This is a genomic window from Ruminococcus sp. 1001713B170207_170306_F1 (assembly GCF_015668065.1).
Taxonomy (GTDB): domain Bacteria; phylum Bacillota; class Clostridia; order Lachnospirales; family Lachnospiraceae; genus Blautia_A; species Blautia_A faecis.
Genome location: NZ_JADPEX010000001.1, coordinates 156,193 through 213,863, shown reverse-complemented (window position 1 = coordinate 213,863; position 57,671 = coordinate 156,193). Strand labels below are relative to the sequence as shown.

The window sequence follows — 57,671 nt, the reverse complement described above, 5'->3', positions numbered from 1 at the left end:
CTTTGCAAAATAAAGGGAATCCGCTGGATCCGTATTTTGTACTGTTACCCGGAAGAGATTTATGATGAGCTGATTCAGACTATGAAGGAAGAGAAGAAAATCTGTCATTATCTGGATCTTCCGATCCAGCATGCAAGTGACCGTGTGCTGAAACGCATGGGCCGCCGTACCACCAAGCAGGAGCTGGTGGATATTATTGGCAGGCTGCGCCGGGAGATCCCGGATATTTTCCTTCGTACAACCCTGATCAGTGGTTTTCCTGGAGAGACACAGGAAGACCACGAAGAACTGATGGAGTTTGTGGATGAGATCGAGTTTGACCGCCTTGGTGTTTTCCCATACTCTGCTGAGGAGGATACCCCGGCAGCCACTATGGAAGATCAGATTCCGGAGGAGGTCAAGGAAGCCAGACGCGATGAGATCATGGAACTTCAGCAGGAAATTTCTCTTGAAAAGGGTGAGAGCCGCGTTGGTCAGGTGCTGACTGTTATGATCGAGGGCAAAGTATCTGGAGAGAGTGCGTACATTGGACGTACTTACGGAGATGCGCCGAAGGTCGATGGATATATTTTTGTACAGACTGGCGAACTTCTCATGACAGGAGATTTTGCGAGAGTCCGGGTTACCGGAGCTCTGGAGTATGATTTGATAGGAGAGCTGGAAGATGAATACACCGAATAAACTGACTATTGCCAGAATGATCCTGGTACCGTTTTTTGTATTATTTATTCTGACTGGCTGGGGCGGAGATGCCAACCGCTATATCTGCCTTGCTATTTTTGTAGTGGCAAGTATTACGGACTGGTTTGACGGTCATCTTGCCCGCAAGAATAATCTGGTTACCAATTTTGGTAAATTCATGGATCCTCTTGCTGACAAGCTTCTTGTTTGTTCTGCACTGATCTGCATGATCGAGCTTGACCGCCTGCCGGCATGGTTCGTGATCATTATCATTGCAAGAGAATTTATTATCAGTGGCTTCAGACTGATCGCTGCCGAGAACGGCGTTGTCATCGCTGCAAACTACTGGGGCAAATTTAAAACTGCATCCCAGATGGTCATGATCATTCTTCTGATCCTGAACTTTGGGGGAGCTTTTGAAATACTGACACAGGTTTTTGTATGGGCATCACTTGCTCTGACGGTGATCTCTCTGATCACTTATATTGTGCAGAATAAGAATGTAATTTCCATGCAGGAATAAAATAGCTGCTGCCCGCGAAACGTTTTTGCGTGCAGAGAGTGAGAATATTTGAATGTAAATCAGCCAGCATCTTTGTGAGCAGAGATGTTGGCTGATTTCAAACATGCTCTGGAAAAGAGGTATATATATGATTGCAGAACTTGTAGCTGTAGGAACTGAGATTTTGCTGGGAAATATTGTAAACACCAACAGCGCATATCTTTCTGAGAAATGTGCCCAGCTGGGACTTTCTGTTTACTATGAGTCTGTTGTGGGAGATAATCGCGACCGAATGAAAGCTGTGATTGCATCTGCCCTTGACAGATCTGACGTGGTAATTCTTTCAGGAGGTCTCGGACCAACGGAGGATGATCTGACTAAGGAAGTATGTGCTGAGGTAATGGGACTTCCTCTTTCTGAAGATCCTCATTCCCGTAAGCGTATTGAGCGTTATATGAAGGAATATAAGAAGAATCATCCGGACAGACGTGTGACCTCCAATAATTATAAGCAGGCGCAGGTTCCGGAAGGCGCTATTGTGCTTGATAACCACAACGGTACAGCACCTGGTCTGATCCTTGAGAAAAATGGCAAGACTGCCATTCTTCTTCCGGGACCGCCTAACGAGCTGATCCCTATGTTTGAGGAGTCTGTTTTCTCATATCTTCGCAAGAAACAGCCGGAGATCATCTGCTCCCAGGTTGTGAAGATCTGTGGAATCGGTGAGAGCCAGGTGGCTGCCGATATCCAGGATATGATCGAGGCCCAGACAAATCCAACTCTTGCCCCATATGCAAAGACAGGAGAGGTTCATCTCCGTATTACAGCCAAGGGTGAGGATGAGAAATCCTGCAAGAAGCTGATCAAACCTGTAGTAAAGGAACTTCAAAAGCGATTCGGCAAAAATGTATTTGCCCTGGATGCGGACAAAACGCTGGAAGAATCTGTTGTGGATCTGCTGAAGGAGAAAAAATTAACTCTGTCTCTTGCAGAATCCTGTACAGGTGGTGCCATTGCTGCCCGCATTGTAAATGTTCCAGGTGCTTCCCAGGTGTTTACCCATGGATTTGTTACTTACAGCAACCGTGCCAAGAGAGAATGCCTTGGGGTGAAGAAATCCACGTTGAAAACAGTAGGAGCTGTTTCTGCAAAATGTGCCAGACAGATGGCAAAGGGCGGCTGCGCAGCTTCAGGAGCTGATATCTGTCTTTCTGTTACCGGCCTTGCAGGCCCGGATGGCGGAACCAGTGAGACTCCTGTTGGAACCGTGTTTATGGGTTGCTGCTGTAATGGACATACGATTACCCGGGAATATCATTTTACCGGAAACAGAACCAAGATCCGTCAGCAGGCTGTTGCCAGTGCACTGGTGCTGCTTCGCGAGTGCATGATGGGAGAAGTTGAGGAGTAAGTTTTCTTAAGCGCAGAAAATGCTTTACTTTATCATCTTCATCAGGTTTACCACTTTATCAAGCTTTGCACGTTCCCGGGGGCTTTTTCCCATTTTCAAAACCTCAATGATGGTATTGATTTCATTACTGTTAAAGTTCAGACCGGCATTTCTCCCCTGGGAAGCTGCATTCATAATAAATGGCAGCAGATCAGAGGGAGATTTTCCGGCTCCTTGCCGGGCCATCTGCTGGAGCATGTCAAGCTTGTTTTTGTCGATACCTGCAAGCTTTGGATTATCCTGCCAGTTGTCATCCATATGGAATCATTCCTTTCTTATATAGTAATGCTGCCAATTGGCGACATGTCCGTTTTGAATGAAATTTTTCTGTTTTTACTGTCGTTCTTCTTCGCAATTATCTTCTGGAGATGGTTCATTCATCATCCTCAGCATTTCTGCCATGGTCATCATATTGGTGATCTGATCCAGAGTCTTTCGTATATCTCCAAAACAGTAGCGGCGCAGGTCGTTTATGACTTCAAGAGGCTGGGCAGGGGCTGCTGCAGCCTGTATCTGCATGGCTTCTGACGGCTTTGTAAAAAGAGCGACTGTATTGGAAAGTTCCCTGGCTTTTGCAAAAACGGACAGAAACTGTTGCTGCCTGGGTGGAAAATAGGGGATGAGAGCTTTTAACAGCTGTCCCTGGTCAGTTCCCACCATCTGATCCAGAGCTGTCTGGGCAATATATTCCTGATCCATAAAAATCCCTTTTCTATATCTATGTTGTTGTTATTAAAATATGACGACGGTTTGAAAACGGTGAAATCTTCTGCAAATTGTGACGCACATTCTGCAGAAAGCATTTTTCAAACACGCTCTGACATCTGTAACATATTCTATAGCAGGGGGATGTATGAATTTCCCGCAAAGTCAGGAGGGAAAGTTATGAGAAGAGAAAATGAAAAGCTTATTATAGATGGAAATGCCATATACGAGCTGGATCTGGAATGTGTGCGAAAGAAGCAAGGAAAACAGGAAGGAAATGGCAGGTGTGTGGAGCAGTCAGAAGAAAGAAGGCAGTCCGCAAACCATACCGGGGATTAAAGACAATTTGCAGGAGAGAGTTTCTACCCAGAGCGTGGTTGAAAAAGAAACAAGGAAACGTAAGAATGCTTTTAGAATATGTCTGAAAAAGGGGACAGGGGAAAATTCCCGCTGTCCCGATTTTTTTTGAAAAGGACTGAGAAGACAGCCCTTTTTCATATGTGGGAAACTCAGATCAGCAGCCGCAGCCATTTCCCCATCCACCGCAGAGAAGCAGAAGGATGATAATGATCCAGCAGCAGTCACCATTTCCGTTGCCACAGCTGTTGTTGCAGCCAATACCGTTGCCGCCGCATGCGCAAAGAAGAATGATGATCCAGAGAATATTGCATCCACAGGAGCCGTTCCCGAAGGAAAGCCCACATCCATTGTCACATCCGCAGCCATTATTACAACCGCAGTTACCACATCCGCAACCGGATCTTTCCTCGCCGCAGCCACAGTTTGTAGCAGCTAAATCACTCATGCTGTTACCTCCAGAAAATGTTTACAGTTCATCATATGGAGGGGACAGGGGGTGTGTGACAAAGCAGTTGACAGAAAAGAGAAATTTGGCTATAATAAACTGAAACGTAATATTTCTGTAATCTTTGAAAAGAATTCGACATAAAATATATAAAACAAGGATTGATTTGTTAAGAATTAAGTCTGCGAAGCAAACGCTGTTTTTTGTGAACAAAGTTCACAGAAAACCCGAGAATCTCAGCGCGAAATCATGCGAATGCATGATTTCTGTGCATCGCGAAGCGTGTTACTGGTCACGGAGTAAACAGTAACTGTTTGTGAAAAGCAGAGGTGGGAAAGCTTCGGAATTAGTCAGGTCAAAGAGAGGAAAATGCTATGATAAAAGAAGAGAGAAACAGAAAGCAAAGTCTGGCTCTGGTGCTGCTTGTGATTGCCACATTATGTACGGTTTTTCTGATGACAAGGGATGTTCAGGCTGCGAAAGCCGGATTTAAGACTATAAACGGCAAGACCTACTACATAACAGCCAGCGGAGCCAAGCAGAAAGGCTGGCTGACTCTGAAAGGCAAGAAATACTATTTTAATAAAAAAACAGGCGTACAGTTAAAAGGATGGCAAAAAGACAGTAAGGGCAGAAACATCCGGTATTTTACCAAGGGAAAAGGTGTGATGGCCACCGGTTTTCTGAAGAGCGGAACCGTAACCCGTTATTTCAGACCTTCCAATGGTAAGCTTGTCCGCGGCTGGCTGACCTTAAAGGGTAAGAAATATTATTTTACCAGCGGAACCGGTGCTATGGTAAAGGGCTGGCAGACCACAGCTAAGAAAGAGAAACGTTATTTCAAGAGCAATGGTCAGATGCTTACCGGCTGGTTCACGGATTCTAAGGGATATACCCGCTATTTTAATACCAGCACAGGTATTATGTATACCGGACTTAAGACTGTAGATGGAAATATCTATTATTTTTCCAAGACCAGCGGAGTCCGTTATCAGAAAGGCTTTGGCAAGGTTGGAAGCAAGCGGTATTATTTTAGTACCACAGATGGCAAAGCGCAGACCGGCTGGCTGAGTCTGGATGGAAACAGCTATTATTTTGGAACAACAGGCGTGATGTACGTAAACACTACAGCTTCCATTGGAGGAAAGACCTACGCGTTTGATTCCAATGGTGTTGCTTCCGAGAAACAGGATTCAGGAAAGGATGACAATGACAGCAGTATTACCTTTACCTGGTATGATGAGAAACGTGGCCGCAATTTTACTATTATGAAGGAGCTTAAGAGTCATCCGGGAGTTGCAGATGGAACCAAGTCTGATCTTGATATTCTGGCAGCTGTCTGCGAGGCTGAGGCAGGAGACCAGGGAATTGCAGGTATGAAGGCAGTTGCTCTCTGCCTTTTGAACAGAACTCTGGACAAGGAGTTTCCGTCCAGTGTCCGTTATGTGCTTTACCAGGGAACTACCTTCCCCCAGTATTCAGTCGTGACAAACAACCAGCTGCTGAAACGTCTGAATGGTCAGTTTATTGACCGTGCAAGCGCTTATGAAGCTGCCCAGCAGGCACTTGACAGTTTTAATGCTTATGTGCTGAATGGTACACCGCGTACAGTAAGCGGAATCAAGGCCAAAGATTTTAATTATAAGTATTTTATGATGACTTCTGCATTCTGGAAACAGCCATTGAATTTTAAAAAGGTTGTATATGAGACATACAAGGATCATACATTTTTTGTGGACTGGGTATAAAGGTAGCTATACAGATGTAGAAACAGTATAAATGATAATAGCAAACTTTACCGCGGTGAGTTGCTAAAATACAAAGCTAAAATCCTTGACAAAAACAGACAGCCTTTGTATACTTGCAAGTATTAAATGAGAAAGGCTTTGAAGGGAACAAGTAGCTTTGGAAAGAGCACACAGAGAGCTGCCGGATGGTGAGAGGCGCGTGCAGAGATCCATTGTGAATACATCCCGGAGCTTTGCACCGAACGGTTTTGAAGTGGCAGAGACAGCAGCGGACAGGCGCTTGTGATTGATTGCAGAAATCCAGTAGGCTGTGACGGAGTGGCATACGTTATCATGCCGGGGTGATAATTCTGAAGAGTATTTGAAGACATTTATTTTTGGACAGTATTGTCTGTGGGGATAATCGTCTGGAAGAATTTTTCAGTATGGTCACTTATCGAGGCAGAAAGTGCGAGCTTTCTGTAAATTTAGGTGGTAACGCGGGACCCGGTTCTCGTCCTAAAGGGGCATGAGAACCGGGCTTTTTATATTTGCAGCGGCTTTTTTCGTGAAGAGAGAATAAGCAGCTCATATATCTATTTTACAGGAGGAAAAAAAATGACAGTTTGGGAAGAACTGAAAGCCAGAGGCCTGATCGCCCAGGTAACAGACGAAGATGAGATTAAAGAAATGGTAAATAACGGAAAGGCAACTTTCTATATTGGATTTGACCCAACCGCAGACAGCCTTCATGTAGGACATTTCATGGCACTTTGCCTGATGAAACGTCTGCAGATGGCAGGGAACAGACCAATCGCCCTTCTTGGCGGCGGAACCGGTATGATCGGTGACCCATCCGGAAGAACCGACATGCGCCAGATGCTGACGAAAGAGACCATCCAGCATAACATTGACTGTTTCAAGAAACAGATGGAGCGTTTCATCGACTTTTCTGATGGAAAGGCACTTATGGTAAACAATGCAGAATGGCTGATGAACCTGAATTATGTGGAGCTTTTACGTGAGGTTGGAGCTCACTTTTCTGTTAACCGTATGCTTACAGCAGAGTGCTACAAACAGCGTATGGAAAGAGGCTTAAGCTTCCTGGAATTTAACTACATGATCATGCAGAGCTATGACTTCTATATGCTGTATCAGAAATACGGTTGCAATATGCAGTTCGGTGGCGATGACCAGTGGAGCAACATGCTTGGTGGTACTGAGCTGATTCGCCGTAAGCTTGGAAAAGACGCATATGCTATGACAATCACCCTTCTTCTTAACTCAGAAGGTAAGAAAATGGGTAAAACACAGTCTGGTGCTGTCTGGCTGGATCCAAATAAGACATCTCCATTCGATTTCTACCAGTACTGGAGAAATGTGGACGACGCAGATGTTATCAAATGCATGAAGCTTCTTACCTTCCTTCCGCTGGAAGAAATCCAGGAGATGGAGAAATGGGAAGGCAGCCAGCTGAACAAGGCAAAAGAGATCCTTGCATTCCAGCTTACCGAGCTTGTTCATGGAACAGAGGAAGCGAAGAAGGCAGAGGCTGGTGCCAAGGCACTTTTTGCAGGCGGAGCTGATACAGAGCATATGCCGACCACTGAGCTTGCAGCAGAGGATTTTGACGAAGAAGGCAATATCGACCTGATCAGCCTTCTTGTAAAATCCGCTCTTGTAACAACCCGTTCCGAGGGAAGAAGAGCCATCGAGCAGGGCGGCGTTTCCGTTGACGGTGAGAAAGTGACGGACATCAGACATGTACTTTCCAAAGACGCTCTCACAGGTGACGGTATTGTCCTTAAGAGAGGAAAGAAGAAATTTAATAAAGTATTTGTAAAATAAGATCATAAAAGGGGACCAGATACGCTCTAAATCTGATCGTTGATGCGAAAACAGATTTTTGTACTGGTCCCCGACTTATGCAAAAAATATTTTGACCGTGATAAAGATATATGCTATCATATAAACCATGCAAGCATTCCAATAAGAGGAATGCACGTTATTGTTTACAGTAACGAAAGTACTTCTTTATTGCGTAGGAGGAGAATTGAAATGAAGAAATACGGAGTAAACGAACTTCGAAAAATGTTTCTGGATTTCATGGAAAGCAAGGGACATCTTGTTCTGAAAAGCTTTTCATTGGTTCCACAGGGCGATAAAAGTGTCCTGCTGATCAATGCAGGAATGACACCACTGAAACCATATTTCACAGGAGCAGAGAAACCACCACGTACAAGAGTCAGTACCTGTCAGAAATGTATCCGTACAGGTGATATTGAGAATGTAGGTAAGACTGCACGTCACGGTACATTCTTTGAAATGCTTGGTAATTTCTCTTTTGGAGATTACTTTAAAAGAGAGGCCATTCACTGGTCATGGGAGTTCCTGACTGAGGTGGTAGGTCTGGATGCCAGCCGTCTTTATCCGTCTGTTTATCTGGAGGATGATGAGGCTTTCGATATCTGGAATAAAGAGATCGGAATTCCGGCAGAGCGTATTTTCAAATTTGGCAAAGAGGATAACTTCTGGGAGCACGGCGCAGGTCCATGCGGTCCATGTTCCGAGATTTACTATGACCGTGGAGAAAAATATGGCTGCGGCAAGCCGGGATGTACAGTAGGCTGTGACTGCGACCGTTACATGGAAGTATGGAACAACGTATTTACCCAGTTTGAGAATGACGGAAATGGCAATTATACAACTCTGAAACAGAAGAATATTGATACCGGTATGGGTCTTGAGCGTCTGGCTGTTGTTGTCCAGGACGTAGATTCCATTTTCGATGTAGATACCATCTGTTCCCTTCGTAACCTGGTAAGTAGGATTTCCGGCAAACCGTATGGGGTACATCATGAGGACGATGTTTCCATCCGTCTGATTACAGACCATATCCGTTCCGCGACATTCATGATCTCCGATGGTATTATGCCTACCAATGAAGGACGTGGATATGTACTTCGCCGTCTGATCCGCCGTGCTGCAAGACACGGAAGACTTCTGGGAATTGAGGGCAACTTCCTTGCTACTTTAAGTGCAGAAGTAATTGACGGTTCCAAGGATGGATATCCGGAACTGGAAGAAAAGAAAGAATTTATCTTCAACGTTCTCACCAACGAGGAGAACCAGTTCGGTAAGACCATCGACCAGGGACTTCGTATCCTGGCTGATATGGAAGAGGCTATGAATGCAGCTGGAGAGAAGACTCTTTCCGGTGAAAACGCATTTAAATTATATGATACTTACGGATTCCCTCTTGATCTGACCAAGGAGATCCTTGAGGAGAAGGGCTACGAGATCGACGAGGAAGGCTTCAAGACTGCTATGGATGAGCAGAGAGAGAAAGCACGTTCCTCCCGTGAGGTAACCAACTATATGGGAGCTGACGCTACTGTATATGACCAGATTGATACTTCTGTTACCACAGAGTTTGTTGGATACGATCACCTTTCCTTTGAATCTCCGGTTACTGTTCTTACTACAGAAGCTGAGATCGTAGATTCCCTGATGGAAGGACAGAAGGGTACTGTTTTCGTAGAGAAAACACCTTTCTATGCAACTATGGGTGGTCAGGTTGGAGATACCGGTGTGATCGAGACTGCAAATGGCAAATTCATCGTAGAAGATACCATCAAGCTTCGCGGCGGCAAATTCGGTCATGTAGGATATATGGAATCTGGCATGATTTCCAAGGGAGAGACCGTTTCTCTGAAAGTAAATGTTGCTGCAAGAAAAGATATTGAGAAGAACCACAGTGCGACACATCTTCTTCAGAAAGCTCTGAAAGAAGTTCTTGGTTCTCATGTAGAGCAGAAGGGTTCTCTTGTAACTGCTGACAGACTTCGTTTCGACTTTGCCCACTTTACAGCTATGACTGCTGAGGAAATCGGTAAAGTTGAAAAAATTGTAAATGAGCAGATTCAGGCAGCACTTGATGTTCACACCGATATCATGGATGTAGAGGAAGCTAAGAAATCTGGTGCTATGGCACTGTTCGGTGAGAAATATTCCCAGAAGGTACGTGTGGTATCTATGGGTGATTTTTCCAGAGAGCTCTGTGGTGGTACCCATGTTGTAAATACAAGCTCCATCATGCTGTTTAAGATTGTTTCTGAGTCCGGTATCGCAGCAGGTGTCCGCCGTATTGAGGCACTGACCGGAAACGGGGTTCTGGAATATTATAAGAAGCAGGAAGCACTTCTTCACGAGGCTGCCAAGGCTCTGAAAACAACCCCTTCCGAGATGATTGAGAAGATCACACATCTTCAGGGTGAGGTGAAGGCTCTTGCAAGTGAGAATGAATCTCTGAAGAGCAAACTGGCTCAGGGTGCTCTGGGAGATGTTATGAATCAGGTTGTAGAAGTAAAAGGTGTGAAACTCCTTGCTGCCAAGGTAGAGGGCGTTGACATGAACGGACTTCGTGATCTTGGTGACCAGCTGAAAGAGAAGCTTGGCGAGGGCGTCGTTGTCCTTGCTGCAGTAAATGAGGGCAAGGTGAACCTTCTTGCAATGGCTACTGATTCTGCACAGAAAGCAGGAGCACATGCAGGAAACCTGATCAAAGCTGTTGCTGCAATCGTTGGCGGCGGCGGTGGCGGACGTCCGAATATGGCTCAGGCTGGTGGAAAGAATCCGGAGAAGGCAGGCGAGGCAATCGAAGCAGCAGCCGGAATCCTGGAAGGACAGATTCACTAAAAAACACTCAAAATTTTGTCAAAAATTTTTGTAAAATTAAACCAAAAGTTGTTGACGAACCCCGAGTGCATGATATATAATAATGTTCGTGCAAGAAAAATACCCAGACAGTTGTATTTTAGCACAATCTACAACTGGAGGGAGGTTAGGTGTGAGTCTATGTCAAACGTTATCGTAAAAGAAAACGAGACTTTAGATAGCGCTCTTCGCAGATTCAAGAGAAGCTGTGCAAAAGCAGGTATCCAGCAGGAAATCCGCAAAAGAGAGCATTACGAGAAACCAAGCGTTCGTCGTAAGAAAAAATCTGAAGCCGCAAGAAAACGTAAATATAATTAATTGTGCGCAAAAATCCCTGGCTGCATTCAGTCAGGGATTTTTAAATCCCGCAATATCTTCAAATTTGGCTCATTGTCTTCAGGGAAGAACTGATTTTTATATATGGTGATATCGCTGGCTGACCACATGTCCGTTTTGTTGCTGACCGGTGTATGAAGGAGAAAATATAAACTTATGATGATTTTGAAAAAAATAGCCAAGCTTCTGTTTAACCGGGTATTTTATGTAATATTTGCCATGGCGGTGCAGCTTGGCTGGCTGTTGACTATATTTCTGCGTCTTGCAGGATATTCCAGATATATGTCTTTTATTCTGGATGTTATCAGTATTCTGGTTGTTCTGAAAATTGTGAATCGAAAGATAAACCCCTCGTATAAACTGGCATGGACGATGTTGATCCTGTGCCTGCCAATTTTTGGCCTTGTTTTGTATCTTGTATTTGGACGTTCCAGAATTGCTGCTTATATGCAGGATCGATTTAATGAGATGCTGATGAAGTCCGGTAATCTTTTACAGACAGATCCTGAAATACATGATCTTCTGGAGGCAGAAGATATATCTGCATGCAACCAGTCGGATTATATATATCATAATGCAGGTTATCCTATTCACGGAAATACTACCGCAGAATATTTCCAGGTTGGAGATGACATGTTCCCGGTTCTTGTAAGGGAACTGGAGCAAGCACAGCATTATATTTTTATTGAGTATTTTATAATCCATGATGGAGTAATGTGGAGAACCATACTGGATATACTGGAGAGGAAGGTTCAGGAAGGTGTGGATGTCCGTCTGATTTATGATGACATGGGATGTCTTACCACGCTCCCTCATAAATATTATGAAACCATGAGATCCAAAGGAATCAAGTGTCAGGTGTTCAATCCTTTCCGTCCGATCCTGAATATTATCCAGAATAACCGTGACCATCGGAAATTCTGTATTATTGATGGATATGTGGGATTTACCGGTGGTGTAAATCTGGCAGATGAGTATATCAACCAGAAGGAGCGCTTTGGACACTGGAAGGACACTGCGGTTATGCTGAAGGGGGAAGCTGTCTGGAACATGACTGCCATGTTCCTCCATATGTGGAATGTGATTACCAATAACCGTGAGGATCATTCACTTGAGAAATATCTGCCTCATGTATGGCATCCGGAGGCATTTGAAGGGGATGGATATATTCAGCCGTTTTGTGATTCTCCGCTGGATAACGAGACTGTTGGAGAGAATGTTTATCTGAATATTATCAATCGTGCAAAAAGGTATGTGTATATCTGTACACCCTATCTTGTTATTGACAATGAGATGATGACTGCTCTTTGTCTCGCAGCAAAAAGTGGTGTGGATGTCCGTCTGATGACACCTGGGATTCCAGACAAAAAATTGGTATTTCTTCTTACCCAGTCTTACTACGAGCAGCTTCTGGAAGCAGGAGTGAAAATCTATGAATATCAGCCGGGATTTTTACATGCCAAGTCCTTTGTATGTGATGACGAGATCGCTGTTGTGGGAACCATCAATCTGGACTACCGGAGCTTGTATCTTCACTTTGAGGATGGTGTATGGATCTATCGGAATCAGGTGATTTATGATATTAAAAAGGATTTCACAGATACCCTGGAATATTGTAATCCGGTATCTTTGGAATTCTGTCGTGGAAGAAATATTGCAGTGCGGGCGATGCAGAGTATTCTAAGGTTATTTGCACCGATGCTGTAGAGCGTGTTCAAAAAGGGGTTTCTGCAAATTGAGGCGTATAGATTGCGGAAATGATTTTTCAAACACGCTCTAAACCTTATGCAGAATGAGTATATAGATGATGCCCCTTACCTGCGGCATTGCCATATATAAATCAGGAGGTCAGATATGAGAAAAGAGATAAAGAAACAGCTTCAGACGATTATGGATCAGGCAGTAAAGGATAATCAGATTGCCGGTATGAATATGATGGTAATAAAGGACGGCCAGGAGGAAGCCTATCTTCAGTGTGGCTATGCGGATAAAGCAAATGGGAAAATGATTGAACGGGATACCATATTCCGTCTTTTTTCCATGACGAAACCGATTACAGCGGCAGCGGCCATGATTTTATTTGAAAGAGGAGTAATTGATCTGGCAGATCCGGTTTCCAGATATATTCCGGGATTTGCAGACCAGATGGTGTCTGTACCTGGCGGACTGGCACCAGTATGGCATAATGTAACGGTTTATCATTTGTTGTCTATGACCAGTGGTTTGACTTATGGCGGAAACAGCAGTGCCGCCGAGTTTGCCGTTGGAAATGTGATGGAAGAAATACATGCACGTCTGAATACAGAGCATCCCATGACAACACTGGAATTTGCAGATAAGATCGGCAGATGTCCTTTGGAGTTTCAGCCCGGAGAGCGCTGGAAGTATGGGGTATCCGCAGATATTCTGGCAGCAGTGGTGGAGAAGGCTTCCGGCATGAAATACGGTGAATTTCTTAAGAAAGAGCTTTTTGTGCCTTTGGGAATGAAAGATACAGATTTCTATGTTCCAGGTGAGAAGCTGGACAGACTGGCCATGACTTATGAGCAGACTGCCGGTGAAATGAAAGAATTCCGTGACAACAGTCTGGGAATCCGTCTTTCCATGGACGTACCGCCTGCTTATGAAGCCGGAGGGGCAGGGCTTGTTTCCACCATTGAGGATTATTCCAGATTTGCGGCTATGCTGATAAACAAAGGCAGCTTCCAGGGCAGACAGATCCTTAAGCCTGCTTCTGTGGAATATATGACCACCCACAAGCTTATAGCATGTCAGCAGGAGTGGTTTGAAAAATGGTGGGAGATGAATGGATATTCTTATGGAAATCTGATGCGTGTGATGACGGATCCGTGGAAGGCACCCTTTGCATGCTGTGAGGGTGAATATGGCTGGGATGGCTGGCTTGGCTGCTATTTCGCCAATTTTCCCAAGGAGAATATGACGATTCTTATGATGATGCAGAAGAAAGATGCAGGGACATTTGATCTTACAAGGAAGCTGAGAAATGTGCTGCTTCTTGGAATGTAATATAAAGAGGAATTTGAGTTATGCCTAGAATTTATGCAGACAATGCAGCAACCACAAAAATAAGTCAGACAGCAATGAAGGCTATGATTTCTGCAATGGAGAATAGTTACGGAAATCCGTCCAGTATTCATCAGATTGGGATGGCAGCAAATGATGCCTTACAGACGGCGAGAGAGCAGATCGCACGTTGCCTTGGCTGTATGCCGAAAGAGATTTTTTTTACATCAGGTGGGACAGAATCAGATAATCAGGCAATTGTGTCAGCGGCTATGCTTGGGGCGAAACAGAATAAGAGGCATATTATTTCTACTGCGTTTGAGCATCATGCGGTGCTTCATACTCTGAGAAGGCTGAAGGAGCAGGGATTTGAGATTCAGCTTCTGGATGTGGGTGCAGAGGGGAATATTACAGCTGCTCAGGTGGAAGAAGCAATTCGGCCGGATACCTGTCTGGTTACGGTTATGTTTGCTAATAATGAAATTGGCTCTGTTCTTCCTATAGCGGAAATTGGAGAAGTCTGTCGTGCTCACGGGGTGCTTTTTCACACAGATGCAGTGCAGGCAGCAGGACATATCCCGGTAAATGTGAAGAAACAGAATATTGATATGTTATCTCTTTCCGCACATAAATTTCATGGTCCAAGAGGAATCGGTGCATTGTATGTGAAACGGGGGATTGAACTGACTTCTCTTATGGAGGGCGGCGGTCAGGAGCGTGGAAAACGGCCTGGCACAGAGAATTTACCGGCAATTATGGGAATGGCAGCTGCTCTGAAAGAAGAGTGCACTTTGATGGAACAAAATGAAGCCAAGGTTACCGCCATGCGAGATCGTTTGATTCAGGGGCTTTCGCAGATTCCTTATAGTATACTGAATGGTTCCAGGGAGAAACGCTTGCCTGGTAATGTGAATTTCTGCTTTGAAGGTGTATCCGGTGAAAGCCTGCTGCTTCTTCTGGATAGCAGGGGAATCTGTGCTTCTTCCGGTTCTGCCTGCGCATCAGGTGCCTTGGATCCAAGCCATGTACTTCTTTCTCTTGGTCTCGCTCCTGAAATCGCCCAGGGTTCACTCAGAATCAGCCTTGACATTTCCAATACTGAGGAAGAAATCGATTATATGCTGGAAGTGATTCCCCAGGTGGTGGAACAACTCCGCGGAATGTCAGATGATTGGCGGAAAAAGCATTGCGAGGATTAAAAGAATCGTGTATGATACAAGATATGATTATTAGAATAGATTGCTATTTAGTTGATTAAAAGTTCTTCAATGCGGACGCATTTGGACAATGTGTATTACTCACTCGCCGGCGCAACGCTACAGCGAACTAATCGCTAACTGCGACTAATGCGTTCGGGAGAGCCCTCACGCATAAGTCTCCGTAAGCGCTGGATTTCGCTTACGCTAAGAGCGCGCCTGAAATGGCTCGCTGGAGTAATACACATTGCCCAAATGCTGTGTGTCGGCTGGGACTTAAACACATTAAATAGTAATAGTTTTCAGTTTTTATGAGGTATAAATATGGAATCAGACAATATGAAAAAAGCATTGATCGCCATGAGTGGCGGCGTAGATTCTTCAGTGGCCGCTTACCTGATGAAGGAGCATGGATATGACTGCATCGGTGTCACCATGAAGCTTTTCCAGAATGAAGATGCCGGTGTGAGCCGCAAAAAAAGCTGCTGTTCTCTGGATGATGTGGAGGATGCAAGGAGCGTAGCGCATAATCTTGGAATCCCGTATTACGTGTTTAATTTCACCGCAGATTTTAAAAAACAAGTTATGGACCGCTTCGTAGCAGCCTATGAAAACGGTGCAACTCCCAACCCCTGCATTGACTGCAACCGCTACCTGAAATTCAACAGCCTTTACCATCGTGCAGAAGAATTAGGCTGTCACTATGTAGTAACCGGACACTATGCCAGAATTGAAAAGCGGGAAGATGGCAGATATCTTCTGAAAAAAGCAGCTGACCCTGCAAAAGACCAGAGTTATGTTCTTTACTCTCTTACTCAGGAGCAGCTGGCACACACCATGTTTCCACTTGGAGACATGAATAAACATCAGACCCGCATGATCGCAGACCAGCAGAATTTCTATAACGCAGATAAGCCGGACAGCCAGGATATCTGTTTTGTCCCAGATGGGGATTATGCTGGATTTATCCGCCGGTTTACAGGAAAAGACTATCCGGCAGGCGATTTTACAGATAAAGACGGAAATGTGCTTGGGCATCATAAAGGAATTATTGGCTACACGGTAGGTCAGCGAAAGGGGCTTGGCATTGCAGCTGGCAAGCCTGTTTACGTTACCAAAATCTGTCCGGCAGAGAACCGCGTGATTCTGGGAGATAATGAAGATTTGTTCCATCGCGAACTGGATGTGGAAGACTTTAATTTCATCTCCTTTGATATCCCGCCGGCAGAATTTCGCGCCAAAGCCAAGGTACGTTACCGCCAGAAGGAGCAGTGGGCAACTGTAAAAGTTACTGGAGAACATAGTGTACACATCATTTTTGATGAGCCCCAGAGAGCTATCACCAAAGGGCAGGCAGCTGTGCTTTATGATGGAGACGTAGTCATTGGCGGTGGTGTGATCACAGGCTGATAAAATCCGAAATTGCATGATATCTGTTGAAAATACATTGATGTAAAACAACCGGAAGAAATATAGCTAAGTCTATATTAAATTCTGGTTGTTTTTTGTTTATGCAGGCAGTTTACAAAAAATTAAGAATATGTATTTGTTTTATAGATGACGAACCCCATGGGAAAATGTTACAATAATCCATATCAGGCATCGAAGTGGGGCGTATAGATGATAGAATGCCTTTTCAAACACGCTCCAGGCAACTACAGTGAAATATTCAGAAATGGAGGTATATGTGGAAAAAAGAAAATTAATCAGAGAACTTCAGTCCCATCAGTCCGTCTTAAAGGAAAAAGCCAGGGAGAAAGCCAGAGAATCCATCAGCGCAGTGATTCCCATTGTACTGATCGTTTTTATACTTGGTTTTACCGTGGCCGCGTTATCCCCAGGCATCCTGGTGGAATTTCTGGTAGGATCTGTGCTTGTGATCCTGGGAATGATCTTTTTTTCCATGGGAGCAGAATTATCCATGACGCCCATGGGAGAGCATGTGGGAGGCAGCATGCTTCGCACGAAAAAGTTAGGCTTTATTATAATTATCGGTTTTATTCTGGGCTTTATTATCACAATATCTGAACCAGATCTGCAGGTTCTTGCAGAACAGGTTTCTTCTGTGCCCAATCTGGTGCTGATCTTATCCGTGGCACTTGGTGTTGGTGCGTTTCTTGTTGTGGCCTTATTGCGTATCCTTTTTGGAATTGCGCTGCCGCCATTGTTATTCAGTTTCTATATTTTGGTATTTATATTAGCCATGTTTGTTCCTGAGAATTTTCTGGCAGTGGCATTTGATTCCGGTGGAGTGACCACTGGACCTATGACGGTACCCTTTATTATGGCATTGGGTGTTGGTATTGCATCCATCCGTAATGATAAACATGCTGGAGATGATAGTTTCGGGCTTGTGGCTCTGTGCTCCATTGGACCTATTTTGGCAGTCCTGATTCTGGGACTTTTGTACCACACGGAAGGCAGTGCTGCGCTGGAAGTGGTTTCTGAAGTGGAAAACTCGATAGAACTGGGAAAATTATTTGCAGTTGCACTGCCAAAATATTTTAAAGAGATCGCTGTATCCCTTTTCCCAATTATTGCTTTCTTCGGAATTTTCCAGATTGTTTCGCTGAAATTGAATAAAACTGTGCTGATCAAAATCTGTATCGGCTTATTTTATACATATATAGGACTTGTTCTGTTTCTTACCGGGGCAAATGTAGGCTTTATCCCAGCTGGAAATTACCTGGGGATGGTATTGGGAAATCTGCCTTATAACTGGATTCTTGTGCCTCTTGGAATGGTGATCGGTTACTTTATTGTAAAAGCCGAGCCTGCGGTATATGTGCTGATGAAGCAGGTTGAGGAGCTGACTGACGGAGCGATTTCCGGGAAATCTATTCAGATCGGTTTGTCTGTGGGTGTGGCAGTCTCTGTTGGGATTTCCATGCTTCGGGTGCTGACCGGAATCTCCATTTTCTATTTCCTGGTGCCAGGCTATGCCATTGCTTTAATTCTCAGCCTGTTTGTGCCGAAAATTTTTACTGCCATTGCATTTGACTCCGGTGGTGTTGCCTCAGGACCTATGACTGCAACCTTTCTCCTTCCTCTGGCACAGGGAGCCTGTAAAGCTGTGGGAGGAAATATTGTGACAGATGCTTTTGGCGTAGTGGCAATGGTTGCTATGACGCCGCTTATTACTTTGCAGGTGCTAGGCTTGGTTTATCGGGTAAAAGGCGGCGAGCTTGGAGGCAAGGGGAAGAATTTGCCTGCGGACAAAATACCAGTGGAAGCTATACCAGTGGCGGAACTGTTTGAAGAACTGGAAGACACAGAAATTATAGAGTTATAGAAAATTAAGAAAATAGGGATTGAGTGTTGACTCAAACACATTATAAATGAACAATTATAGTTAGGAAGACCTAATAGATGCCATTTTTGTGTGGCACAAAGTGGAAGTACAGATTATAGGAATGATGATTGGGTACACTTAGGGAAGATTATGAACAGCAACGAACTTTATAAAGAAAGGAATCATCTATGAGCGAATTATACATGATGGTTACCATCACCAACCGAAAATACATGTCGAAATTTGCAGCACTTTACCGGGAAAATCAGATAGAAGTAGGAACGGTTTCCCTTGGTATGGGAACTGCCTCAAGCTCCATCCTTGACTATATGGGATTAGAAGATGATGAGAAAAGCATCTGTTTTCACTTTGTGACAGAAGCTACCTGGAAAAAGGTGAAAAAGGGCTTGCAGAACCAGCTGCGGATCGACGTGCCCGGAACTGGGATTGCATTTACCATTCCCATGAGCAGCATTGGCGGCAAACGGGAATTGGGATTTCTCATTCAGGGACAGGAGTTTGTAAGAGAGGAGGAAGGTACATTGAAAGAGACAAAGCATGAACTGATCGTGGCAATTGCCAATTACGGATATAACACCCAGGTGATGAAAGCAGCAGAGGAGGGTGGCGCAACCGGCGGTACCGTTCTTCATGGAAAAGGGGTAGGAATGAAGCGCGCCGAACAGTTTCTTGGCGTTTCCCTGGTTTCCGAAAAAGAGGTGATCTTCATTGTGGCAAAATCAGAACAGAAAAATGCCATTATGAGTGCTATCATGGAAAAAGCCGGTCTCACCTCCAAAGCAGAAACCATCGTATTTTCCCTCCCCGTAACCAGCACAGCCGGGCTGCGGATTCTGGAAGATGAGGAAGAAAATTCATAAACTCCATATAAACTCCATATAGACGTGGTATACTGCGAATAATGTGTCAAGGTCCGCAATGGTAAATCAGATTTTTTTGCACGCCCCAAGTATTATGAAATCTATTGCGCAACTGTTTATAGGAAAATAAAAGAAATAGGCTTGGGGAAATTTGCCAGATATGGGGAGAGAAAATGAGTTATATTTTTGTGGTGGAAGATGAATTTGATATACAGGAATTGTTGAAAAATTATCTGGAAGAGGCAGGATATCAGGTGTTTTGCGCCTCTGATGGGGTGGAAGCTATTAATCTGTACGAGGAGGAAAAAGAGAAAATTGATTTGGTTCTTCTGGACGTGATGTTGCCTAAAATCAATGGCTTTGGGGTGTTGGAGTTGATTCGGAAATCTTCGTTGGTGCCGGTGATCATGCTCACCGCCCTGGATGATGAGTCCTACCAGATAAAAGGGTACGATCTTCAGGTGGATGAGTATGTGACAAAACCTTTTTCAACGCAGGTACTATTGCGGAAAATAGGGGCAGTGCTGCGGCGCAGTGGGAAACATTTATCAGATGAGAAGAACCCTGAGATATTACAGTATGGAGATTTAAAGCTGGATTCTTCCGGTTACCAGGTGTGGGAGGAAGAGCGAAAAGTGGAGCTTACCCAGAAAGAGTTTGAACTTTTGCGAGAGTTCCTTTTGAACAAAGGGCGTGTACTAACCAGGAATCAGCTTTTGGATGCTGTGTGGGGTGCTGATTATTTTGGAGAAGACCGGATTGTGGATACACACATTAAGAATCTTCGGAAAATGCTGGCAGGGGATTACATTGATACCATCAGAGGAGTAGGATATCGCATTGATAAAATACATAAAAAGCAGAATTAGTGTAAAAATATTTCTTTTAACCATGGTGATCCTTATGGCTGTATCCGGGGTTTCCTATGGCTTCGTGACCGCTTTTATGCCGCGCAGCTATTCCGATTCCCTGAACCGGACGCTGGCAGCAAGGGCGAAGCAGCTGGCAGAATCTTTGTCCGGATATACTTTGGAAAATGCATTATCTGTTATGGAAGAATTCAGCAGTGCGAATCAGTCTAGAGTGGTTCTTCTTGATGAAAATGGTGGAATTGTCAGGGAGTGGAATGGACTTGGGGATGCGCTGATGATAACTTCAGAGATAGAAGGAAGCAGTGAAGGGGTGTCAGAAGAATTTGCCAGTACAGTAGAAACTATGGAAGCAGATAATATCCAGACAGAAGAAGGTGTTTCCATGGTGGAGCAGATGGAACAGCAGGCTATGGGACGTTATGAGGTTGCTTTTAAAGGAACAGATCATAAGTATACCCTTTTTGTGTTTGGCTCTACCCAGCTTGTGAATTAGGCAGTGGAAGCATTGGGGCAGATCCTTCCGTGGATGCTGCTTACTGTTTTTGCGGTATCTTTGCTGATCGCTCTTTTTTATTCCAGATATTTGTCAAAGCCAGTGCAGAAGTTGGGCGCGGCTTCTGACAAAATGGCGAATCTGGATTTCTCGGTGCGCACTGATATGAAGCGTATAGATGAAATTGGGGTTTTATCCAGAAGCCTTGACACAATGGCGGAAAGCCTGGATCAGGCTTTGTCCAGCCTTTGGGAAGCCAATGCCAAACTGAAAGATGAGATGGAACAGGAGCGGGAACTGGAACAGCAACGTATGGAATTTTTTGCAGCAGCGTCCCATGAGCTGAAAACGCCTGTGACCATACTAAAAGGGCAGATTGAAGGCATGGAACAGAATGTGGGAGTCTACAAGGATCGGGACAAATATCTTGCCCGGGCAAGAGAAGTGACGGTTACTTTGCAGAATATGGTTCAGGAAATCCTGGTGATTTCCAGAATGGAATCCTGCGGTTTCTCATTAAAGAAAAAAGAGATGGATATGGCAGAGCTGGTGAGGCTTCAGCTGGCAGACCTGAACGAGCTTTTTGAGCAGAAAAATATGGAACTGGAAATCTTTTTGCCAGAGAAGTGTCCCTGCATGGCAGATTCTGGACTGATGGCGATTGCAGTCCGGAATATTCTGGTAAATGCAGTACGGTATTCACCTGCTGGTGAGAGAATAAGTGTGAAATTATCCACGGATTATAATGTGGATTCTTCCACATCTAACTCTTTTCTACTAAAAGAAGTTTCAGGGTGCCAAAATTCAAGAGAATTGAAAAGTATGAAAAATACAGCGAAGATACTTCTGGAAGTGGAAAACACAGGTGCGCACATAAGCCAACAGGATCTTCCCCGTTTGTTTGACGCCTTTTACCGCGTAGATTTCTCCCGTAACCGCGAAAACGGCGGCAGCGGTCTGGGACTTTATATTGTACGGGAGATTCTGGAACAGCATGGGGCAGAGTATGAGATGAGAAATACAGAGGCAGGTGTGTGTTTCCAAATGGAATTGTTGCCAGTGATCGTATCCCTCCAATGATTCTCCATATTCGCATGTTTCAGACACGCTCTAAGTTGAAACTTCATAGAAATCACAAATTACTTACATATGGAATACAAGAAAATGCTCTATTCTTCTTAATGTAATCAAAAAGAAGAAAGGAGCATTTTTTATGAAAACAATGCAGAAAAACAAAGGGTTGAAAAAAAGAGGAAAAGGGCTGGCACTGGGAATCTGTGCAGCAATTCTGGGTACTGTTGGTGTGGCATGGATACCGCAGACAGTGGCATGGGCGTATGCAGAGAGTTATATGGATGCAGATGGAAAGATGGTAACCAAGGTTTTTCAAAATGGGGACACAGATACTGTGACAGATGAGACCGACGAAGTGACAGCGGCTGAAGCAGAAAATGCTGGAAAATCCGCTACAGAATCAGCAACAGAGGATTTTTTCGTGACAGTTGTGCAGGATGGACAGAATACGGATGATAAGACGGATATAGAGATAGCGCAGGATTCAGCTGCAGATCAGGTTGGGTATATGGCAGACGGGAATAGTTATATTTATAAGGCATTAGGGCTGGAATATGATGAAGAGCAGAAAGCCTGGATGTGGAAAGAAAAACCAGTTTATGCAATCTGGTTTGGAGATGCGGGAATGATCATTTACGGAGATGTAAAGCCGGAAGGTGAGAATTGTCTGCATATTACATGGGAAAGCGGAGATGGAACTGCTACATTTAAGGTGCAGGAAATGACGAAAAACGAGTTGAAGAAGGCATATTTAGCAGATTAAATTGCTATTTTGTGAATTGGTCGTTATCCCGCAACTTCATTTTTTCTAATCTATCGTTGTCAAAAAAATATCGGGAAAACAATCACTCACCCTCCCCCTTCGTTAAAAGTTCTTACCAACCAGCAGGTCCCAGTCAGTATACAGCATTTGGGCAATGTGTATTACTCCAGCGAGCCATTTCAGGCGCGCTCTTAGCGGAGGCGAAATCCAGCGCTTACGTAGACTTATGCGTGAGGGCTCTCCCGAACGCATTAGTCGCAGTTAGCGATTAGTTTGCTGGAGCGTTGCGCCGGCGAGTGAGTAATACACATTGTCCAAATGCGTCCCTCCTGAAGAACTTTTCAACCCACTAAATAGCAATCCGCGGTGGCAAAGAGGAAGTTTCCTTGGCCGCCGCTTTTTACGTTTGAGATTAGAGGAATAAAATAGAAGCACGAGTTTTACAATATAATAGAACTTATTTTTGAGGAGACATCCTATGCTTGAAAAGGCAATAAGAAAGGCGGTTCTGTCCATTTTACTGGCTAGTCTCATGGTGGGGGCTGGTTGTCGGATTACATATGCGGAGGAACAGCAGCAAACCACAGAGTCAAAAGTGGCTACCGATGACACTTTTGTACAGGCGCCTTCAGCCCTTCTGATGGAAGCCGGTACCGGTACTGTGATTTACGAAAAAGATCCGGACACAAGACGCAGTCCGGCAAGTATTACGAAGATCATGACACTGATCCTGATTTTCGATGCGTTGGAGAATGGTACACTGAAAATGGATGACCTTGTAACAACCAGCGCTTACGCTAAGTCTATGGGTGGCTCCCAGGTATTTTTGGAGGAAGGGGAAACCCAGGATGTGGAGACTATGATCAAGTGCATTGTGATCGCCTCTGGAAATGACGCCAGTGTAGCGATGGCAGAGCATATCGGGGGCAGCGAGCAGGAATTTGTGCGGCAGATGAATGAGCGGGCGGCTGGTCTTGGAATGCAAAATACCCATTTTGTGGACTGCTGTGGGCTGACAGATTCCACGGATCACTACACAACAGCCCGTGACATTGCCCTCATGAGCCGGGAACTGATTACAAAATATCCGAAGATACTGGAATATTCCTCTATCTGGATGGAAAATATTACCCATGTGACCAGACAAGGTTCCAAAGAGTTCGGATTAACAAACACTAACAAGCTTCTTCGCAGCTACGACGGCTGTGTAGGATTAAAAACAGGAAGTACCAGTCTGGCAAAGTACTGCGTATCTGCTGTAGCGTCCCGAAATAATATTACTCTGATTTCCGTGGTTATGGCGGCTCCTGATTACAAAGTCCGTTTTAAAGATGCAGCAGCCATGTTGAACTATGGTTTTTCCAAATGCAGTCTTTTTACAGATGAAAATCCCGAAAAGCTTCCCCAGATAGAGGTTCGAAAAGGAACCAAGCCCACCGCAGAAGTAAAATACGAAAAGAATTTCCAGTATCTCAGCACCGATGGAAAACCCATAGGCGAAGTGGAACGGAAACTGAATCTGGAAACCCAGGTGCAGGCTCCGGTGAAAAAGGGCGAAACTGCTGGTACTCTGGAATACTACAGAGATGGGCAAAAGCTTGGCGAGATCAACATTCTTTTCACTGAAACCATAGAAAAAGCAACCTATAAAAACTGTTTGGAGAAAATAATTACAGAAGCATTTTGACAAAACAGTCCTCGTCGGTTTATAATAAACTCTGTATGAAAATTTTTGCTGATGTCTTACAAAAATATAGCAGCAAAAGCGGAGGGAAAACATATGAAACAAGAGAAAAAACAGCCTGGCAGATTAAAGATGCTTGCAGGCTATTATAAACCATATAAGGGACTGTTTTTTGCAGATCTTTTTTTTGCATTCCTTGGGGCAGCAGTGACACTTGTCATTCCACTGATGGTTCGTTATATTATGAATTCCATAAGTGAAATGTCAGCGGATGAAGCGAAGACCATGATTTTGAAAATCGGGGTGGGAATGCTGGTACTGATCCTGGTGCAGCTTGGAAGCCGTTATTTTATTACCTATTATGGACATATGATGGGTGCTTATATTGAGCATGATATGCGAAATGAGATATTCAGCCATTACCAGAAGCTCTCTTTTGCATTTTATGATAATCAGAAGGTCGGCCAGCTTCTTTCCAGGATCACAAGTGATCTTTTTGATATTACAGAGCTTCTCCACCATGGACCGGAGGATATTCTGATCTCAGTGATCAAGCTGTTCGGAGCACTGATCATTCTTATGAATGTGAAGCCGCAGATGGCACTGCTGTGCTTCGCAGTTGTAATTATTATGCTGATCTATGCACTGATTTATAATAAAAAGATGAAAAGTGCATTTAAGGAAAACCGTGTGCGCATGGGCGAGATCAACAGCCAGATCGAGGACAGTCTTTCCGGAATCCGTGTGGTAAAATCTTTTGGAAATGAGAAGCGCGAGATTGAGAAATTCCGTAAAGGAAATGAGCGTTTTGTGGATTCCAAGCGTGTGACTTACCGCTATATGGCAGGTTATCATGCAGGCATGGATGCGTTTACCACACTGATCACAGTTACTGCACTGGTTTCCGGAGCCATGTTCCTGGCAGCAGGAGATTTAAGCGCCACAGATCTTGTGACCTTTCTTTTGTATATTAACAATTTTACAGAGCCGGTTACCAAGCTGGTAAACTTTACCGAGCAGTTCCAGAACGGCTACAGTGGTTATGACCGTTTCCTGGAAATGATGTCCATTGCGCCGGATATTGAGGATGCGCCGGATGCCGTTTCTATGGATCATGTAAAAGGAGATATCCGCTTCGAGAATGTTTCTTTCCACTATGAGGACCACAATGAGAAAGTGCTTTCCAACGTAAATCTGGAGGTGAAGCCCGGTGACTATGTTGCCCTTGTAGGTACTTCCGGAGCTGGAAAGACTACCCTTTGCAGCCTGATCCCCAGATTCTATGATGTTTCATCCGGTGCCATTTATCTGGATGGAAAAGATATCCGAAAGATCAAACTGAAGGATCTTCGTAATCAGATTGGCATTGTGCAGCAGGATGTATATCTGTTTGCAGGAAACATTATGGAAAATATCCGGTATGGCCGTCCGGACGCTACCGACGAGGAAGTCATTCGCGCAGCCAAGCTTGCCAATGCTCATGATTTTATTATGGAAATGCCGGATAACTATGGCACAGACATTGGACAGCGTGGCGTGAAGCTTTCCGGAGGACAGAAACAGCGTCTTTCCATTGCGAGAGCTTTTCTGAAGAATCCGCCGATCCTGATCTTTGATGAGGCAACATCCGCCCTGGATAACGAAAGTGAGAAGGTAGTGCAGCAATCTCTGGAACGTCTTGCCAAAGACCGAACCACCTTCGTGATCGCCCATCGTCTTTCCACGATCCGCAATGCCAGAAGGATTCTGGTGCTGACCGAAGATGGAATTGCAGAAGAAGGTACACATCAGGAGCTGATGGAGAAGGACGGCGTATATGCGAAACTTTGCAAAGCCGGATTGTGATCGTAAACAGCAATTATATGCGAAAGGATGAATTGCAGAATGAAAGAAATAAGAACCGAAGACGCAGCAGGCCAGATCCTCTGCCATGATATTACACAGATTATAAAGGATGAGAAGAAAGGCGTTCTGTTTTCCAAAGGACATATTGTGAAAGAAGAGGACATTCCGCTGCTCCTTTCTGTTGGAAAAGAACATCTTTTTGTGTGGGAAAAGAAAGAAGGCATTCTTCATGAAAATGAGGGCGCTGATATTTTGTATAAAATCTGTGCAGGAGATTCCATGCATGGAACTGATGTGAAAGAAGGCAAGATCGAACTGGTAGCAGACGAGGACGGAGTTCTGAAAATCCGCAGAGATGCCCTTCTGGCAGTGAATTCTCTGGGGGAGATGATGATTGCTTCCCGCCATGGGGACTTCCCGGTAAAAAAAGGAGATAAACTGGCTGGCACCAGGATCATCCCTCTTGTAATCGAAAAAGAAAAAATGGACAGAGCTGTGGAAGCCGCTGGCCCGGAACCGATTTTTTCCATTCTTCCCTATCATTTTAAAAAGGTTGGAATCGTTACAACTGGAAGCGAGGTAAAAAAAGGTCTGATTCAGGATACTTTTACCCCTGTATTAAAAGAAAAGCTTTCTGAGTACCCCACTGAGGTGATCGGTCAGACGACTCCAGGAGATGACAAGGCACAGATCACAGACGACATTATGGAATTTATTAACCAGGGTGCAGACATGGTAGTCTGCAGCGGCGGTATGAGTGTGGATCCAGATGACCGTACACCTGGAGGAATCCGTGATACAGGAGCCAGAGTTGTTACTTACGGTGCACCGGTACTGCCAGGAGCCATGCTTCTTATCGCTTACTATGAGAAAGAGGGCAAATGCATCCCAATCCTTGGGCTTCCTGGATGTGTCATGTATGCGAAGCGTACTGTATTTGACCTGGTTCTGCCAAGAATCATGGCAGACGATGAAATTTTCCCGGAAGAAGTTGCTGCATACGGAGAAGGCGGTCTCTGCCTGAGCTGCAAAGTCTGTACCTTCCCCAATTGTGGATTTGGAAAGTAAGCAGGGCCTGGGGCGTGCAGATTGCAGAAGGCCTTTTTCAAACACGCTCTGGAAATTACAAAGTATTTAAGGAGATTTATGGAAAAATTTCGAACTGTAACCTATGAAGTCCATAACCCGAAAATAAAAAAAAGCGTGCGCTTTGCTGTTCTTGCAGACCTTCACGGAAGCATTTTCGGCGAAGAGAATAGTGCTTTGCTGAAAAAAATCCAGGAAAATGCCCCCGATGCCATTCTTCTTGCCGGAGACATGGTGGTCCGGATGGATCCTTTCACCCTGGAAACTGCCAGAAAACTGCTTTGTACACTGGCGAAGAATTTCCCCATCTTTTACGCCATGGGAAACCACGAAACCAAAATGAAGGCCAAAGGGCACCTTTATCGGAATGAGTACCTGAAATATCAGGCAGAGTTGAAACAAAAAGGAATCTGTTTTCTGGCAAATGAGAAGAGCAAAGTTGTTCTGGCTGGCAATTCCTTTGTGGTAAATGGACTGGAACTTCCACTGGAATACTATCACAAGCCTTTTTCCCCGAAGCTAACTTCTGAAAAAATGGAAGAGCTTATGGGAAAGCCAGATCCGGAAGCCATAAATATTCTTCTTGCCCATAACCCAAAATATGGCAGAACCTATTTCCACTGGGGGGCAGACCTGATTCTGTCTGGACATTACCATGGCGGTGTGCTCCGTTTTTCCAGACATGTGGGAGCCATCAGTTCCCAGTTTATACCTTTTCCAAAATACTGTTGCGGCGATTTTTACAAAAATGGCAAATGTATGATCGTAAGTGCAGGCCTCGGGGAACACACAGTGCCTCTTCGGATCCATAATCCAAGAGAGCTGATTTTTATAGAAATGAAACCGTAAGGGAGAGAGGAAAGCGCATGGCAATTCCCGTAAAACTGAATGTTTTTGAAGGACCGCTTGATCTGCTCCTTCACCTTATTGATAAAAATAAAATTGATATTTATGATATACCGATTGTGGAGATTACGGATCAGTATATGGAATACATTCACGCTATGGAAAAAGAAGATCTTGGAGTTATGAGTGAGTTTATGGTCATGGCAGCCACACTTCTGGATATCAAGTGCCGGATGCTTCTTCCAAAAGAAATCAATGAAGAAGGAGAAGAGGAGGACCCCAGAGCGGAACTGGTTCAGAAACTTCTGGAATATAAGATGTATAAATATATGTCTTATGAGCTGAAGGACAAAATGGACGATGCCAGCGGCGTTTATTTCCGTGAGCCGGATGTGCCAAGGGAGGTGCTTCAGTATCGGGAGCCAGTGGATCCCTCAGAACTTCTGGCTGGTCTTACTCTTGAGAAATTAAACGCCATTTACCAGTCGATCATCAGGCGGCAGGACGACAGACGGGACCCTATCCGAAGTCAGTTTGGAAAAATCGAGAAGGAAGAAGTCAGTCTTTCTGATAAAATGCTGGAGATGAAAGAATTTGCAAAGACTCACAGGAAATTCAGTTTTCGGGACCTGTTGAAAAAGCAGTGTTCCAAAGTACAGGTAATCGTTACCTTCCTTTCCGTGCTGGAACTGATAAAAATGGGACACATTCATGTGGTTCAGGAAGAGATTTTTGATGACATCCAGATCAATGTTGTGACAGAGCCGGAAACCTGGAAGAATCTGACAGAATTTGCAGAGGAAGAAGGATAGTGTATGGAAATTAAACGATTAGAAGGTGCCGTTGAGGCAATCCTGTTTGCGATGGGTGAATCTGTGGAATTAGGTCAGATTGCGAAAGCAATCCAGCAGGATAAGCCAACTACAGAAAAACTACTCCATAATCTGATGGATAAATATAAGGATGAGGGAAGGGGAATCCAGATCATTGAGCTGGAGGGCTCTTATCAGCTGTGCACCAAACGGGATTACTATGGCTGTCTGATCCGGATTGCCATACAGCCTAAGAAACCTGCCCTTACAGATGTTATGCTGGAAACGCTGTCTATTATAGCCTATAAGCAGCCTGTGACAAAAGCTGAGATTGAAAAGATCCGGGGAGTAAAAAGCGATCATGCAGTAAATAAGCTGGTTGAGTATAATCTGGTAAAGGAGCTTGGACGTCTTGATGCACCTGGACGGCCGATCCTTTTCGGCACTACAGAAGAATTTCTTCGCACATTTGGTGTGCAGGGTCTGGAAGAGCTGCCGGCTGTGGATCCGGTAAAAATGGCGGATTTTAAGGCTGAGGCAGAAGAGGAAGTACAGCTGAAGCTGGATATATAAGACAGGACAAGTAAGCCACAGATAAACTGCAGACGATATAACAGAACAAGTAAGCCGCGGATAAACTGCAGACAATGAAACAGGACAAGTAAGCCGCAGATAAACTGCAGGCGATAAGACAGGAGATAAAAAATGCCCACAACATATGCACATGATTTGTTTGGTCAGAAAGTATACAGGCAATTGCCCGATCAAGTGAAAGAAATTATTCGGAAAAACGGTGAACTGTATCGGATCGGTCTTCACGGACCGGATATTTTCTTCTATTATTTTATTTTTAAGAATCACGTAAGCAGTGTAGGATACCGTATGCACAAAGAAAAAGCCCGGGCATTTTTTGCCCAGGGAATGGCGCAGGTCAGAGAGACTGGTGATGAGGCGCTTCTTGTCTATCTTCTTGGCTTTGGCTGTCATTATCTTCTGGACTCTTCCTGTCATCCTTTTGTAAATGAAATGAATGATAAGGGCAGGATTTCCCACAGCCTTTTGGAAATTGAATTTGACCGCTTCCTTATGGAAGAAAATGGGAAAAATCCATATGCCTTTTATCCTTCTGATTGTATCAAAGCAAAACGCAAAAATGCAGCGGAAATCCACAAGGCTTTTCCTCTTGTAAAAACAGGAGATATTCTTCTGAGCCTTAAACTGATGAAATTTATGACAAATCTGCTGGTATGTGACGATGGCGGGACGAGACGGGCGCGTCTGTCGAAGCTTTCCAGCCTTGGAGGAAGAAGAGCACAGTCTGCTTTGATCGATCACTATATGATGGCTCAGCCGGCAGGTGGCAGCAGGGAACCTGTGGAACAGCTGAATACATTGTTTGAAAAAGAGGTGAAAGAGGCACCGGCAGAATTGCTGGAGCTGTATCAGCTTTCCCAGGAGGACATGCTGTTGTCTGAGCGATGGAATCTGACTTACAATGGTTAGCTGTGATATACAAACTGAAAATTGAACCAATTTCAGGGACAGGTATTTTGTAAGATACCTGTTCTTTTTATCAGGCAAAACTTGTAGAGTGAGCTTTGCATAGTTTGGGACAGGTCCGCGTAAAATACTATAAACGGAATGTGGGGTGGACTATGAAAAGCAGATACAGATTCTTTTGTTTTACACTGACTTTTGTACTTGTTTTATGCACTGCTGCCCAGGTGTCAGGAAGCACTGGCACAGATGAAAAAAAGACTGTCAGTTCCATTGTGCAGATGATACCGGCAGCTGTTGATATGAAAGAAACAGACGGACCTGGAAATCTCTATGCCTTATCAGCAGTTCTTATGGATGGGGATTCTGGCCGGGTACTGTACGAAAAAGAGGGCTATACAGCTCGCCCAAATGCCAGTACCACAAAGGTAATGACCTGTATCCTTGCACTGGAAAAGGGCTCCGGTGATGATTATGTAATGGTGTCAGAAAATGCGGCTTCTCAACCAGAAGTAAAGCTGAATTTAAAGGAAGGGGAGCAGTATTACCTGGAAGATCTTCTTTATTCTTTAATGTTGAAAAGCCATAATGATACGGCTGTGGCAATTGCTGAACACATTGGCGGTTCTGTGGAAGGGTTTGCAAAAATGATGAATGCAAAAGCAAAGGAGATTGGCTGCACGAACACTCATTTTGTTACGCCGAACGGTCTTGACAGTGCAGATGCAGGAGGCATTCATCAGACTACCGCAAGAGATCTGGCTTTGATCATGAGCTATGCTGTGAAAAATAAAGCATTTCTTCATATCACACAGACCAGGGATTATTCTTTTTCTGATATTACAGGAAAACGTCAGTTTTCCGTCCATAATGCAAATGCATTTCTTGATATGACTCCGGATGCCATTTCAGGAAAAACCGGTTTTACAGGAAATGCGGGTTATTGTTATGTGGCAGCCTGTGAAAATGAGGAAAGAAAATTTATTATTTCCCTTCTTGGCTGCGGCTGGCCGAATAATAAGACATATAAATGGAAAGATGCCATGAAACTGCTGGAATATGGCAAAGCAAATTTTCACAAGGAAACCTATTGGCAGGAGCCGGAGATTCCGGCTATACCAGTAAAGGATGGGACTGACGAAAGCAGCGGGAAAGAATCTGGTAAGGAAAACCAGGAAAATTCCGGGAGAATTTTCACAGAAACTGGGACAGGTTTCGCAGATGTATATATAAATGGCCAGATCCAGGCATCTGATTCTGACAAAAAGAAACAGATCCTTCTGAAAGAAGGGGAAAAGATTACCTGCCATCTGCGTATTGAGAAAAATTTGACAGCACCTGTGAAAAAGGGGCAGAAAATTGGTCAGGTCACTTTTAGCCTTGGAGAACTTGTCCTGGATAACTATTTTGTGACAGCAGATCGCAATATTGTCAAAATCACCTATTTATGGTGCGCAAACAAGGTGTTTCATGACTTTTTTCACTAAAAAGCCTGACGGAATATGTATGATATATAAAAAAATCCCCCGAAAATCGAGGGATTTTTTTGCATAAAAACACGGAAAACTATTGAAAAATTGTGTGAAAAAATGTACAATTAGAATCGGCAGAATTTTTGGTTATACTTTTAAATTATTATAAAATGGAGGGCAAGAAAGAATGAGTAACGCAACACAAAGTTTAGCGGGCACAAGAATCACTTCTTTGCTTGACGCGAACAGTTTTGTTGAGATCGGCCAAAGTGTAACAGCCAGAAATACAGATTTCAACATGACTGAGAAAAAAGCACCTTCAGACGGTGTTATTACCGGATATGGTGTAATCGATGGAAATCTGGTGTATGTGTACAGCCAGGATGTTTCCGTACTGAACGGAACCGTTGGTGAAATGCATGCCAAGAAGATTACCAGACTTTATGATATGGCTATGAAGACCGGTGCTCCGGTGATCGGCCTGATCGATTGTGCAGGTCTCCGTCTTCAGGAGGCAACTGACGCACTGGAAGCATTCGGTGAAATTTATATGAAACAGACTCTGGCATCCGGACTGATCCCACAGATCACAGGTATCTTCGGTACCTGCGGTGGTGGTATGGCACTTGTACCGGCACTGACAGACTTCACATTTGTTGAAGAGAAGAAAGGCAAACTGTTTGTAAACACCCCGAACGCCCTTGAAGGCAACCACGTTTCCAAATGTGACACATCCTCAGCTAGATTCCAGAGCGAAGAGACAGGTCTTGTAGACGGAATCGGCACTGAGGACGAGATCCTTGGAAAAATCCGTGAACTCGTAACATATCTGCCATCTAACTGCGAAGACACTGATTCTTACATGGAGTGCACAGACGACCTGAACCGTGTATGCGAGGATATTGAGAACTGCACAGGTGACACAGCCATTGCACTTTCCAGAATCGCTGATAACGGCCAGTTCTTCGAGGTAAAAGCTGACTACGGCAAGAGCGTTGCTGTTGGATTTATCAGACTGAACGGTGCTACCGTTGGTGCTGTTGCAAACAGAAGCGAGAGCTATGATGCAGAAGGCAAAAAGGTATGGGAGTCTGATGGAACCCTTAGTGCACGCGGTGCAAGAAAAGCAGCAGAGTTCGTAAAATTCTGTGACGCTTTCGAGATCCCGGTACTTACTCTTACAAATGTAAACGGCTTTAAGGCTACTGTATGTGGCGAGAAGATGATGGCGAAATCTGTCGGAGCACTGGTTCATGCATTTGCAGACGCTACTGTTCCGAAGGTTAACGTTGTGATCGGCAAAGCATTTGGAACCGCTTACACAGCTATGAACAGCAAAGCAATCGGTGCAGACATGGTATACGCATGGGAGAACGCAGAGATCGGTATGATGGATGCAGACCTTGCAGCCAAGATCATGTATGCAGGCGATGACGCAGCAGCTCTTACTGAGAAAGCAGCTGAGTACAGAGAACTTCAGAACTCTGTTTCCTCTGCAGCAGCAAGAGGATATGTTGACACCATTATCAGCCCGGCTGATACAAGAAAATATGTGATCGGTGCATTTGAAATGCTGTTCACAAAAAGGGAAGAACGTCCGTCCAAGAAACACGGCACGGTCTAAGCGAGGTGGAGCATATGAAACAGATTTTTAAGAAAGTATCCTCCCTTTGCACAGTACTTCTCATGATGGCAGTTCTCACTCTTACCGGAGTATCCTCCGTATGGGCAGCTGATGAGGTAGATGACACGGTAAAGCAGACCCTGGTCACTACCGCTGAGGGACTTACCGATACCATCATTGCTCTCAGTGATGAAGATATTGAGAATTATACCAAGTCATCTGATGAGTTTACTGTTGGAGCAATGACTGCATGGGCAGGCTCCAAGGATGAAGTTGGGGCTTTAAAGGAGAGAACCGGAGAGACAGAGGTGAAGGCTTCTGACGACGGATATACCGTTACTGTACCGGTCTCCTTTGAGAAAGCAGATGCAAATTTCGTTTATATTTTCGATGCTTCTACAGGAACACCTACATCCCTTACTGTTGATGTACAGTACTCCATGGCTGAGACCTTAAGAAGAGCTGTTATGAATACTATCATGGGTATTGCGATCGTATTCATCGTTCTTATTTTCCTGAGCTTCCTGATCTATCTGTTCAGATTCATCCCGAATCCGGAAGCAAAGAAAAAAGCTCAGGCTGCAGCAGCCCCTGCCCCTGCACCGGTGGCAGCACCAGTGGAAGCAGCAGAAGCAGACGATACAGAACTGATCGCGGTTATCGCAGCAGCAATTGCAGCAGCTGAGGGAACCACTACAGATGGATTCGTTGTTCGTTCCATCCGCAAAATCAATCGTAAAAAGAGATAAATACAGGAGGATCCTAAAATGAAAAGTTATACAATTACCGTTAACGGAACAGCATATGAAGTAACTGTTGAAGAGACAGGAAGCGTTTCTGCACCAGCAGCTGCAGCTCCTGCAGCAGCTCCGAAGGCAGCACCTGCACCGAAGGCAGCTCCGAAGGCAGCAGCCGGAGCAGGCGCAGTTAAGGTTGCAGCTTCCGTACCTGGAAAGGTTCTGAAAATCGCAGCAAGCGTTGGACAGGCTGTAAAAGCCGGAGACAACATTGTAATCCTGGAATCCATGAAGATGGAGATCCCGGTTGTAGCTCCTCAGGACGGAACCGTTGCAAGCATTGATGTTGCAGAAGGTGCCTCTGTAGAAAATGGAGATACCCTGGCAACAATGAACTAAGTCGGGAGGTAATAGGATGTCTTACGTAGCAGACACTTTGTCCAACCTGATCCATCAGACTGCTTTTTTTAACCTGACATGGGGAAACTACCTGATGATCGTGGTTGCTTGTGTATTCTTATATCTTGCCATTGCAAAGGGATTTGAGCCTCTTCTGCTTGTTCCCATTGCATTTGGTATGCTCCTTGTTAATATTTATCCGGACATTATGGCAAATCCGGAAGACATGTCCAACGGTGTTGGTGGTCTTCTTCATTACTTCTACATCCTTGATGAGTGGAGTATTCTTCCTTCCCTTATCTTTATGGGTGTAGGTGCTATGACAGACTTTGGTCCGCTGATCGCGAACCCGAAGAGCTTCCTGATGGGTGCTGCAGCACAGCTCGGTATCTATATGGCTTACTTCCTTGCAATCTTCCTTGGATTCAACGGAAAAGCAGCAGCAGCAATCTCCATTATCGGTGGTGCAGATGGCCCGACCTCCATTTTCCTTGCAGGTAAGCTTGGTCAGACTGCTCTTATGGGACCGATCGCCGTGGCTGCATATTCTTATATGTCACTGGTTCCGATCATCCAGCCTCCGATCATGAAACTGTTTACCACTGAGAAAGAGCGTAAGATCAAGATGGAGCAGCTTCGTCCTGTATCCAAGCTTGAGAAGATCCTCTTCCCGATCGTAATCACAATCGTTGTCTGCATGATCCTTCCGACAACAGCTCCTCTGGTTGGTATGCTTATGCTTGGTAACCTGTTCAGAGAGTGCGGCGTTGTAAAACAGCTTACAGAGACAGCTTCCAATGCACTTATGTACATCGTAGTTATCCTTCTTGGTACATCTGTTGGTGCTTCCACAAGTGCAGAGGCATTCCTGAATGTGGATACTCTGAAGATCGTTGTATTAGGTCTTGTGGCATTCGCATGTGGTACTTTTGGCGGTGTTATGCTCGGAAAGCTTATGTGCAAGCTTACAGGCGGCAAGATCAATCCGCTTATCGGTTCCGCCGGTGTATCTGCGGTACCTATGGCAGCCCGTGTTTCCCAGAAGGTTGGTGCTGAGGCAGATCCTACCAACTTCCTTCTGATGCATGCAATGGGACCAAACGTTGCCGGTGTTATCGGTACAGCCGTTGCTGCCGGAGCATTTATGGCTATTTACGGAATCTAATAATGATACCAGAAATTCGGATTTTTCCCGGCTTTCTATAGTGAAACCGGGAAGTCCGGATGAACTAAATAAATAAGGAGAACAATTATGGCAGAAATTGAAAAAAAACCTGTTAAAATTGTGGAAACCATTCTGCGTGATGCACATCAGTCCCTGATTGCAACCCGTATGACAACAGAGCAGATGCTTCCAATCGTTGATAAACTTGATAAAGTAGGCTACCATGCAGTTGAGTGCTGGGGCGGTGCTACTTTCGATGCAAGCCTTCGTTTCCTTCATGAGGATCCGTGGGAAAGACTTCGTAAATTACGTGCAGGATTCAAGAACACAAAGCTGCAGATGCTTTTCCGTGGCCAGAACATTCTTGGATATCGTCCATACGCTGATGATGTAGTAGAGTATTTTGTTCAGAAATCTCTGGCAAATGGTATCGATATCATCCGTATTTTCGACTGTATGAATGACCTTCGTAACCTTCAGACTGCTGTACATGCTGCAAACAAAGAGCATGGCCATGCACAGGTTGCTCTTTCCTATACACTTGGTGATGCGTATACTCTTGAGTACTGGACAAGCATTGCAAAACGTATTGAGGAAATGGGTGCAGACTCTATCTGTATCAAAGATATGGCCGGCCTTCTTCTTCCATATAAGGCAACTGAGCTTGTTACAGCCCTGAAAGAGACTGTTAAGATCCCGATCGATCTTCATACACATTACACCTCTGGTGTAGCTTCCATGACTTACTTAAAAGCTGTTGAAGCTGGTGTTGATATCATCGATACTGCAATGTCTCCATTTGCACTGGGTACTTCCCAGCCTGCAACTGAGGTTATGGTTGAGACCTTCAAAGGCACTCCATATGATACTGGATTTGATCAGCAGCTTCTTGCTGAGATCGCAGACTACTTCCGTCCAATGCGTGACGAGGCTCTTGAGAGCGGCCTTCTGAATCCGAAGAACCTTGGCGTAAACATCAAGACTCTTCTGTATCAGGTACCAGGTGGTATGTTATCCAACCTTACTTCCCAGCTGAAAGAGCAGCATGCAGAAGACAAGTTCTATGATGTTCTTGAGGAAGTTCCGCGTGTACGTAAAGACCTTGGTGAGCCGCCGCTTGTTACTCCGTCTTCCCAGATCGTTGGTACACAGGCTGTATTTAACGTTCTCATGGGCGAGAGATACAAGATGGTTACCAAAGAGACAAAAGATGTTCTCAGCGGAAAATATGGTGCTACAGCAAAACCATTCAATCCAGAAGTTCAGAAGAAATGTATCGGTGACACACAGCCGATCACATGCCGTCCGGCAGATCTTCTTGAGAATGAGCTGGGCAAACTTGAAGGCGAGATGGCACAGTATAAAGAGCAGGATGAGGACGTTCTGTCCTATGCACTGTTCCCACAGGTTGCTACTGACTTCTTCAAGTATCGTCAGGCTCAGGAGAAAAAGGTGGATGAGACGGTTGCTGATACCAAAAACGGAGCATATCCGGTTTAATCAGTGAGGAATAATTTGTCAGTGTCTGGCCTATAGACACTTTGCTGACAAAAATAATGAAAGACACGTGCAGAGAAGCCTTTTGCACGTGTCTTTTTGAAAAATATAAGTAAAATTTGTGTAACTAGTTACTGTTCACTCCGTTCACAGTAACGCGCTTCGCGATGCACAGAAATCATGCTTTGCATGATTTCGCGCCGCAATTCTCGGGTTTTCTGTGAACTTTGTTCACAAAAAACACCTCGCGGAACGTTCCCAGTGAACAGTAACTGTAACTATTCGGTAGTTACTGAATAGTTGCAAATCTGTTTTATGAAAGGTATGTAAATGAGTAAAATACTGATCATAGGCGGCGGTGCTGCCGGAATGATGGCCGGTGTTTATCTGGCAAGGGCAGGACATGAGGTCCACATCCTGGAGAAAAACGAGAAACTTGGAAAGAAAGTGTATATTACAGGAAAAGGCAGATGCAATGTTACAAATAACTGTGACACGGAAGAACTGTTCCGGGCAGTTATGTCTAACCCGAAATTCCTGTACAGTGCTTTCTATTCTTTCACGCCCCAGGATGTAATGGAATTCTTTGAAGAAGCGGGAGTTCCACTGAAGACAGAGAGAGGCAACCGGGTTTTCCCTGTGTCTGACCATTCTTCAGATATTATCCGCGGTCTGGAACGGGAACTTAAGAAAGCTGGTGCACATATCCATCTTCGCACAGTGGTGAAAACGGTGAAGGTCAGTCCCTATGAGGAACCGGACGTGGATGAGAAAAAGGCACATCACAGCCGGGTAACAGGTGTAGAACTGGCAGATGGAAGTTTTATGGAGGGCGATCATGTTCTGGTTGCCACTGGAGGACTTTCCTATCAGTCAACAGGCTCCACAGGTGACGGCTATCGCTTTGCGGAGGAAACCGGCCATAAAGTAAAGGAGCTTTCTCCGTCACTGGTTCCTCTTAAGACAAAAGAGGATTATATCCCAAGACTTCAGGGACTTTCCTTAAAAAACACCGAACTTACGATTAAGTCAGGCAAAAAGGTGCTCTTCCGGGATTTTGGTGAGATGATGTTCACCCACTTTGGCGTGACAGGCCCCATGATTTTATCTGCAAGCGCACATATTGGCAAACAACTGCAGAAATCCGGAGAATTGAATGCTTATCTGGATCTGAAGCCTGCCCTTACCATGGAACAGCTGGATGCCAGGATTCTGCGGGAATTTGAGGCAGGACAGAATAAACAGTTTAAGAATGTGATCGGCGTACTTTTTCCATCATCCCTTACACCTGTCATGCTGGAACTGGGTGGTATTTCTCCGGAAAAAAAGATACACGATATTTCCAGGGAAGAAAGAATTCACTTTGAAGAACTGGTGAAAGCTTTCCCATTTACCATCAATGGAATGGGAGAATATAAAGAAGCAGTTATTACAAGAGGCGGTGTTTCTGTGAAGGACATTCAGCCGGGAACTATGGAATCCCGAAAGGTAAAAAATCTCTATTTTATTGGAGAAGTGCTTGACCTGGATGCGGTAACCGGTGGCTATAATCTTCAGATTGCCTGGTCAACTGCGTATCTGGCAGCCATGGCATTGAAAAATGGATGAAAATCTGTTATAAATGTAAGAAGTGAAAAAACTGCGATTTAAGAGGAGGTAACAGAGAAAATGGGATGTAACATTGCCATTGACGGGCCGGCAGGAGCAGGCAAAAGCACAATTGCAAAGAGAGTGGCAAAGGAGCTGTCTTTTATCTATGTAGATACAGGCGCTATGTACCGCGCCGTAGCACTTTATCTGCTGAGAAATGAAATTGACGGAACAGATGCGGAAGCAGTTGCAGATAACTGTCAGAGCGCTGAGGTTTCCATTCGATATGAAAATGGAGAGCAGGTTGTAATTCTTAACGGTGAGAATGTAAATCAGTATATCCGTACGGAAGAGGTTGGAAACATGGCATCCAAAACATCTGCAAACCCGGCGGTAAGGGCACATCTTCTCAATCTTCAGAGAAATCTGGCAGCAAAGAACGATGTTGTAATGGATGGCAGGGATATTGGAACTGTAATTCTTCCGGACGCACAGGTGAAGATTTATCTTACTGCCAGCGTGGAGACCAGAGCTAAGAGGCGTTATGATGAATATCTTGCCAAGGGCGAGGGTGCTGATCTTGAAGAAATCAAGAAAGACATTGAAAACCGGGATCATCAGGATATGACAAGAGAGATTTCCCCGCTCCGGCAGGCTGAAGATGCCGTGCTTGTAGATTCTTCTTTCATGAATATTGACGAAGTTGTAGCTGCAATTCTCGGAATCTACAAAGATAAGGTGGAATAACCATGGAAGTGAAGGTTGCGAAAACAGCAGGCTTTTGTTTTGGCGTACAGCGTGCTGTAGACAAGGTTTACGAGCTAATCGGCAGTTGTCCTGACAGGCTTTTTACCCTGGGTCCAATTATTCATAATGAAGAAGTAGTGAATGATCTGGAAAAGAAGGGGGTCAGAGTGGCATCTGAGGATGATCTGAGAACACTTCCTGAGGGCAGCACGGTTGTGATCCGCTCACATGGTGTGGGAAAAGAGGTTTATGACCATCTGGAAGAATACGGACTTTCCTATGTGGATGTAACCTGTCCCTTTGTTCTGAAAATTCACCGGATCGTAGAGAAAGAGAGCAGGGCAGGCGCCCATATTGTGATCATAGGAGACCCGGATCATCCGGAAGTTGTGGGAATCTGCGGCTGGTGCATGGGACCTTACACGGTAATTCGAACCGAGCAGGATGCACTGGATTTTGTGTTTCCGATTGACAAAAACATATGTATTGTGTCTCAGACAACATTTAATTATAATAAATTTAAAGATTTAGTTGAAATTCTTTCAAAAAAGAGGTATGATAATACTGTTTTAAATATTCTTAATATTTTAAACACTATTTGTAATGCTACCGAAGAACGGCAGAGAGAAGCAAAGAGCATAGCCGGAGAGGTAGACACTATGTTAGTCGTAGGAGGCCGACATAGTTCCAATACTCAAAAGCTGTTTGAAATATGTAAAAAGGAATGTGAAAATACTTACTATATACAAACACCTGTAGACTTGGATTCAGATATGTTCCAATGCAGTAGTTATGTAGGTATTACAGCAGGGGCTTCAACCCCAAAGAAAATTATTGAGGAGGTTCAAGAACATGTCAGAATTAAGTTTTGAACAGATGCTGGAAGATTCCGTAAAAACAATCAGAAATGGAGAAATCGTACAGGGAAAGGTCATCGATGTGAAAGAAGATGAAATTATCCTGAATATTGGCTATAAAGCTGATGGTATTATCACCAAGAGTGAATATAGCAATGATCCTTCCGTAGTACTCACAGACGCTGTACATGTAGGTGACTCCATGGAAGCCAAAGTGCTTAAGGTAAACGATGGCGAAGGCCAGGTTATCTTAACCTACAAGAGACTTGCTGCAGAGAAAGGCAATAAACGCCTTGAGGAAGCATTCGAGAATCAGGAAGTATTAAAAGCTCCTGTAACTCAGGTACTTGACGGTGGATTATGTGTTAACGTTGAGGAGACACGTGTATTCATTCCTGCAAGCCTTGTTTCCGACACATATGAGAAAGATCTCAGCAAATATGCTGATCAGGAGATTGAGTTCGTTATCACAGAGTTCAATCCAAGAAGACGTCGCATCATTGGTAACCGCAAACAGCTTCTTGTTGCTGAGAAAGCTAAGAAACAGCAGGAGCTTATGGAGCGTATCCATGTTGGCGATACAGTAGAGGGTGTTGTTAAGAACGTTACAGATTTTGGTGCATTCATCGATCTGGGCGGCGCTGACGGACTGCTTCACATCTCTGAGATGTCCTGGGGCAGAGTAGAGAACCCGAAGAAAGTCTTCACAGTTGGTGAGACTGTAAAGGTTATGATCAAAGATATCAAGGGCGAGAAGATTGCTCTTACAATGAAATTCCCAGAGGAGAATCCATGGCTTACAGCTGCTGAGGATTTCGCTGTTGGAAACGTAGTAACTGGTAAAGTTGCACGTATGACAGACTTCGGTGCATTTGTTGAGCTTGCACCTGGCGTAGATGCACTTCTTCATGTATCTCAGATTTCCAGAGAGCACGTTGCAAAACCATCTGATGTGCTTACCATCGGACAGGAAATCCAGGCTAAAGTTGTTGATTTCAATGGCGAAGACAAGAAGATCAGCCTTAGCATGAAAGCTCTTGAGGCTCCGGCTGAGGAAGAGTCTGTAGAGGAATAATTTAACCAAGAGGGAAGTGTTGTGCATTTCTCTTATCCCATGTAACTAACCGCCATTCACAGGATTTGTGAATGGCGGTTAGTTTTGATATCATGAATATGATGTTGATAAAAAGACATTGTCTGTTAGAGCGTGTCTGGAAAAGGCTTTCTGCAAGATGTGCGTCACAATTTGCGGGAGATTTTGTCCGGATGAAGGCGCCGTAGCGAGCTACGACAACCGAATTCGGGTGAATCTCCCGCAAGTGGGGTGCTCAGATTGTGGGAATGATTTTTCAGATACGCTCTGGGGGTGATGTCTTTTTTACGTGAGATTTTATATGCTTTGGAAGTTAGAGTATGTTTGAAAAAGGTTTTGGGAATTTTGAAATATAGGTTGAAAGTTTATTTTAATTTCCAAAATAAATATTCCAGGGTATGTATTAAATATTGCTTTTGCTTTTCTTCATTTTCCAGAAATTCCTCTGTGCATGGAAACCAGGTATAACAGGTCTCTCTTGTAGCAGATTTTTTCAGTCCTTTTTCCATAAATTTGCTAATAGATTTAGGGACTGCCATGTCCTCTCCGGGCAGATAATCATAACTTTTGTAATCACTGTAATATTGGCGGATACGGCCATTTAAAGGCTTTACAAGGAGGCTTACCAGGTTGTCTTGACCTGTAATATAGAATTCTTCTGTGCCGTTAGAAAAGGAAGCGGGCAGGCTGTAATGGGGGTTTATCTGCAAAATCAGATTGTCCCCGTCAAAATCAGTTCCGCGAACAGTAAATGCACCATCCCTGAGCGCAAGATACCCCATCATCTTAAACACATCTCCAAGTCCGAGAAGATCTTCCATATTGTGTCCCATAACCGTATCCAGGTCTGTCTGCTCCTGGTGTGCCATATATTTTTTATAGATTTTAATGCATTCCCCGCCATTACAGTAAATGCGCTTCTGTTCTCCTAGAAAGGCTTCCATCTGTTCCTGCTTTAACCCTGGGAGCTTTAAAAATCCCTTCAGAGGGCGAAGCACTTTATACAGGTCAAAAGAAGAAATCCCCTCAAAAGGATCTGGTAGCTCATAGAATTTATAACGAGCCTGAAGGTAAGGCTGATCAAAAGAATCTCCATTGTATTGGATGGTACAGCTGAAATTTTTTATAAATTCTGAAAAAAGCTCCAATAATGCTTTTTCTTCCCGGAAATCGGGTGCAAGCCACTGATATAGCTGCCAGGAACCAGATTCATAGCAAACTGCACCAATTAAATATAAAAAAGATGAATTTCGTCCCAATCCAGTGGTTTCAATATCATAAAATAATGGTGAAAAATTGACATCCTCAGCAGCATTTCCAGATAAATTTTTAACAGTCTCAAAGTCCGGAAAACCTTGTAAAATCGGCATTTTTTTAACAATCAGCATGTTTATACTCCTTTCATGGATTGTATTTAATTATACACAATTTTTTTATTTTTAGGTAGTGAATTTTTTCATAAAATGCGGTATAGTAGAATGTATAGAATAGTCAGAATATATAAAGAAAAGGAGAAACCTATGTGGGATTTAGCAATTAATGGAGTGGATTTCTATCACATTGCCAATTGGTTTTACATATACAGTTTTCTTGGCTGGCTTTGGGAAACCTGCTACGTGTCTGTGCGAAAGGGCAAATTGATAAACAGAGGATTTATAAATGGTCCCCTGTGTACCATATATGGCTGTGGAGCTCTTGCTGTATACTTGATTCTTCTTCCCATCAGTGATAATCTGCTTCTTTTATTTGTGGGTGGAGTTGTAGTCGCCACTGCACTGGAATATGTGACAGCAGTGTTGATGGAGAATATTTTCCACACATCCTGGTGGGATTACAGTGATAACAAGTTTAATTTCCAGGGACGTATCTGTCTGGGCTGTTCCCTTGGATGGGGGGTGTTTACCGTTGGGCTTTTCAGAGTGCTTCATCCGGTAGTTCAGGAATTTACAGAATTGTATACCAGAAGAACTGGAGAGGTGGCTGTCTGTGTAATTACAGTCGTTTACATTGTGGATTTTGCTTTTTCTGCAGCTGCCGCTTTCCATTTGCACGAGCGTATTCCTGCATGGGAGCAGGCACTGGATCAGATGCGTGCAGAACTGCTTGTACAGGCGCGTGAGAAGATGGAGAATCTGGAGGAGAGCAGCGGACTTTCCAGAGATAGAATCAAGAAACAGTTGGAGAATAAGCTGGGACGCCTTGATGATGTTGCACTGATCAAGGAACTGGAAGAGAAGAGAACTGCTATGATGTCAGATATCTCTGAAGAGCTTCAGAAGCGTAAAGAGGCTATGGCTGGAAAGGTCAGCCACAACATGCAGCGTTTTGTAAAGGCATATCCAAATCTGAACCGTGGATATAAGCTCCATAAGAAATATGGATTTGGCAGGAAAAATAAAGACGCTGAATAAATACTCAGACAAAAGTGATATTAATAATATAAATCAAACAGACAATAAATCAGGTTGCTGCAGACAAAAGAGTCAGTGATCAATAATATAAAGGCGGTGAATATTAGTGCGATTAACTTTTAAAGGAGGCGTACACCCCTTCGAGGGGAAAGAAATGTCAAAGGACTGCCCGGTGGAGAAATATCTCCCTAAGGCAGATCTGGCGTATCCATTGTCCCAGCACATTGGTGCTCCGGCGAAGCCTGTGGTTGCAAAGGGGGACCACGTGCTTGCAGGCCAGATGATCGCAGAAGCAGGCGGATTTGTATCTGCCCCTGTTCATGCTTCTGTATCCGGTACGGTGAAAGGCATCGAGAAACGTCTGACAGCTACCGGAAGTATGGTAGATTCCATTATAGTGGAGAATGACGGACTGTATGAAGAGGTGGAATTCCACCCGGCAGATCCGGCTTCGCTTACCCGTGAGGAGATTATCGGAAGGATTCGCGATGGCGGTGTAGTAGGTCTTGGTGGTGCAGGCTTCCCCACACATGTGAAGCTTTCCCCCAAGGAGCCTGACAAGATTGAATACATATTGGTGAACGGTGCAGAATGTGAGCCCTATCTTACAAGTGATTACAGGCGCATGATGGATCAGCCGGAGAAGGTTGTGGAAGGACTGAAAATCGTAGTCGGACTTTTTCCAAATGCAAAGGGTTGTATCTGCATTGAGGACAATAAGCCGGATTGTATTGCCAGAATGAAAGAACTGGCTGCCGGAGTCCCGAATATCGAAGTAAAAGAACTGATGACCAAATATCCCCAGGGTGGTGAGCGTACCCTGATCTATGCAGTGACAGGAAGAGAAATCAACTCATCCATGCTTCCAGCAGATGCCGGATGTATTGTAGATAATGTTGAAACAATATGCAGTATTTATGACGCAGTGGCACTTGGAAGACCGATCATGAAGCGGATTTTCACAGTAACTGGTAAGGGCATCAACCGTCCGGCACATTTTGAAGTCTGTACAGGAACGGATATGGCCGAACTGATCGACGCAGCCGGTGGCCTGAAGGAGCATGCCGGTAAGGTGATTTCCGGCGGTCCTATGATGGGATTTGCCATGTATGATCTTCATGTACCATGTGTGAAGACCTCTTCTTCCCTTCTGTGTATGCAGAGTGACCCGGTATCAGATGCGAAAGAGGAAGAGACAGCCTGCATTAACTGCGGACGCTGTGTAAGTGTCTGTCCCGGACATGTTATTCCGGCAAGACTTGCGACCTTTGCACAGCGCGGCGATATGGAGAGCTTCCAGAAGTTTGATGGAATGGAATGCTGTGAATGCGGCTGCTGCAGTTACATCTGTCCGGCCAAACGTCCGCTGACCCAGAGCATTAAGTCCATGCGTAAAATGGTTCTGGCAAGCAGGAAGAAGAAATAATAAGGGGGAAGAAACGAATGGAACAAATGTTTAATGTATCATCTAATCCCCATGTCCGGGCAAGGATGACCACTGCAAAAATCATGCAGCTGGTTGTCATAGCGCTTTTGCCTGCTGCCCTTATGGGAATTTATAATCATGGATTAAAGGCTCTTGCCGTTCTGGTGGTATCCACCGGTTCAGCAGCGCTTGCAGAGTGGTTATATGATCATTTTATGCACAAAAAGAACACTGTGAAGGATTTCAGTGCAGTGGTAACCGGACTTCTTATCGGCCTGAATATGCCGGCAGGAATTCCGCTCTGGATCCCGGTGCTCGGCAGTATTTTTGCAATTATTGTGGTAAAACAGCTTTTTGGCGGTCTTGGACAGAACTTTATGAATCCGGCCCTGGCAGCCCGCTGTTTCCTTATGATTTCCTTTGCCGGCAAGATGACAGATTTTTCTGTATCAGACAGCTTTAAAGGTGCAGTTGACGGTGTGACAGGCGCCACTCCTCTGGCCGCTCTTCGTGACCATGGCTTTGTGGCAGGCTCCTCCGTTCCGGTTAAGAATCTGATTTTTGGTAATATCCAGGGAACCATCGGAGAGACTTCTGTAATTGCCATCCTGATCGGTGCAGCAATCCTGCTTTGCTACAAAGTGATCAGCGCCAGAATTCCGCTGACCTATATCGGCAGCTTTGCAGTATTTGTGATCATCTACATGCTCGCTTCCGGCAAAGGCTTTGATGTAAATTATCTGCTCACCCATCTCTGTGGTGGTGGTCTTATGCTTGGTGCATGGTTTATGGCGACGGACTACGTTACAAGCCCCATTACACCAAAGGGGCAGTATGTATATGGCGTCTGTCTTGGTGTTCTTACCGGAATTTTCCGTATTTTCGGAGCTTCCGCAGAGGGCGTTTCCTATGCGATTATTTTCTGCAACCTGCTGGTACCTCAGATTGAGCGTTTCACCCGTCCGGTTGCTTTTGGAAAAGGAGGCGCGAAGAAATGAAAAATAAGATCGTAAAAGATACTCTTGCGCTGACCGTGATCACACTGGTTTCCGGGCTGCTTCTTGGTCTTGTAAACGATATTACAGCAGGTCCGATTGCAAGCCAGCAGGCGAAAGAGAAAGAAGAGGCATATAAGGCAGTATTTGCTGATGCAGCCAGCTTCGAGACAGTTACAAGCGGTGAGGATACGGATCTGGAAAGCTATCTGGATGAAAACGGTTTCAAAGCTCAGAATATTGATGAAGTCATGCTGGCAAAGGATGACCAGGGAAATGAACTTGGCTATGCCTTTACCGTAACAACCTCAGAAGGCTATGGCGGGGACATTCAGTTTGCCATGGGCGTTCAGGATGATGGAACTCTGAACGGAATTTCCATTTTATCCATCAGTGAGACCGCTGGTCTTGGTATGCGTGCAACTACAGATGATTTTAAAAATCAGTTCAAGGATAAGAACGTAGAGAAATTTACCTACACAAAAACTGGTGCCACCTCTGATGATGAGATCGATGCTTTAAGTGGTGCGACAATTACCACAAATGCCATGACAAATGGCGTCAATGCAGGACTTGCCGCATTCCGTTATGAGAAAGGGGGCAGCCAGAAATGAAAAAGAATACACCATCTGAACGACTGATAAATGGTATTATCAAAGAAAATCCTACTTTTGTGCTGATGCTTGGTATGTGTCCAACACTGGCCATCACCACATCTGCAATCAATGGTATCGGAATGGGACTTACCACAACGGTGATTCTGGCAGCATCCAACCTGATGATCTCCCTGCTCCGTAATTTTATTCCGGACAGTGTGCGTATGCCTGCTTACATTGTTGTTGTAGCATCCTTTGTAACAATTGTGCAGATGCTTCTCCAGGGCTTTATTCCGTTTTTGTATTCTTCCCTTGGAATTTACATTCCGCTGATCGTTGTAAACTGTATCATCCTGGGAAGAGCAGAGGCTTATGCATCCAAGAACAAACCAATTCCCTCACTTTTTGATGGTATTGGAATGGGACTTGGATTTACTTTAAGCATCACCTGCATCGGAGCAGTACGTGAGCTGATCGGTGCCGGCAGTATTTTCGGCAAACAGATCCTTCCTCTTGCAGACACTGCAGCAGGAAAAATGGGCTATGAGCCGGTAACCATCTTTATTCTTGCACCTGGCGCATTTTTTGTCCTTGCATTTTTATCTGCGCTTCAGAACAAATTCAAGATTGGTGCTGCAAAACGGGGCATCGATCCAAGCAATCCGGATTGCAAGGGTGGCTGTGCTTCCTGCGGAAATTCCATGTGTTCGGGAAAAAGGGGGTAAGAGAAGATGAAAGAATTATTACTGATCATTGTAAGCTCTGCGCTGGTAAATAACGTAGTCCTGAGCCAGTTCATGGGACTTTGCCCTTTCCTTGGAGTCTCCAAGACTACAGATACGGCAGCTGGTATGGGCGGTGCGGTTATTTTTGTAATCACCTTGTCCTCCTTTGTAACAAGTGTGATCTACAAGCTGATCCTTCAGCCGCTTGATCTGACTTACCTTCAGACTATCGTGTTCATTCTGATCATTGCAGCACTGGTGCAGTTCGTAGAAATGTTCCTGAAGAAAAGTATGCCTTCTCTTTACAAAGCACTTGGCGTGTATCTGCCTCTGATCACCACAAACTGCGCAGTTCTTGGTGTGGCTCTTACAAACGTGCAGAAGGATTACAATATTCTGGAAGGCACTGTAAACGGTTTCGCAACAGCATTTGGTTTCTCCATTTCTATTGTGCTGATGGCAGGAATCCGTGAGAAAATTGCCTACAACGATATTCCGGAAGCTTTCCAGGGATTTCCAACCGTTCTTCTGACAGCTGGACTGATGGCGATTGCGTTCTTCGGATTTTCAGGATTAATTTAAGGAGGCGTCGGGATGAATATTAGTGCGATTATAGCAGCAACAATTCTGGTTGCAGCAGTAGGCCTCTTCATCGGTGTTTTTCTTGGAGCAGCCGGAAAAAAATTTGCTGTTGAAATTGATGAGAAGGAAGTTGCCATAAGAGAAGCTCTTCCTGGAAATAACTGTGGTGGCTGCGGATATCCGGGCTGTGATGGTCTGGCAGCAGCAATTGCCAAAGGTGAAGCGCCTGTAAACCGTTGCCCGGTAGGCGGCGAGCCTGTTGGGAAAATAATTGCCGGTATTATGGGACAGGCGGCAGTTGAGACTGCCCGTCAGGTAGCTCATGTAAAATGCTCCGGAACCTGTGAAAAAGCGAAAGAAGAGTATATTTACACTGGAGTGGAAGACTGCGAGATGCTTCCTTTCGTGCCAAACGGCGGAGCAAAGACCTGTACATATGGCTGCTGTGGCTTTGGTAGCTGCGTAAAGGTCTGTCCATTTGATGCCATTCATATTGTAGATGGCATTGCAGTAGTAGATAAAGAAGCATGTAAAGCCTGTGGTAAATGTGTTGCCAAATGTCCGAGACATCTGATCGAGCTGATTCCGTACGACCAGAAAGTGGCTGTGGACTGCAGCTCCCATGATAAGGGCAAACAGGTGATGGATGCCTGTGAGATTGGATGTATCGGCTGTAAGAAGTGCGAAAAAACATGTCCAAACGGTGCAATTACCGTGGAAGATTTCTGTGCACATATTGATTATGAGAAGTGTACAGGATGCGGAGCCTGCAAGGAGGCCTGTCCGAGAGGGGTTATCCGGGAGGCATAAAATAAAAATGAAAAGCCTGTATTTTCAGACTGTTGGCATAGAATGTAAATTATATGAGAACCAGCAGCTGGAATACAGGCTTTATTCTTGGGGTCAGAGCGTGTTTGAAAAATTATTCCCACAATCTGCACGCCCCACCCCGCGGTATATTTTGCCCGAATTCAGTTGTCGTAGCCCGTTACGGCGCCTTTATTGTGACATACATCTTGCAGAAAACCTTTTTCAAACACGCTCTATTGTGCTATGATATTCTAATCGGGTTTTCCCGGAACGTTTTTATATTTCAATAAACAAAAGAGGAGACATGCATATGATCTGGAAATTACTATGGCTGTTTCTCATCTATTCCTTTGCAGGATGGGTGCTTGAGACAGTCCTTGCTTCCCTGAAACAGAAGAAATTCGCAAACAGAGGTATTATTAATGGACCATTCTGTCTGATCTATGGATTCGGCGGATTCTTCATTACTGCATTTACAAGAGAACTGACGGGCATCTGGCTGTTTCTTGGCTGTGCCATTGTAGCTTCCCTGCTTGAATGGATCGCTGGTCATTTAATTGAGATGTGGTATCACGAAAGATGGTGGGATTACCGCAAGATCAAGTGGAATCTGGACGGCTATGTCAGTGTGCCGACCTCCTGTGTCTGGGGTATTCTTGGTGTATTTGTGATCAAAATCGGAAATGGGCTTTGCATGTCCTTGTATGGCATGCTCCCAGGTCTTATAAGCAGAATTATCATACTGGTTTTGCTGGGGTTTCTGGCAGTGGATGCAATTGCCACACTGACCATCCTTTTTGGGCACAGCAAGAATCCTGAAAGATGGATTGCTGCTGACCGGGATATTGACTCTGTAACAAAGAAGCTTGGGGCAAAAATTGATGATGTTGTAAATCGTCGAATTACCAAAGCCTATCCTCAGAAGCAGCACACGGAGAGCGAAGAGGCACATCCGGAGATTTTTGCCTACGGCTGCAGCTTTTATAAAATCGTACTGCTGTTTTTTATCGGCGCATTTCTTGGAGATATTACAGAGACTATTTTCTGCAGGATCACAGCCGGATATTGGATGAGCCGCAGCAGTGTGGTATGGGGAGATTTCAGTATTGTGTGGGGACTTGCCATTGCAGCGGTTACAGCCCTTCTCTATAAATACAGAAACCGCTCCCAGCAGTTCCTTTTCTGGATGGGTACATTTCTTGGTGGTGCCTATGAATATATCTGCAGTGTTTTCACAGAAATCGTGTTTGGAACCGTATTCTGGGATTACAGCGATATCCCGTTTAACCTTGGTGGAAGAATCAATCTTCTGTACTGTTTTTTCTGGGGATTTGCTGCAGTGGCATGGTTTAAAATATTCTATCCGCCTGTTTCCAGGCTGATCGAGAAGATTCCGGTGAAAATTGGAAAAATCATTACCTGGCTCCTTATTATATTTATGCTTGCTGACGGAATTGTATCCAGCGCTGCACTTGCGCGTTATAATGCCAGAAGCAATGGCATAGAAGCGGAAAACAGCTTTGAAAGCTGGGTGGACAAACATTTTGACGATGAGCGGATGGCGCAGGTATATCCCAAGGCAAAGAAGGTTGGTTAAGGACTTGTTTTAACCGAATAATTGCTTGATATAAATTTTAGAAGTTATAATAATGCTGTCAGTGTGAAAGGATTTTTTACACCGACAGCTTATTTTTTGCCGGAATTTAACAGGGGGAAAACAGCGGATTTTACAAATAATGTATAAAATCATACGTGTTCGAATTAATCGCTTTATGAAAAAGAAGGAGAAAATGTACATGAAAGCAAAAAAGATCAGCGCATTATTATTAGCAGCAGCAATGACCGCTTGTGCGGTTCCGGCACAGGGGGCAGCAGCAGATGAACCAAAAGTTCCGAAATATATTTTCTTGTTTATTGGTGATGGAATGAGTTATCCTCAGGTTCAGACAACAAACTATTATCTGAATGCAATTGAAGATGATGGAGATGATATTCTTACAAGTGAAAGCAAGCTGAATATGATGAAATTTCCGGTAGCAGGCTCTGCGCAGACCTATGACAGCACTTCATTCTGTCCTGATTCCGCTTCTACAGCTACTTCCATTTCCACAGGTCATAAGACTTATAGTGGAACCATCAATATGGATGAGAAGATGGAAACTTCTTATGAGACAATTGCTGAAAAATTAAAAAAACAGCTTGGCTATAAGGTTGGAATTCTTTCTTCCGTAAACTTAAATCATGCAACACCGGCTGCATTTTATGCTCATCAGGCTTCCCGAAATAACTATTATGAAATTGGTCAGGAACTGATTGCAAGTAATTTTGATTATTTTGCAGGTGGTGGTCTTAAGAAAACAACTGGTTCAGAGGGAGACCAGACAGATTTATATGAGCTTGCTCAGGAAGCTGGATATAAAGTGATTAAGACAAAAGCAGAGGCAGAAAATCTTACTGCAGAAGATGGAAAAGCAATTGTAATTGATGAGACACTTGCTGATGACGATGCGATGAGCTATGATATGGATCTGGAAGATGGCGAATGGGGTCTTTCTGACTATGTGAAAAAAGGTATTGAAGTTCTGGATAATGATACTGGATTTTTCATGATGGTTGAGGGAGGAAAAATTGACTGGGCCTGTCATGCAAATGATGCAGCTGCAACTATTACAGATACTGTTGCAATGGATGAGGCAGTGGGAAAAGCTGTTGATTTTTATAACGAGCATCCAGACGAAACTTTGATTTTGGTAACAGGTGATCACGAGACAGGTGGTCTTACCATAGGATTTGCAGGCACCGACTATGATACATTTCTTGCAAATATCAGTAATCAGAAAATCTCTTACGCAAAATTTGATTCTGATTATGTAGCGGCATATAAAGAAAACAAAACTGATTTTGATACAGTAATGGCTGATATCACAGAACTCTTTGGTCTGCAGGCACCTACTGGTACAACAGAGTCCTCAAATCAGGCTGACAGCAAGGATGTGCACCCAGAAGGCGAAGAAGATAAGGGAAGTCTTGTAATGACAGATTATGAGTATCAGAAGCTTCAGAATGCTTATGAGGAAACAATGAGCAGAACAGGAGAAGAGGAAGAGTTTGGTCAGGAAGAATATCTGATGTATGGAAGCTATGAACCACTTACTGTAACAATTACTCATATTCTGAACAACAAGTCTGGCATTAATTTTGCATCTTATGCACATACAGGACTTCCGGTGGAAGTATTTGCCATGGGAGCCGGACAGGAGCAGTTTGAAGGCTATTATGACAATACCGATATTTTCAATAAAATGGCTGCAATTACAGGAGTAAAATAAATGGTAAGAGACAGACTTAAAAAAAGTTCTGTTTCTATAATAGCAATATTGTTAATCCTCATCCTCATAGTTCTTCCAACGGGCTATGAGGATGCTGCTATTTATAAGGGAACAGACAGAGTAAGAGCAAAGGTGATTTCCACAGATGAAAGCTCTGTGATTAATAATGGCTTGATTCAGTCAGGCGAGCAGTATTGTAAGGTGAAAATACTTGATGGAAAGTTTAAAAATGAGACTGCAGATGCAGTAAATATGCTGAGTGGCTCTTTGGAAGCGGACAAAATATTTCAGCAAGGAGATGTTGCCCATGTAGTAATCAGTTATAGCAAAGATAAGATTCTTTCAATTATGATGAGTGACCATTATCGTCTGGATAAAGAAGCTATTCTGGCTGGATTATTTGTTTTGCTTTTAATCGGGTTTGCAGGAAAAACAGGTTTAAGAGCAGTATATTCGTTTCTCATTACAATTTTGGCAATCTGGAAAATTTTGACACCAGCTTATTTAAAAGGTGCGAATCCAATATGGTGGGGAATTGCGTTGACTGCCTTTCTTACTCTTCTTATTATATTTTTGGTGTACGGATTTGACAGAAAAACACTGGCTGCATCTTCAGGTGCTTTGCTGGGGGTGTTTGTGACTTGTGTTATGGGGTGTATTTTTACAGACGCTTTTAAAATTCACGGAGCAGTTATGGCATATTCGGAAAGTCTTTTGTACGCTGGTTATCAGAATCTGAATCTTTCTCAGATTTATATGAGCGGTATTTTTATCGGAGCATCAGGTGCTATGATGGATCTGTCCGTTGATATTACTTCGGCAGTAAATGAAGTAATTTGTAAAAAGCCGAATATTGGATGGAAAGAAGCAGCCAGATCAGGAATGAATGTTGGCAGAGCAGCAATGGGAACTATGACTACCACATTGCTTCTTGCTTATTCTGGCGGTTATATTGCTCTTTTGATGACGTTTATGGCACAGGGAACACCAATTGATAATATTATGAATTACAAATATGTTGCGGCTGAATTACTGGATACTGTAGTTGGAAGCTTCGGGCTTGTGACAGTTGCCCCTTTTACAGCCCTGACAAGTGCCTGGCTTTTTACAAAGAAAAAATAATACTACACTTTTACTATTATTTTCTGAAAATTAAAGTGCTATACTCCTTTCGGACAAGGAAATAAGGGCCCGCAAGTTTCCTTCCTGCAACTGAAAGGAGTATTTTATTATTATGAAAAGAAAATATATCGCTTGCCGGCGCGTCCTTTTTGAAAAAAACGAATGAATGTTTGCTTTTTTCGGTGGAATATGGTATGATGACAAAGAATTTCGAATATAACTCTTTACAATAGATAAAACAGGAGGTCCTCCCCATGATCTCATTCATCCGAGGAACAGTAGCAGACCTTACCGAGAATTCTGCAATCATAGAATCAAATTGCATCGGATTTGAAATAAATATGACCGGAAACGCTCTGGCACAGCTGCACATTGGACAGGAAGTGAAGCTTCATACTTATTTTCAGGTAAGAGAAGATGCAATGGTTCTCTATGGATTTTTCAATAAAGATGATTTACAGGTGTTTAAACTTCTTCTTGGTGTAAACGGAGTTGGACCGAAAGCTGCTCTGGGAGTTCTGGCAGGAATCACTGCAGATGAGCTTCGCTTTGCTGTTCTTTCCGATGATGTGAAAACTTTGTCAAAAGCCCCTGGAATCGGTAAAAAAACAGCCCAGAAGCTGATCCTGGAGCTGAAGGATAAGCTCAGTCTGGAAGAAGCCTTTGAGCAGAAGCTTGCCAATGAACAGGCTCAGGCTACTACAGCTGCAGCTGGAGCAGGAATGACAGATGCCAGACAGGAAGCAGTAGAAGCACTGGTGGCACTTGGCTACAGCAGTACAGATGCCCTCCGCGCAGTGCGCAAGGTGACAGATGTGGAGCCGACGGATGTAGAAGGGATCCTGAAAGCTGCATTGAAGAATTTTTAGATTCCATAAATTTTTTCGCAAAGGGTGCTATCGTGAATGAAATGCATCCCGGTATATAAATGCAAACACTAATTTCAAGAGGTAAAAAATGGACAATCGTATCATAACCACTGATGTTATGGAAGAGGATTTTTCTCTGGAAGGGAATCTTCGCCCACAGACCCTGGACGAGTATATTGGCCAGGAAAAAACCAAAAATACCTTAAAAGTATATATTGAAGCTGCCAAACAGCGTCACGATTCCCTGGACCATGTCCTTTTCTATGGCCCTCCGGGACTTGGAAAAACTACCCTTTCCGGTATTATTGCCAATGAAATGGGTGTGCATATGAAAGTGACTTCCGGCCCTGCAATTGAGAAGCCTGGAGAAATGGCGGCGATTCTGAATAATCTTCAGGAAGGGGATATTCTTTTTGTAGACGAGATCCATCGCCTGAACAGACAGGTGGAAGAGGTGCTTTATCCTGCCATGGAGGATTTCGCCATCGATATTATGATCGGGAAGGGCGCTTCCGCCAGGTCGATCCGACTGGATTTGCCGAAATTTACCCTTGTAGGTGCTACCACCAGAGCCGGGCTTCTTTCTGCGCCGCTCCGTGACCGTTTTGGTGTAATTCATCATCTGGAATTTTACAGTAAGAAGGAACTAACCACAATTATCATGCGCTCTGCCCAGGTACTTGGAGTAGAAATTGACGTGAAAGGTGCCGGAGAGATCGCCATGCGCTCCCGGGGAACGCCCCGTCTTGCAAACCGTCTGTTAAAGCGTGTCCGTGATTTTGCCCAGGTGAAATATGATGGAAGGATCACTTACGATGTTGCATGCTTTGCTTTGAACCTTCTGGAGGTAGATCAATATGGTCTGGACAAACTGGACCGCCAGATCCTGACTACTCTTATTGTAAATTTCAAAGGCGGCCCTGTTGGACTTGACACTTTGGCAGCAGCCATCGGTGAAGATTCCGGTACTTTAGAAGATGTATACGAGCCGTACCTTCTGAAAAATGGCTTTTTGAACCGTACCCCGAGAGGGCGGACGGCCTCCGCACTTGCTTACGAACACCTTGGTTTTCCTGTTCCGGAAATATAAAAGATAAACTTTTGTAAAAAATCCTATACTTTTCAACATTTTTCGATTATAATAGGAGTGCTTACATAAATTGTAATACGAAAAGATAATAAACAGACTGGTTTTTCCGGGCATATTGTGTTGCTGGTCACAGAGTGAACAGTAACAATATGAAGTTGCTGTTTTCTGCTAATATTCCGCGATACGGTTACTGTCTATAGAAGAAAAGCAGCGGATTATTTGTGGGTAACAGTGTAAGGAGAAGCTGGTAGTATAAAGATACAGGAGGCTTGAACGAATGGCGGTCAAGAATACAGCACAGGTGATCATCGGGGGTAAGATCATTACCCTTGGAGGATATGAATCAGAGGAATATTTCCAGCAGGTTGCATCATATATGAATAAGAAGATAGGAGAGCTGGAGACTGTGCCAGGATACGGCAGACAGCCTATGGAGACCAAGCATATGCTTCTCAGCCTGAACATTACCGACGATTACTTCAAGGCGAAGAAGCAGGTGGAGACTTATGAACTTGATCTGCAGCAGAAGGATCAGGAGATGTATGATCTGAAGCATGAGCTTATTTCTCTTCGTATGCAGATTGAAGAGGCACAGAAGAATGAACAGGAAGCCCTTGACGAGAAGAATCTCCTGGAGGGTAAAGTAAAAGAACTGGAAAAAGAACTGGATGAAATGCTGAAATAATAGCAGGAGGGATTGCTTAGGTGATTCCTCTTTTCCTTTATCAAAGTGTGTAAAAAACGTTTTCGCAATTTGCAGATTTAGGCCTGCTATACATAAAGGAAAAAGCTGTGAATTGTGGAGGCTGTTTTCATTGAAGAAACCTTAAATTCTTATAAAAATTGGAGGACAAACTTTGAATCCTAATAACATAGAATTGCTGGCTCCTGCCGGTTCCTACGAAGGCTTTGAAGCTGCACTTGGAGCAGGTGCGGACGCTGTGTACGTAGGCGGTGCAATGTTCGGAGCCAGAGCATATGCCCAGAATTTTAACGAAGAAGAGCTTCTTCGCGCCATTGATGTGGCGCATATTCATGGTAAGAAGCTGTATCTTACGGTCAATACCCTGTTAAAAAATAGAGAATTAAAAGAAGAACTGGTTTCCTATCTGGAACCATACTACAATGCAGGCCTGGATGCAGTGATCGTCCAGGATATGGGAGTATTTTCCCTTTTGAAAAAAGAATTTCCGAAACTTCACCTTCATGCCAGCACGCAGATGACTGTAACTGGTCCGGAAGGAATGAAATTCCTGGCAGATCAGGGGGCGACCCGGGTGGTAGCTGCAAGAGAACTTTCCCTTCAGGAACTTTCCCGTATGCATGAAGCCTGCCCAATTGAGATAGAGGCTTTTGTCCATGGAGCACTTTGCTACAGCTATTCAGGACAATGTCTGATGAGCAGTCTTTTGGGAGGCAGAAGCGGAAACAGAGGTCGTTGTGCCCAGCCTTGCCGTCTGCCATACCAGGTGAAGAATTTCAGGGCAAAAGAGTATGGAAAAGGAGAATTCTGCCCGTTAAGCCTGAAAGATATCTGTACCATTGAAATTTTACCTGAAATTATAGAAGCGGGAGTTACCTCTCTGAAAATAGAGGGCAGAATGAAGCAGCCGGCTTACACTGCTGGCGTTACCGGCATGTATCGAAAATATCTGGATTTTCTTTTTGAAAAAGGACCTGCGAATTATCACGTGACAGAAAAAGATAAAAAATATCTTCTGGATCTGTTTAATAGAGGCGGTTCCTGTACAGGCTACTATCAGATGGGAAATGGTCCTCAGATGATGGCATTTACAAATGAGAAAAAAACGGGGGAAGTTTTTCTGGAAACGAAGCAGCTGAAAGAGAAAATTACAGGCGAACTTCACCTTGTCCCCGGTTCTCCGGTTCTTCTTCATGTTTCCTGTCAGGGGGAAGATGCATATGAATGTGTTGGAGAAGTACAATACGCAAAGAGCCAACCGGTAACGGAAGAGCGGGTGCGTCAGCAGATGGACAAGCTGGGAAACACCTCATTTATATGGGAAAAACTGGAAATTTATATGGAAGATTCCGTTTTTGTTCCCATGAAGATTTTAAATGAAGCGCGGCATCAGGCATTAGAGGATCTGAAGGAGAAGCTTTTACAAAAATACAGGCGAAACGTGGGAGACGAGCGGGTTAAGAGAATTGCGGAGGAGACGCCGGCAAAAATCAGTGCGATTGCGGCCTGTGATAATGTTCCCCGCAAAAAAGAGGAATACATTCC

55 protein-coding genes (2 of these 55 only partly in view) are annotated in these 57,671 nt (G+C 44.3%); 51 read left to right on the top strand and 4 right to left on the bottom strand.

Annotated features, from left to right (window positions below; all coding sequences use genetic code 11):
• From rimO to I4V84_RS00950, 3 genes are all read left to right on the top strand, one after another.
• Positions 1 to 681, top strand: the 3' portion of a protein-coding gene (rimO, locus tag I4V84_RS00960) for a 30S ribosomal protein S12 methylthiotransferase RimO (RefSeq protein WP_118578016.1). The gene continues 657 nt to the left of window position 1, outside the view; 681 of the gene's 1,338 nt are visible here — the last part of the coding sequence; its start codon lies beyond the left edge, outside the window; it ends in the stop codon at positions 679 to 681.
• A complete protein-coding gene (gene pgsA / locus I4V84_RS00955) occupies positions 665 to 1,204 on the top strand; it encodes a CDP-diacylglycerol--glycerol-3-phosphate 3-phosphatidyltransferase (protein ID WP_195991046.1) in 540 nt (179 codons plus the stop codon). The genes rimO and pgsA overlap by 17 nt, the downstream gene beginning before the upstream one ends.
• Before the next feature lie 127 nt (positions 1,205 to 1,331).
• Positions 1,332 to 2,594, top strand: a complete 1,263-nt coding sequence (locus I4V84_RS00950) for a competence/damage-inducible protein A (protein WP_195991045.1) — start codon at positions 1,332 to 1,334, stop codon at positions 2,592 to 2,594.
• A 24-nt stretch (positions 2,595 to 2,618) separates the two neighbouring features.
• Here I4V84_RS00950 and I4V84_RS00945 read toward each other — a convergent pair whose 3' ends face one another.
• Together I4V84_RS00945 and I4V84_RS00940 are read right to left on the bottom strand one after the other, a co-directional pair.
• A complete protein-coding gene (locus tag I4V84_RS00945; RefSeq protein ID WP_195991044.1) occupies positions 2,619 to 2,891 on the bottom strand; it encodes a hypothetical protein in 273 nt (90 codons plus the stop codon).
• 75 nt (positions 2,892 to 2,966) lie between these two features.
• Positions 2,967 to 3,332 carry a hypothetical protein gene (locus I4V84_RS00940; RefSeq protein ID WP_118578020.1) on the bottom strand — a complete coding sequence of 122 codons (366 nt, stop codon included), beginning with the start codon at positions 3,330 to 3,332 and terminating at the stop codon, positions 2,967 to 2,969.
• 186 nt (positions 3,333 to 3,518) lie between these two features.
• Between I4V84_RS00940 and I4V84_RS00935 the strand changes: the two genes are divergently transcribed.
• Positions 3,519 to 3,677, top strand: a complete 159-nt coding sequence (locus I4V84_RS00935; RefSeq protein ID WP_173717738.1) for a hypothetical protein — start codon at positions 3,519 to 3,521, stop codon at positions 3,675 to 3,677.
• A 175-nt stretch (positions 3,678 to 3,852) separates the two neighbouring features.
• Here the strand turns inward: I4V84_RS00935 and I4V84_RS00930 are convergent, their stop codons facing one another.
• On the bottom strand, positions 3,853 to 4,143 hold the full coding sequence (locus I4V84_RS00930) for a hypothetical protein (protein WP_118578021.1): 291 nt from the start codon (positions 4,141 to 4,143) through the stop codon (positions 3,853 to 3,855).
• Positions 4,144 to 4,517: 374 nt separating this feature from the next.
• Between I4V84_RS00930 and I4V84_RS00925 the strand changes: the two genes are divergently transcribed.
• The 32 genes from I4V84_RS00925 to I4V84_RS20230 all read left to right on the top strand — a co-directional run bounded on the left by I4V84_RS00925 (position 4,518) and on the right by I4V84_RS20230 (position 41,761).
• Positions 4,518 to 5,891 carry a cell wall hydrolase gene (locus I4V84_RS00925; protein ID WP_173769069.1) on the top strand — a complete coding sequence of 458 codons (1,374 nt, stop codon included), beginning with the start codon at positions 4,518 to 4,520 and terminating at the stop codon, positions 5,889 to 5,891.
• Between the two features lie 597 nt (positions 5,892 to 6,488).
• Complete coding sequence (tyrS, locus tag I4V84_RS00920) at positions 6,489 to 7,718, top strand: tyrosine--tRNA ligase (RefSeq protein WP_148461974.1); 1,230 nt, start codon at positions 6,489 to 6,491, stop codon at positions 7,716 to 7,718.
• Between the two features lie 210 nt (positions 7,719 to 7,928).
• Positions 7,929 to 10,568 (top strand): alanine--tRNA ligase, encoded by a 2,640-nt coding sequence (gene alaS, locus I4V84_RS00915; protein ID WP_195991043.1) that lies wholly within the window; start codon positions 7,929 to 7,931, stop codon positions 10,566 to 10,568.
• Between the two features lie 159 nt (positions 10,569 to 10,727).
• Complete coding sequence (gene rpsU, locus I4V84_RS00910) at positions 10,728 to 10,904, top strand: 30S ribosomal protein S21 (protein WP_004222305.1); 177 nt, start codon at positions 10,728 to 10,730, stop codon at positions 10,902 to 10,904.
• Positions 10,905 to 11,078: 174 nt separating this feature from the next.
• Positions 11,079 to 12,629 (top strand): cardiolipin synthase, encoded by a 1,551-nt coding sequence (cls, locus tag I4V84_RS00905; protein WP_118578023.1) that lies wholly within the window; start codon positions 11,079 to 11,081, stop codon positions 12,627 to 12,629.
• 147 nt (positions 12,630 to 12,776) lie between these two features.
• The gene (locus tag I4V84_RS00900; RefSeq protein WP_173715957.1) at positions 12,777 to 13,949 is read left to right on the top strand and encodes a serine hydrolase domain-containing protein; all 1,173 of its coding nucleotides are present in this window, start codon (positions 12,777 to 12,779) and stop codon (positions 13,947 to 13,949) included.
• 20 nt (positions 13,950 to 13,969) lie between these two features.
• Positions 13,970 to 15,145, top strand: a complete 1,176-nt coding sequence (locus I4V84_RS00895) for a cysteine desulfurase family protein (protein WP_195991042.1) — start codon at positions 13,970 to 13,972, stop codon at positions 15,143 to 15,145.
• 321 nt (positions 15,146 to 15,466) lie between these two features.
• Entirely contained in the window at positions 15,467 to 16,552 is a 1,086-nt protein-coding gene (mnmA, locus tag I4V84_RS00890) for a tRNA 2-thiouridine(34) synthase MnmA (RefSeq protein WP_243283991.1), read from the top strand.
• A 277-nt stretch (positions 16,553 to 16,829) separates the two neighbouring features.
• A complete protein-coding gene (locus I4V84_RS00885; protein WP_272112825.1) occupies positions 16,830 to 18,434 on the top strand; it encodes a DUF1538 domain-containing protein in 1,605 nt (534 codons plus the stop codon).
• Positions 18,435 to 18,622: 188 nt separating this feature from the next.
• Positions 18,623 to 19,315: a P-II family nitrogen regulator gene (locus I4V84_RS00880; protein WP_195991041.1), complete on the top strand. Its 693-nt coding sequence runs from the start codon at positions 18,623 to 18,625 to the stop codon at positions 19,313 to 19,315.
• A 173-nt stretch (positions 19,316 to 19,488) separates the two neighbouring features.
• Positions 19,489 to 20,184, top strand: a complete 696-nt coding sequence (locus I4V84_RS00875; RefSeq protein ID WP_195991040.1) for a response regulator transcription factor — start codon at positions 19,489 to 19,491, stop codon at positions 20,182 to 20,184.
• A gap of 22 nt (positions 20,185 to 20,206) precedes the next feature.
• Entirely contained in the window at positions 20,207 to 20,680 is a 474-nt protein-coding gene (locus tag I4V84_RS00870) for a hypothetical protein (protein WP_207748605.1), read from the top strand.
• A 3-nt stretch (positions 20,681 to 20,683) separates the two neighbouring features.
• The gene (locus tag I4V84_RS00865; protein WP_207748604.1) at positions 20,684 to 21,760 is read left to right on the top strand and encodes a HAMP domain-containing sensor histidine kinase; all 1,077 of its coding nucleotides are present in this window, start codon (positions 20,684 to 20,686) and stop codon (positions 21,758 to 21,760) included.
• A 133-nt stretch (positions 21,761 to 21,893) separates the two neighbouring features.
• A complete protein-coding gene (locus I4V84_RS00860) occupies positions 21,894 to 22,517 on the top strand; it encodes a hypothetical protein (RefSeq protein ID WP_173715962.1) in 624 nt (207 codons plus the stop codon).
• A 478-nt stretch (positions 22,518 to 22,995) separates the two neighbouring features.
• A complete protein-coding gene (locus tag I4V84_RS00855; RefSeq protein WP_195391620.1) occupies positions 22,996 to 24,204 on the top strand; it encodes a D-alanyl-D-alanine carboxypeptidase family protein in 1,209 nt (402 codons plus the stop codon).
• A 93-nt stretch (positions 24,205 to 24,297) separates the two neighbouring features.
• Entirely contained in the window at positions 24,298 to 26,046 is a 1,749-nt protein-coding gene (locus tag I4V84_RS00850) for an ABC transporter ATP-binding protein (RefSeq protein ID WP_118578027.1), read from the top strand.
• A 39-nt stretch (positions 26,047 to 26,085) separates the two neighbouring features.
• Positions 26,086 to 27,114 (top strand): molybdopterin-binding protein, encoded by a 1,029-nt coding sequence (locus I4V84_RS00845; protein WP_173717744.1) that lies wholly within the window; start codon positions 26,086 to 26,088, stop codon positions 27,112 to 27,114.
• Positions 27,115 to 27,192: 78 nt separating this feature from the next.
• Positions 27,193 to 27,981 (top strand): metallophosphoesterase, encoded by a 789-nt coding sequence (locus I4V84_RS00840; protein ID WP_195991037.1) that lies wholly within the window; start codon positions 27,193 to 27,195, stop codon positions 27,979 to 27,981.
• A gap of 17 nt (positions 27,982 to 27,998) precedes the next feature.
• Complete coding sequence (locus I4V84_RS00835; RefSeq protein ID WP_118578030.1) at positions 27,999 to 28,790, top strand: segregation/condensation protein A; 792 nt, start codon at positions 27,999 to 28,001, stop codon at positions 28,788 to 28,790.
• A gap of 3 nt (positions 28,791 to 28,793) precedes the next feature.
• The gene (gene scpB, locus I4V84_RS00830) at positions 28,794 to 29,363 is read left to right on the top strand and encodes an SMC-Scp complex subunit ScpB (protein ID WP_195991036.1); all 570 of its coding nucleotides are present in this window, start codon (positions 28,794 to 28,796) and stop codon (positions 29,361 to 29,363) included.
• A 132-nt stretch (positions 29,364 to 29,495) separates the two neighbouring features.
• Complete coding sequence (locus tag I4V84_RS00825; RefSeq protein ID WP_195991035.1) at positions 29,496 to 30,293, top strand: zinc dependent phospholipase C family protein; 798 nt, start codon at positions 29,496 to 29,498, stop codon at positions 30,291 to 30,293.
• 152 nt (positions 30,294 to 30,445) lie between these two features.
• Positions 30,446 to 31,774 carry a D-alanyl-D-alanine carboxypeptidase family protein gene (locus tag I4V84_RS00820; protein WP_243283990.1) on the top strand — a complete coding sequence of 443 codons (1,329 nt, stop codon included), beginning with the start codon at positions 30,446 to 30,448 and terminating at the stop codon, positions 31,772 to 31,774.
• A 172-nt stretch (positions 31,775 to 31,946) separates the two neighbouring features.
• Positions 31,947 to 33,383: a carboxyl transferase domain-containing protein gene (locus tag I4V84_RS00815; protein ID WP_148461985.1), complete on the top strand. Its 1,437-nt coding sequence runs from the start codon at positions 31,947 to 31,949 to the stop codon at positions 33,381 to 33,383.
• Between the two features lie 14 nt (positions 33,384 to 33,397).
• Positions 33,398 to 34,132, top strand: coding sequence for an OadG family transporter subunit (locus I4V84_RS00810; RefSeq protein WP_173769066.1), 735 nt, complete (start codon positions 33,398 to 33,400; stop codon positions 34,130 to 34,132).
• An 18-nt stretch (positions 34,133 to 34,150) separates the two neighbouring features.
• Positions 34,151 to 34,519, top strand: a complete 369-nt coding sequence (locus tag I4V84_RS00805; protein WP_118578036.1) for a biotin/lipoyl-binding carrier protein — start codon at positions 34,151 to 34,153, stop codon at positions 34,517 to 34,519.
• A 16-nt stretch (positions 34,520 to 34,535) separates the two neighbouring features.
• Entirely contained in the window at positions 34,536 to 35,684 is a 1,149-nt protein-coding gene (locus I4V84_RS00800) for a sodium ion-translocating decarboxylase subunit beta (RefSeq protein ID WP_173717749.1), read from the top strand.
• 87 nt (positions 35,685 to 35,771) lie between these two features.
• Positions 35,772 to 37,184, top strand: coding sequence for an oxaloacetate decarboxylase subunit alpha (locus I4V84_RS00795; protein WP_173715969.1), 1,413 nt, complete (start codon positions 35,772 to 35,774; stop codon positions 37,182 to 37,184).
• Positions 37,185 to 37,511: 327 nt separating this feature from the next.
• Positions 37,512 to 38,789, top strand: a complete 1,278-nt coding sequence (locus I4V84_RS00790; RefSeq protein WP_195991034.1) for an NAD(P)/FAD-dependent oxidoreductase — start codon at positions 37,512 to 37,514, stop codon at positions 38,787 to 38,789.
• Between the two features lie 60 nt (positions 38,790 to 38,849).
• Positions 38,850 to 39,518, top strand: coding sequence for a (d)CMP kinase (gene cmk / locus I4V84_RS00785; protein WP_118578040.1), 669 nt, complete (start codon positions 38,850 to 38,852; stop codon positions 39,516 to 39,518).
• Between the two features lie 2 nt (positions 39,519 to 39,520).
• Positions 39,521 to 40,390 (top strand): 4-hydroxy-3-methylbut-2-enyl diphosphate reductase, encoded by an 870-nt coding sequence (ispH, locus tag I4V84_RS00780; RefSeq protein WP_173715972.1) that lies wholly within the window; start codon positions 39,521 to 39,523, stop codon positions 40,388 to 40,390.
• A complete protein-coding gene (gene rpsA, locus I4V84_RS00775) occupies positions 40,371 to 41,450 on the top strand; it encodes a 30S ribosomal protein S1 (RefSeq protein ID WP_118578042.1) in 1,080 nt (359 codons plus the stop codon). The genes ispH and rpsA overlap by 20 nt, the downstream gene beginning before the upstream one ends.
• Positions 41,451 to 41,710: 260 nt before the next feature.
• On the top strand, positions 41,711 to 41,761 hold the full coding sequence (locus tag I4V84_RS20230) for a hypothetical protein (protein WP_334285981.1): 51 nt from the start codon (positions 41,711 to 41,713) through the stop codon (positions 41,759 to 41,761).
• A gap of 72 nt (positions 41,762 to 41,833) precedes the next feature.
• On the opposite strand, the gene I4V84_RS00770 is transcribed toward I4V84_RS20230, so the two are convergent.
• A complete protein-coding gene (locus I4V84_RS00770) occupies positions 41,834 to 42,856 on the bottom strand; it encodes a ribonuclease H-like domain-containing protein (protein WP_243283989.1) in 1,023 nt (340 codons plus the stop codon).
• Positions 42,857 to 42,988: 132 nt separating this feature from the next.
• On the opposite strand from I4V84_RS00770, the gene I4V84_RS00765 reads away from it, so the two are divergent.
• From I4V84_RS00765 to I4V84_RS00700, 15 genes are all read left to right on the top strand, one after another.
• Positions 42,989 to 43,879 carry a hypothetical protein gene (locus I4V84_RS00765; RefSeq protein WP_173715973.1) on the top strand — a complete coding sequence of 297 codons (891 nt, stop codon included), beginning with the start codon at positions 42,989 to 42,991 and terminating at the stop codon, positions 43,877 to 43,879.
• A gap of 100 nt (positions 43,880 to 43,979) precedes the next feature.
• Positions 43,980 to 45,305: an electron transport complex subunit RsxC gene (gene rsxC / locus I4V84_RS00760; RefSeq protein WP_256144057.1), complete on the top strand. Its 1,326-nt coding sequence runs from the start codon at positions 43,980 to 43,982 to the stop codon at positions 45,303 to 45,305.
• 17 nt (positions 45,306 to 45,322) lie between these two features.
• Positions 45,323 to 46,303, top strand: coding sequence for an RnfABCDGE type electron transport complex subunit D (locus I4V84_RS00755; protein WP_118578045.1), 981 nt, complete (start codon positions 45,323 to 45,325; stop codon positions 46,301 to 46,303).
• The gene (locus tag I4V84_RS00750; RefSeq protein WP_118578046.1) at positions 46,300 to 46,914 is read left to right on the top strand and encodes an RnfABCDGE type electron transport complex subunit G; all 615 of its coding nucleotides are present in this window, start codon (positions 46,300 to 46,302) and stop codon (positions 46,912 to 46,914) included. Before I4V84_RS00755 ends, I4V84_RS00750 begins: the two co-directional genes overlap by 4 nt.
• Positions 46,911 to 47,621, top strand: a complete 711-nt coding sequence (locus I4V84_RS00745) for an electron transport complex subunit E (protein ID WP_195991033.1) — start codon at positions 46,911 to 46,913, stop codon at positions 47,619 to 47,621. Before I4V84_RS00750 ends, I4V84_RS00745 begins: the two co-directional genes overlap by 4 nt.
• A 6-nt stretch (positions 47,622 to 47,627) precedes the next feature.
• A complete protein-coding gene (gene rsxA, locus I4V84_RS00740; protein ID WP_021925525.1) occupies positions 47,628 to 48,203 on the top strand; it encodes an electron transport complex subunit RsxA in 576 nt (191 codons plus the stop codon).
• A 12-nt stretch (positions 48,204 to 48,215) separates the two neighbouring features.
• On the top strand, positions 48,216 to 49,013 hold the full coding sequence (locus I4V84_RS00735; RefSeq protein WP_173772320.1) for an RnfABCDGE type electron transport complex subunit B: 798 nt from the start codon (positions 48,216 to 48,218) through the stop codon (positions 49,011 to 49,013).
• Positions 49,014 to 49,066: 53 nt separating this feature from the next.
• Positions 49,067 to 49,303, top strand: coding sequence for a DUF6783 domain-containing protein (locus tag I4V84_RS20225; protein WP_306467702.1), 237 nt, complete (start codon positions 49,067 to 49,069; stop codon positions 49,301 to 49,303).
• Between the two features lie 20 nt (positions 49,304 to 49,323).
• The gene (locus I4V84_RS00730) at positions 49,324 to 50,610 is read left to right on the top strand and encodes a putative ABC transporter permease (RefSeq protein ID WP_195699211.1); all 1,287 of its coding nucleotides are present in this window, start codon (positions 49,324 to 49,326) and stop codon (positions 50,608 to 50,610) included.
• A 193-nt stretch (positions 50,611 to 50,803) separates the two neighbouring features.
• Positions 50,804 to 52,342, top strand: coding sequence for an alkaline phosphatase (locus tag I4V84_RS00725; RefSeq protein ID WP_118578111.1), 1,539 nt, complete (start codon positions 50,804 to 50,806; stop codon positions 52,340 to 52,342).
• A complete protein-coding gene (locus I4V84_RS00720) occupies positions 52,343 to 53,464 on the top strand; it encodes a YibE/F family protein (protein WP_195991032.1) in 1,122 nt (373 codons plus the stop codon).
• A gap of 254 nt (positions 53,465 to 53,718) precedes the next feature.
• Entirely contained in the window at positions 53,719 to 54,333 is a 615-nt protein-coding gene (gene ruvA / locus I4V84_RS00715) for a Holliday junction branch migration protein RuvA (RefSeq protein WP_118578051.1), read from the top strand.
• Between the two features lie 88 nt (positions 54,334 to 54,421).
• On the top strand, positions 54,422 to 55,423 hold the full coding sequence (ruvB, locus tag I4V84_RS00710; RefSeq protein ID WP_195991031.1) for a Holliday junction branch migration DNA helicase RuvB: 1,002 nt from the start codon (positions 54,422 to 54,424) through the stop codon (positions 55,421 to 55,423).
• Between the two features lie 277 nt (positions 55,424 to 55,700).
• Complete coding sequence (locus I4V84_RS00705; protein WP_021925518.1) at positions 55,701 to 56,108, top strand: cell division protein ZapA; 408 nt, start codon at positions 55,701 to 55,703, stop codon at positions 56,106 to 56,108.
• Between the two features lie 172 nt (positions 56,109 to 56,280).
• Positions 56,281 to 57,671: the 5' portion of a U32 family peptidase gene (locus I4V84_RS00700; protein WP_243283988.1), read on the top strand. It continues 817 nt past the right edge of the window; only the first 1,391 of its 2,208 coding nucleotides appear in the window; it begins with the start codon at positions 56,281 to 56,283; its stop codon lies beyond the right edge, outside the window.

Excerpts from the sequence above, each read along its gene's own strand:
- pgsA (WP_195991046.1), top strand. The coding sequence starts at position 665 with ATGAATACACCGAATAAACTGACTATTGCCAGAATGATCCTGGTACCG.
- I4V84_RS00950 (WP_195991045.1), top strand. The coding sequence starts at position 1,332 with ATGATTGCAGAACTTGTAGCTGTAGGAACTGAGATTTTGCTGGGAAAT.
- I4V84_RS00945 (WP_195991044.1), bottom strand. The coding sequence starts at position 2,891 with ATGGATGACAACTGGCAGGATAATCCAAAGCTTGCAGGTATCGACAAA.
- I4V84_RS00940 (WP_118578020.1), bottom strand. The coding sequence starts at position 3,332 with ATGGATCAGGAATATATTGCCCAGACAGCTCTGGATCAGATGGTGGGA.
- I4V84_RS00935 (WP_173717738.1), top strand. The coding sequence starts at position 3,519 with ATGAGAAGAGAAAATGAAAAGCTTATTATAGATGGAAATGCCATATAC.
- I4V84_RS00930 (WP_118578021.1), bottom strand. The coding sequence starts at position 4,143 with ATGAGTGATTTAGCTGCTACAAACTGTGGCTGCGGCGAGGAAAGATCC.
- I4V84_RS00925 (WP_173769069.1), top strand. The coding sequence starts at position 4,518 with ATGATAAAAGAAGAGAGAAACAGAAAGCAAAGTCTGGCTCTGGTGCTG.
- tyrS (WP_148461974.1), top strand. The coding sequence starts at position 6,489 with ATGACAGTTTGGGAAGAACTGAAAGCCAGAGGCCTGATCGCCCAGGTA.
- alaS (WP_195991043.1), top strand. The coding sequence starts at position 7,929 with ATGAAGAAATACGGAGTAAACGAACTTCGAAAAATGTTTCTGGATTTC.
- rpsU (WP_004222305.1), top strand. The coding sequence starts at position 10,728 with ATGTCAAACGTTATCGTAAAAGAAAACGAGACTTTAGATAGCGCTCTT.
- cls (WP_118578023.1), top strand. The coding sequence starts at position 11,079 with ATGATGATTTTGAAAAAAATAGCCAAGCTTCTGTTTAACCGGGTATTT.
- I4V84_RS00900 (WP_173715957.1), top strand. The coding sequence starts at position 12,777 with ATGAGAAAAGAGATAAAGAAACAGCTTCAGACGATTATGGATCAGGCA.
- I4V84_RS00895 (WP_195991042.1), top strand. The coding sequence starts at position 13,970 with ATGCCTAGAATTTATGCAGACAATGCAGCAACCACAAAAATAAGTCAG.
- mnmA (WP_243283991.1), top strand. The coding sequence starts at position 15,467 with ATGGAATCAGACAATATGAAAAAAGCATTGATCGCCATGAGTGGCGGC.
- I4V84_RS00880 (WP_195991041.1), top strand. The coding sequence starts at position 18,623 with ATGAGCGAATTATACATGATGGTTACCATCACCAACCGAAAATACATG.
- I4V84_RS00875 (WP_195991040.1), top strand. The coding sequence starts at position 19,489 with ATGAGTTATATTTTTGTGGTGGAAGATGAATTTGATATACAGGAATTG.
- I4V84_RS00870 (WP_207748605.1), top strand. The coding sequence starts at position 20,207 with ATGGTGATCCTTATGGCTGTATCCGGGGTTTCCTATGGCTTCGTGACC.
- I4V84_RS00860 (WP_173715962.1), top strand. The coding sequence starts at position 21,894 with ATGAAAACAATGCAGAAAAACAAAGGGTTGAAAAAAAGAGGAAAAGGG.
- I4V84_RS00855 (WP_195391620.1), top strand. The coding sequence starts at position 22,996 with ATGCTTGAAAAGGCAATAAGAAAGGCGGTTCTGTCCATTTTACTGGCT.
- I4V84_RS00850 (WP_118578027.1), top strand. The coding sequence starts at position 24,298 with ATGAAACAAGAGAAAAAACAGCCTGGCAGATTAAAGATGCTTGCAGGC.
- I4V84_RS00845 (WP_173717744.1), top strand. The coding sequence starts at position 26,086 with ATGAAAGAAATAAGAACCGAAGACGCAGCAGGCCAGATCCTCTGCCAT.
- I4V84_RS00840 (WP_195991037.1), top strand. The coding sequence starts at position 27,193 with ATGGAAAAATTTCGAACTGTAACCTATGAAGTCCATAACCCGAAAATA.
- I4V84_RS00835 (WP_118578030.1), top strand. The coding sequence starts at position 27,999 with ATGGCAATTCCCGTAAAACTGAATGTTTTTGAAGGACCGCTTGATCTG.
- scpB (WP_195991036.1), top strand. The coding sequence starts at position 28,794 with ATGGAAATTAAACGATTAGAAGGTGCCGTTGAGGCAATCCTGTTTGCG.
- I4V84_RS00825 (WP_195991035.1), top strand. The coding sequence starts at position 29,496 with ATGCCCACAACATATGCACATGATTTGTTTGGTCAGAAAGTATACAGG.
- I4V84_RS00820 (WP_243283990.1), top strand. The coding sequence starts at position 30,446 with ATGAAAAGCAGATACAGATTCTTTTGTTTTACACTGACTTTTGTACTT.
- I4V84_RS00815 (WP_148461985.1), top strand. The coding sequence starts at position 31,947 with ATGAGTAACGCAACACAAAGTTTAGCGGGCACAAGAATCACTTCTTTG.
- I4V84_RS00810 (WP_173769066.1), top strand. The coding sequence starts at position 33,398 with ATGAAACAGATTTTTAAGAAAGTATCCTCCCTTTGCACAGTACTTCTC.
- I4V84_RS00805 (WP_118578036.1), top strand. The coding sequence starts at position 34,151 with ATGAAAAGTTATACAATTACCGTTAACGGAACAGCATATGAAGTAACT.
- I4V84_RS00800 (WP_173717749.1), top strand. The coding sequence starts at position 34,536 with ATGTCTTACGTAGCAGACACTTTGTCCAACCTGATCCATCAGACTGCT.
- I4V84_RS00795 (WP_173715969.1), top strand. The coding sequence starts at position 35,772 with ATGGCAGAAATTGAAAAAAAACCTGTTAAAATTGTGGAAACCATTCTG.
- I4V84_RS00790 (WP_195991034.1), top strand. The coding sequence starts at position 37,512 with ATGAGTAAAATACTGATCATAGGCGGCGGTGCTGCCGGAATGATGGCC.
- cmk (WP_118578040.1), top strand. The coding sequence starts at position 38,850 with ATGGGATGTAACATTGCCATTGACGGGCCGGCAGGAGCAGGCAAAAGC.
- ispH (WP_173715972.1), top strand. The coding sequence starts at position 39,521 with ATGGAAGTGAAGGTTGCGAAAACAGCAGGCTTTTGTTTTGGCGTACAG.
- rpsA (WP_118578042.1), top strand. The coding sequence starts at position 40,371 with ATGTCAGAATTAAGTTTTGAACAGATGCTGGAAGATTCCGTAAAAACA.
- I4V84_RS00770 (WP_243283989.1), bottom strand. The coding sequence starts at position 42,856 with ATGCTGATTGTTAAAAAAATGCCGATTTTACAAGGTTTTCCGGACTTT.
- I4V84_RS00765 (WP_173715973.1), top strand. The coding sequence starts at position 42,989 with ATGTGGGATTTAGCAATTAATGGAGTGGATTTCTATCACATTGCCAAT.
- I4V84_RS00755 (WP_118578045.1), top strand. The coding sequence starts at position 45,323 with ATGGAACAAATGTTTAATGTATCATCTAATCCCCATGTCCGGGCAAGG.
- I4V84_RS00750 (WP_118578046.1), top strand. The coding sequence starts at position 46,300 with ATGAAAAATAAGATCGTAAAAGATACTCTTGCGCTGACCGTGATCACA.
- I4V84_RS00745 (WP_195991033.1), top strand. The coding sequence starts at position 46,911 with ATGAAAAAGAATACACCATCTGAACGACTGATAAATGGTATTATCAAA.
- rsxA (WP_021925525.1), top strand. The coding sequence starts at position 47,628 with ATGAAAGAATTATTACTGATCATTGTAAGCTCTGCGCTGGTAAATAAC.
- I4V84_RS00735 (WP_173772320.1), top strand. The coding sequence starts at position 48,216 with ATGAATATTAGTGCGATTATAGCAGCAACAATTCTGGTTGCAGCAGTA.
- I4V84_RS20225 (WP_306467702.1), top strand. The coding sequence starts at position 49,067 with ATGAGAACCAGCAGCTGGAATACAGGCTTTATTCTTGGGGTCAGAGCG.
- I4V84_RS00730 (WP_195699211.1), top strand. The coding sequence starts at position 49,324 with ATGATCTGGAAATTACTATGGCTGTTTCTCATCTATTCCTTTGCAGGA.
- I4V84_RS00725 (WP_118578111.1), top strand. The coding sequence starts at position 50,804 with ATGTACATGAAAGCAAAAAAGATCAGCGCATTATTATTAGCAGCAGCA.
- I4V84_RS00720 (WP_195991032.1), top strand. The coding sequence starts at position 52,343 with ATGGTAAGAGACAGACTTAAAAAAAGTTCTGTTTCTATAATAGCAATA.
- ruvA (WP_118578051.1), top strand. The coding sequence starts at position 53,719 with ATGATCTCATTCATCCGAGGAACAGTAGCAGACCTTACCGAGAATTCT.
- ruvB (WP_195991031.1), top strand. The coding sequence starts at position 54,422 with ATGGACAATCGTATCATAACCACTGATGTTATGGAAGAGGATTTTTCT.
- I4V84_RS00705 (WP_021925518.1), top strand. The coding sequence starts at position 55,701 with ATGGCGGTCAAGAATACAGCACAGGTGATCATCGGGGGTAAGATCATT.